This is a genomic window from Bradyrhizobium sp. AUGA SZCCT0177, assembly GCF_018130125.1.
Taxonomy (GTDB): Bacteria; Pseudomonadota; Alphaproteobacteria; order Rhizobiales; family Xanthobacteraceae; genus Bradyrhizobium.
The window spans coordinates 284,845-332,419 of sequence record NZ_JAFCMA010000004.1; the positions used below are offsets into that span (position 1 = coordinate 284,845).

The window sequence follows — 47,575 nt, forward strand, 5'->3', positions numbered from 1 at the left end:
AATGACGGCGATGCGGCTGATCTATGCCGGGGTAATCGAGCTGCGCACCGACGAGGCCTATTACTGGACCTGGTCGAAGGAGAGCGCGCTGGCCTTTCTCGACCATCCGCCCGGGATTGCCTGGTTGATCCGGTTCGGCACTGCGATTTTCGGCGACACCAATCTCGGCGTGCGGTTCGGCGGCATCGTCGCGATGCTGATCACGCAGCTGCTGCTTGCCGATATCGTCCGTCGCGTCACCCGTGATTTTCGCGCCATCGTGTTCGCTCTGCTGATGCCGGAGGCCGCGCTTTACTACGGGCTGCTGATGGCGAAGGTGGCGCCCGATACGGCGATGATCCCGCTCGCGGTCGCGATGTTGTGGTCGCTGGTCCGGCTCCATGAAAGCGGCAATGCGCGCTGGTGGCTCGCCGCCGGGCTGTTCGCCGGCCTGGCGATGCTGTCGAAATTCACCGTGATCATGCTGCTGCCCGCAGTGCTGGCGTTTGCGCTGGTGCCGGACTGGCGGCGGCGCTGGCTGCTCAGTCCCTATCCGTGGGCAGCGGCGCTGATTGCATTGATCATGTTCGCGCCGGTGCTGATCTGGAACTACCAGCACGACTGGGCCTCGTTCCGCTTCCAGTTCGTGCGCGCGGTCGCGACCCATCAATGGTCACTCCGCACCGTCGGCGATTATCTCGGCCTGCAGTTCGGCCTCGTTGGCTTCGTGCTGTTGCCGGTGGTGCTGTCGGGCGTGGCGCTGACGGCGTGGCGCGGCTATCGCCATCGCGAGCCGGTCGCGATCCTGCTCTCGACTGCTGTCATCGTGCCGTTCGGCTACTTCTTCTGGAAGTCGCTGACATTGCGCGTCGGCGATACCTGGCCGATGTTTCTGTGGCCGGCCGGATTTGCCGCCACTGCCATCAACATCGCGATGCTGCCGCGCGAGGGCTGGCCGGAATGGATGATCACATCCACCGTCAAATGGGCGAGGGTCGCGGTGATATCCGGCATCGCCTTCGTCGTCGGCGTGTTCTTCTATTATGTCGCGGTCCCCTGGAACCTGATCGGCCGCGCCGATCCGGTCGGCGGCGAGGCCGGCTATGAGCAGGTGGTGGCGCGCGCCCAGGATCAGTTGCAGAGGACCGGCGCGACCTGGATCGCCACGACGGACTATCGCACCTACGCGATGCTGCGCTGGTATTTCAACGGCCGCGTGCCGGTTATTCAAATCAACGAGCGCGGCAGGTTTCAGGGCTTTAGCGATCCCGGCATGAACCTGATCCGGGATCACGCCGGCCTCTACGTCGCGCGCGAGCCGGACAACCGCCTGCCGATCTGGGATCTCACGTCAGCCAAGCGGCAGCCGCTCGAACGGGTCGAGCGCAGCTGGCGCGGCGTGGTGATGGATACCTATGCGCTGGAGAAGCTGACCGGCTGGACCCCAGAACTCTCACCGCCGCCGGACACGCCGCTGTTCCGCTGGCGCGTACTGGCCGGCAACGCACAGCCGGAGATGTCACTCCTCGCCGTCGCGCTTGCGCAAAAGGTCTTTTGCGAGATCGCCGAGTGCGGGCCGCGGCAGCGCGGTGAAGGGTAGTGGCCGCGTCACGTCGATGGCGGCGAGGCCGAGCCGCGCGGTCAGCAGTCCGTTGAGCACGCCTTCGCCGAGCCGCTGCGAAAGTTTGGCCGCGATGCCATGGCCGAGCATCTGCTGCACCAGGCTGTCGCCAATCGCCATGCCGCCGGTGACGGCGAGGTGGCCGATCACATGGCGCAGCAGGCTGAGCATGCCGAGCGTTCCCGGCCGGCCGCCATAGAGCCGCGCCAATTGCCGGATCAGCCGCATCGCGGCGACGAACACGAACAGCACGTCGATCAGCGCGCGCGGGCTGACCGCTGTCACGACCGAGACGCGTTGCGCCGCCGTGGAGACCAGCCGCCGCGCCTCCTCGTCGAGCGGCGCCATCAATTCGCGCTCGGCCAGCTTGATCATGTCGGCGCCGTCGATGATGTCGTCAGCGTGACCCACCAGCGTGGCGCGGGCGCGCGCCAGTTGCGGGTTCTGATGCGCGAGCTTCAAGAGGTCATTGACGATGGCGCGGCTGGCGGCGCGATCGTCGCTGAGCAACACTTCGGCGGCGCGCTGGTGCAGCTTCTCGATGGCGGCAAGCCTCGCCAGCCCGAACGCTTCGCGCGCGATCACAACCGTCAGCGCCAGCGCCGCGGCGACGGCAAACGCCAGCGCGACGTAACCCATTGTCTGGCTGCGCGCGAACAGATCCTCGATCAGGTTGACAACGCCGAGCCCGAGGCCGAGCAACACCAGCCCGCCGGTGGCGGTCCAGAACAGCGTGCCCCAGCGGAAGCCGGGCCTGGCCGGGACCAGCGGCCTGTCGATCGGCACCGGCAACTGCGCAGGGTCGGGCTCCGGCGTGATGTGCACCGTGCCGCGCGCGGGGCGGCTGGCATCATCCGGATCCATCACGATCACGCCGGGATCGTCGAGCTTGAACGTCGCCGGCCGCCGATGGGGCGTCTTCTCGCTCATTGCAGTTTGTCTCCGATCAGGAACTGGAGGGCGCGGTCAAGGCGGATGTGAGGCAGAGCCGGCTCTTCGATACCTTCGCGCTGCAACAGCGGCGGCCGGAAGCGCAGGAAGCGATAATCTGCCTTTTCGGAAGGCGCGCTGGAGAGGCCGCGGAACGTGCCCTTGAACAGTTCCTCGGGATCGATGGGCAGGTCACCTGGAAAGGTCGCGACCTCGGTCTCGCCGTCGAACGTATCGCCATTGGCGACTTCGCCGGATGCGGGCGTGCCGAGCAGCGAGGGCAGTTTTTCCCGGCCGCGCGCGACCATCGCCTCACGGGTGGCGCGCACCGCGGCCAGCGCGACAACGTCGATGGCGGCACCGGCATATTCGGCGCGGTCGGCCGCCTTGGCCACGGCACGGCGCAATATGGCTTCGAGCCGGTCATGGCTCGAATGATGCAAATGATCAGCCTTGGTCGCGGCAAACAGAATGCGATCGATCCGCGGCCGGAACAGATTGCTCAGAATCGTGCTGCGGCCGATCCGGAAACAATCGAGGATGCCGGCGAGCGCGGCTTCCAGGTCGTGCAGCGCCTCCGGTCCGGCGTTGAAGGCGGCGAGCGCATCGACCAGCACGATCTGGCGATCGAGCCGCGCGAAATGATCGCGGAAGAACGGCCGCACCACGACGTCCTTGTAAGCCTCGTAACGCCGCCGCATCATCGCCCACAGCGAGCCGTCAGGCGCGGTGCCGTCGATTGGCACGTCGAGCGGTGCAAAGGTCAGCGCCGGCGAGCCTGCAAGATTGCCCGGCATCAGGAAACGCCCCGGCGGCAGCAGGCTCATCGCGAAGCGCTCGTCGCGGCAGGCGCGCAAATAGTCCGTGAACAATTTGGCTGCCATGCGCGCCGCCGGTTCGTCCTCGCGGGCCTCGGCGTTCAGCGTTGCCAGATGTTCGTGCCAGGGCGTGGCGAGCTTTTCGCGCGGGCCTTCGCGTGAGAGCGCAAGGCTCTCGGCCGACCATTGCTCGAAACTCTTGTTGAGCAGCGGCAGGTCGAGCAGCCATTCGCCGGGATAGTCGACGATATCAAGCGTCAGCGTGCGGTCGGCGCCGTTCTGCCGCTGATAGTCCATCACCAGTCGTAACTCGCTGATGTCGACGGTGGAGGCCGGCCAGCGCCGCTCCTCGATCAGCGTGCGGACGTGGTTCTCGTAATCGAAGCGCGGCACCGCGTCATCAGGCTGCGGCTCGAGCCGGGCGCGGGCGATGCGCCCGGTCGCATACGCTTCGAACACCGGAAAACGGCCGCCGCGGGTGAGGCCGTGGATCAGCGCCGTGATGAACACGGTCTTGCCGGCGCGGGACAGCCCGGTGACGCCGAGCCGCACCGTCGGATGGAAGAAGCTGTCGCCGTAATCCAACAGCGCCCGCGCCGACAACCGCGCTTCCTCGACGATATCCTGAAAACTGGGGGCCATGCGTCGTGGAGGGCTCGATGAGAGGGCAATGAGACATTGGGCGGGCGATCACCCGCAAAAGTGGCGATTGGCGGGCCAAAATCAAGCTTCAGTTGCGATGGCGGCCGAGGGATCGGACAGCGCATTGACGATCCTGGGGGCACGTTTTATCGCTCCGTGACAATTTTCCGGGCGAGGCTTACGTTTCCGATCCGGGTTCAGTTGAAAACAGTAATCAAGGGGAGAACGGCCATGCAGGTGACCGGAAAAGTCGTGGTTGTCACCGGCGGCGCCAGCGGCATCGGCCGGGCGCTGTGCGAAGCCTTCCACCGTGCGGGCGCGGCCAAGGTCGTGGTCGCCGACATCAATCCGGACGGCGCGCGAACCGTCGCCACGCCGATCAATGGCGCGGCCTTCAAATGCGATGTGGGCAAGGAAAAGGATGTCCTGCACGTCATCGAGGAGACCGAGAAGCAATTCGGCCCGATAGCGTTGTTCTGTTCCAACGCCGGCATCGGCGGCGGCTTCGACCCGCTGTCCACCAACGCGGGCGGAACTTCGGATGAGCCCTGGTCGCGAAGCTGGGCCGTTCACGTCATGGCGCATGTCTATGCCGCGCGGCACCTGATCCCGCGCATGAAGGCGCGCGGCGGCGGCTATTTCCTCAACACGATTTCTGCGGCGGGACTTCTGTCGCAGGTCGGCAGCCCGGCCTATTCGACCACCAAACATGCGGCCGTGGGCTTTGCGGAAAATCTCGCGATCTCGCACAAGGCCGACGGCATCAAGGTTTCGATCCTGTGCCCGCAGGGCGTCGATACCGCGATGCTCAGGTCCATTCCAAAGGGCCCACAATCCGGCGACGGCGATCTGTCGGCGGAGCAGGTGGCGCAGGACGTGCTCGCGGGCCTAGAGCAGGAAACCTTTGCGATTTTGCCGCACCCGCAGGTGCTCGGTTACATGCGCAAGAAGACCGAGAACTACGATCGCTGGATATCAGGCATGGCGAAGATCCAGGCCAAGATGCGGGAAGCGTACGGGAAATAATTTCCAGCCGTCATGCCCGGGCTTGTCCCGGGCATCCACGTTTTTGGAGCTGCACAAGAAGGAAGTCGTGGATGGCCGGGACAAGCCCGGCCATGACGAGATGGGTGCGGCCGCGTCAATCCTTCTTCGTGTAGAGCAGCGGCACCGCCGAATCCACCATCACCTCGATCAGGCTGGCACCCTCATGCGCCAGCCCGCGCTTCAGCGCAGCACCGAGCTCCGATGCCTTGCTGACGCGCACCGCGTGACAGCCCATGCCCTCGGCGATTTTCACAAAATCGATGTCCGGCAGTTCGAGACCAGGCACGTTGCGGACCTGCATCACCTGGCTGAACGAGCGCATCGCGCCGTAGCCGGAATTGTTGATCACCACCACCGTCAGCGGCAGCTTGCGCTGGGCCGCGGTCCATAGCGCCTGGATCGAATACATCGCCGAGCCATCGCCGATCAGGCAGACGGTACGCACCTCGGGACGTCCCAGTGATATTCCAACCGCGGCGGGCAGGCTGAAGCCGAGACCGCCGCTGGCCATGGTGTAAAAACTGTCCTGCCCGCGCATCGGCATGAATTTCTGCATCGCCGGCCGGTGCGACGGCGCTTCCTCGACCAACACAGCATCCTTGGGCATGGCGTGGAACAGCGCATCCAGCAGGAATTCGGTGGGGATCGGATCGGCGGCCGTGGGTGCGGGCAGCAGGGCGCGGCCTGCCGGGATCACGCGATTGGTCTCCGGCAACAGTTCCAGCAGCATCGTCAGCGCCGGCTTCATCGTCGCGACGATACTGGTGCCTGACGGCGTCACCGCCGCCGCGGTCGGATCGTCGGTGATCTGGAAGATCGTGGTGGCGCCATCGAAGATCGCGGCGTGGCCTTCGACATGGAAGGTGAAAATTGGCGCGCCGATCACGACCACGAGGTCATGGTCGCGCAGCGCGTCGGAAACCTGTCCCGGCGAGGCGTGCAAAAAGCCCGCGAATTGCGGATGCCGCTCCGGAAACGAACAGCGCGCCGAGAACGGGCTGACCCACACCGCGGCGCGGGCTTTCTCCGCCACGCGCACCATCAGGTCAACGGCCTCCGCGCGATCGACGCTGGGGCCGACGACGAGGGCAGGGCGTTTGCTGTCGGTGAGCGCGGATACCAGCGCCTTCATCGCAGCCTGATCAGGCCCGAGCTCGCGGCTGACCTGGCGCGCTTCCACCGGCTGCGTCGGCCGCGTCCAGTCGTCGACCGGCACCGAGACGAAGGTCGGTCCGCACGGCGGCTGCATCGCGACGTAATAGGCGCGCGCGATCGCGGCCGGCACGTCCTCGGGCCGCGCCGGTTCGATGCTGTACTTCACATAAGGCTGCGGAAATTCCGTCGCCCGTTCGGCAAACAGGAACGGCAGCAGCGGCATGATCGAGCGCGCCTGCTGGCCGGCTGAAATCACGATCGGAGTCTGGTTGCGGTAGGCGTTGAAGATATTGCCGAGCGCATTGCCGACGCCGGCGGCGGAATGCAGGTTGACGAAGCCGGCGTTGCGGGTCGCCTGCGCATAGCCGTCGGCCATGCCGACCACGGAGGCTTCGTGCAGCCCCAGCACGTAATCGATGTCGTCAGGCCAGTCGCTCAGGAACGGCAATTCCGTCGAGCCGGGATTGCCGAACACTTTTTTCACGCCGAACGCGCGCAGCAGGTTGAAGGTGGCGTCCTTGACGGTGGTCGATTTGGTCTTGGAAGAATTTTGAGACAACGTCGGGCCCTCAGAAAGGGAAACCGTCATTCCGGGATGGTCCGCAGGACCAGACCCGGAATCTCGAGATTCCCCGGTGCGCAATCGCGCACCTGCGGTTCGATGCTTTGCATCGCCCCGGAATGACGTCAACCCTTCACCACGTCGCCGTACCCTTCATGGTCGGCTGGCCGTCCGAATTGGCGGTCCACAGTTCCAGGCCGGCGCCGGTGTCGTTGGCATTGACCGAGAACTCGCTGCCTTCGAACAGCGGCTGCACGCCGCGATAGCCAAGTTTCTTCGGCGCCGCGCCGCCGTGCAGTTTGGCGGCGAACTCCACGATCAGGGCCGCCTGCAGCGGACCGTGGAACACCAGGCCCGGGTAGCCCTCGACCTTGGTGACGTAGTCGCGGTCGTAATGGATGCGGTGGCCGTTGAAGGTCAGCGCCGAATAGCGGAACAGCAGCACGGGGTCGGCCATGTGGCTTTCGCGGTGCTTTGCAACGGGTGGCGGCGGGGCCGGCTTGCCGGAAGCCGCCGGCGGCGTGCTCGACATGTCGCGATAGACGATGTCCTGGCGCTCGCGGATCGCGACCCCGCGCGGGGTCGTGATCGTGTGCTCGACAGAGACAAAACATAACGCGCCGGTGCTGCCGGTCTTCATCGTCACGTCAGCGATGCGCGAGGTACGCTTGGCTTCATCGCCCACGCGCAACGCATCGAGAAATTCGAGCTCGCCGCCGGCCCACATCCGGCGCGGCAGCGGCACCGGCGGCAGGAAGCCGCCGCGGGTCGGATGGCCGTCCGGGCCCAGCTGCGACATCGGAAACACCGGCTGCGCCAGGCACCAATGCGTGGTCCAGGGCGCGGCGTCGCCGGTCCTGGGCTCACCGATCTCCTGAAACAGCGTCGCGCGCAAACCCTTGACGAGTTGCCCGGTGACGATGTCGGAGGCTTCGGTGGTTTTTCCGATCCAGCCGCGCAAATGATCGAGGTCGAGTTTTTCCGTCATGGCGATTTGGCCCGTGCAGCAGCTTTGGGGAGTTCGACGTGCTCGCCGATCGCGGGCACCGCGCCGTAACGCCTGTTCTCGCCGACGAAGATCGCAGCCGGCGCGGCGTAGCTCACCTTGCCCTTCGGCGTATCGACCTCGATGCGGCGCAGATGGGGGTGTACGGCAAGGTCGGCCATGGTGTTGACCTCGGCAAAGGCGATGTCGGCGTCCGCCAGCCGCTTCAGGAGATCGACGCGATTCATCGTGGCAAAGCTGTCGGCCACGATCTGGTCGGTGACGGCGCGGTTCCTGACGCGTTCGACCATGTTGGCCAGGCGAGGATCATTGGGCAGATCGGGTTGGTCCAGCACCTCGGCGCAGAGTTTCTTCCACTCGCGCTCGCTCTGGATCGAGATCAGGATGCCCTTGCCGTCCTTGGACTGGAATACGCCGTAGGGCGCAATGGAAGGATGCGCCAGCGCCATCCGCTTCGGCGGATTGCCGGCTTCCGAATTGATCAGCGGCACCGCCATCCAGTCGGCCATCACGTCGAACATCGAGATCCGGATATCGGCGCCCTTTCCGGTACGGCCGCGTGCGATCAGTGCCTCAAGGATCGAAGCATGCGCGGTGGCGCCGGTCGCGATATCGACGACGGAGATGCCGACCCGCGAAGGCCCTTCCGGTCCGCCGGTGATCGACGCGAGGCCGCTCTCGGCCTGGATCAAGAGATCATAGGCCTTGCGGTCGGCGTAAGGGCCGTCATCGCCATAGCCTGATATGGTGCAGCAGATCAGCGCCGGATAATCCTTGCGCAATCGCTCCAGCGAGAAGCCGAGCTTGTCCATCGAGCCGGGTTTTAGATTTTGCAACAGCACGTCGGCGCTCGCGATCAGCTCCTCCATCGCCGCACGCCCGTCCTTGGTCGCGAGATCGACGACCACGGAATTCTTGCCGCGGTTGAGCCAGACGAAATAGCTGCTCTGTCCCTTCGCCGCGGCGTCATAGCCGCGGGCAAAATCACCCTCGGGGCGTTCCACCTTGATGACATGGGCGCCGGCATCCGCCAGCCGCGAGCTGCAAAACGGCGCGGCGACCGCCTGTTCGACGGCGACGACGATCAATCCCTCTAACGGCAGCATTATGTGTTCTCAGTAGGAGCGGGGCATGCCGAGCACGTGCTCGGATACGAAGGACAGGATGAGATTGGTCGAGATCGGCGCGACCTGATAGAGCCGCGTCTCGCGGAATTTGCGCTCGACGTCGTATTCTTCGGCGAATGCAAAGCCGCCATGGGTCTGCACGCAGGCATTGGCGGCTTCCCAGGAAGCGTCGGCCGCCAGCATCTTGGCCATGTTGGCCTCGGCGCCGCAATCGAGCCCGGCTTCATATTTGCGGGTGGCTTCCTTCACCATCAGCTCAGCCGCGCGCATCTGCGCGTAAGCCTTGGCAATCGGGAACTGAACGCCCTGATTCTGGCCGATCGGACGGCCGAACACCACGCGCTCCTTGGCATAGGCGGTGGCTTTGGCGATGAACCATTTGGCGTCGCCGATGCATTCCGCGGCAATCAGGATGCGCTCGGCATTCATGCCGGAAAGAATGTAGCGGAAACCCTTGCCTTCCTCGCCGATCAGGTTTTCGGCGGGCACCCGCATGTCCGTGAAAAACACTTCCGTGGTGGCGTGGTTCATCATGGTGCGGATCGGGCGGATTTCCAGGCCGTTGCCCTTTGCCTCGCGCATATCGACGATGAACACCGACAGGCCATCGGTGCGCTTCTTGGCATCCTCCTTCGGCGTGGTGCGCGCCAAGAGGATCATGAGGTCGGAATATTCGGCGCGGCTGGTCCAGATCTTCTGGCCGTTGACGATGTAGCCGTTGTTGCCGTCGCGCTTGGCAAAGGTCTTCAGCGAGGAGGTATCGGTGCCGCTGGTGGGTTCGGTGACGCCGAAAGCCTGCAGGCGCAATTCACCGCTCGCGATCTTGGGCAGCCATTTTGCCTTCTGCTCGTCGCTGCCGTGCCGCAGCAGCGTGCCCATGGTGTACATCTGGGCGTGGCAGCCGCCGCCGTTGCAGCCGGCGCGCTGGATTTCTTCGAGGATCGCGGCTGCCGCGGACAGTTTCAGCCCGGCGCCGTTATATTCCTCGGGGATCAGCACCGAGAGATAACCCGCCTGCGTCAGCGCATCGACGAACTCGCTCGGATATTTCATTTCGCGGTCGAGCTTGCGCCAGTATTCGCCGGGGAACTGGGCGCAGAGTTTCGCGACCGCGTTGCGGATATCGGCGTACTCGTCGGGTTGTTCGTGTGCGGTCATTTGAAGTGCCGTCGTTGTGATTGGGGATGGGCTTGCAGTTGTGAAACCACCGTGAAGTCCCTATGCTCAATTGTTATAGCGTATTAACTTGCATTCCAAGATTGGCAAGCATGGATTTCCGACAGCTGAGGACGTTCAGTTGCGTGGCTGAACTCGGAAGCCTCAGCAAGGCCTCCGACACGTTGCGGGTCGCGCAGCCGGCGCTCAGCCGCCAGATCAAGCTGCTCGAACACGAGCTGCGCGCCGAGCTGTTTACCCGGAACGGCCGCGGCATGGTGCTGACCGAGGCCGGCCGTCTGCTGCTGGCGCGGACCGCCGGCATCGTCCGGCAAATCGATCAAATTCGCGACGATATCCAGTCCTCCGGCGGGCCGCCGTCCGGGCGGGTGGTGCTGGGGCTGGTTCCAACGGTGAGCTGCGTGATCTCGGCGCGGCTGGCGCGGCGCACCGTCGAAAGCTATCCGGGCATCTCGCTCTGCATCGTCGAGAGCTACAGCGGACATCTGATCGAGTGGCTGCACCGCGGCCAGATGGATCTCGCCGTGATCTACGGACCGTCGGCCGATCTGCACCTCACCGTGCAACACCTCGGCCGCGACAAGATCGTCGCCGTCGGCCCGCGCGGTTGCGGGCTGACGAAGAAGAAGCAGGTCGATATCGACTGGCTGCTGCGGCAGCGGCTGGTGTTGCCCAGTCATTCGCACGGGCTCCGGACGCTGATCGAGCATGCGGCGGCAAAGAAGAAACTGAAGCTCGATGTCCAGGTCGAGGCGGACTCGTTTCGCGTCCTGACCAGCCTGGTCGAGGAGGGGCTCGGATATGCGCTGCTGCCGCCGTCCTCGCTGCGCGCGGAAGTCGCCGATGGCCGGCTGGAAGTCGCCACGATTGCAAAACCGGCGCCGATGCGCGAACTCACCATTGCGTCCCCTATCGAGCATCCCGGTTCGACCGCCATCACGCTCGTCACTGATCTGCTCCGCAAGGAGGTCGACGCCTGCCGCAAGGAAGGCCTCTGGGATATCCAGGTCGCTTGAAGCGCTAAAGTCCACTAGTAACCGAGAAGGCAGTGCGCTCCCTCTCCCGCTTGCGGGGGAGGGCTGGGGTGGGGGTCTATCCACACGACGCAATCCCCCGTCACGCCCTACGTAACCGCAAACCCCAGATTTTCCCGGAAGCGGTTTTTCAGGAACACGCCGTCGCGCGGCGGCAGCGCGCGATCGACATGGCCGGTAGCGATACGAATCCGCGCCAGCCGCGGCCCTTGATCGATGCGCTGCAGCGTGGGCCGATAATCATTGATGCCCTTGATATCCGTGATCTCGGTGACCGAGCGAAAGCCTGCGCCGGTCGCGATCACGTCGAGCTGGGCGCCGAGCCCGGAATGGCTGACCTGCATGCCGGTCTCGCCGAAATGGCCGTTGTCGAGAATGACGATGGTCAGATTGCCCGGAATCTTGGTCGCGATCGTCAGCAGGCTGCCGATGCCCATCAACTGCTCGCCGTCGCCGGTGATCACGGCGACCGGCCGCTTCGGCTGCGCCAGCGCGAGTCCGAGGCCGACCATGCCGGCGCCGCCCATCGCGCCCCACAGATAGAAATTACCGGGATGCTCGCCGGCATCGAACACGTCATAGGAGGCCGAGCCGAGCCCGGTCACCACAAGCAGATCCTTGCGGTCGGCGAGCAGCGCCTTGACGGCCTCGCGGCGACCAAGCGTGAAATTCTGGACCATCACTTCGTCTCCGTCCACTTTTTGCGGCCGAGCATGCGCTGCGAGATCAGCACCGCGATCTGCTGGTCGCCCTCGAACGCCAGCGAACAGGCCGCCGAAATCATCTCTTCCGCGTCCTCGGGACGATCGAGCCGGAACACGGTGACGCCCATGATCTCAAACGCCTGCTGCGTCGCTTTGCCCATCGGGATTTGCCACGGATTGAACTCCGCCCATTCGCCGCGCATCGTCACCAGCGTCAGGAACGGCAGGCGGCAGCTTGCGGCGAGCGAGAACATGTTGACGCAATTGCCGACGCCGCTCGACTGCATCAACAGCACCGAGCGGTCACCGCCGAGCCAGGCGCCGGCGGATAGCGCGACGCCTTCCTCTTCGGTGGTCAAGACGGTGGTCTGGATCGCGGGATCGGCGTGCGACAGCTCGATCAGCCGGGAGTGGCCGGCATCGGGAACATAGGAGATTTGCGAGACGCCATGCGCTTTCAGCGTCTTGTAGATCTGGAGTGGCCAGCTTTGGCCGGCCTGGGTATCGTCTTTGGCGTCATCCCTGACAGCAGCATCGTTCATGGCAGCCTCGGTTCGGGGTCACGTCTCCTGCGTGACCACGCCCAAGGTCTAGCCGAAAATACCGCAGCGCGGCCTTCTCATCTGGTTCAAGCTGCCATGCCGCGATGTTATAGGGGCGCCAGTAAAGCCTTTGGCGTTGATAGCCTGAGGCGAATTGAGCTCGCTCAAGAAATTCTGACCGGCAGCGATTCGATGCCGCGCACAAAACTGGAATAGACCCGCTTCGGCTCGCCGACCACCTCGATACGGTCAAAACGCTTCAGCATTTCCTGCCACACGATTTTCAGCTGCAGCTCGGCCAGCCGCATGCCGACGCAGCGGTGGATGCCGAAGCCGAACGAAAGGTGGGTACGCGGCCGGGCGCGGTCGATGATGAATTCGTCGGGCTTCTCGATACCCTCTTCGTCGCGGTTGCCGGAGACGTACCACATCACGACGCGGTCACCCTTTGCGATCTTCTTGCCGCCGATTTCGGTATCGACCAGCGCGGTGCGCCGCATATGCGCCAGCGGCGTCTGCCAGCGGATTACTTCCGGCACCATGCTGTCGATCAATGCCGGATTGTCGCGCAGCTTCTGATACTGCTCGGGATGCTCGTTCAGCGCCAGCACCGAGCCGCTCATGGTGTTGCGGGTGGTGTCGTTGCCGCCGACGATCAAGAGGATGATGTTGCCCATCAGATTGTCGGGGTCCATGTGCCGCGTCGCTTCGCTATGGGCCATCATGGAGAGCAGATCGTTGCGCGGCTCGCTGTTGACGCGCTCATTCCAGAGCTTTGAGAAATAGGCGTAGCATTCGTCCATTTCCTGGCGTCGCTGTTCCGGCGATTCCACGACGCCGCTTTTGGGCAGCGCGGTCGAGACGTCGGACCACCGCGTCAGCTTGCGCCGCTCTTCCCAGGGGAAGTCGAACAGGGTTGCCAGCATCTGCGTCGTCAGTTCGATCGAGACGCGGTCGACGAAGTTGAAGGTCTCGTTGCGCGGCAGATTATCGAGCACCTTGCAGGCGCGCTCGCGGATCAGTTTTGCGAGTTCGTCCAGATGCGTCGGCGTGAACATCGGCGACACCGTCTTGCGCTGCGCCGAGTGCCGCGGCTGATCCATCGCGATGAAGCTCGGATAATCATAGCCGGGCGGCACGTCACGGATCGAGATGCCGCCGAGGGTGGAGTCCGAGGAGAACATGCCGTGGTTGGTGTCGACATGCATGATGTCGTTGTATTTGGTCACCGACCAGTACGGCTCGATCGGCGCGTTAGTGCAGTAATGCACCGGCTCTTCCTTGCGCAGCCGCTCGAACCACGGCCACAACGTATCGTTCTGGAACAGCTTTGGCGCACCCGGGTGAAATTCGCTGAGCGGCGTCGAATAGGCCTCCTCGCGCGCGGCGCGCAGGAGCTCTTGTCTGTCGCCTCGGATCGCGGTCAGGACGTTCATCGTCAGTCATCCCTGGGTGCAAGGAAACGCAATAGGAAATGTATTAGACTATAACTTGCAGACGCTCGATGCGCAAAGCCCGTGCCGATTTGGGCGGAACTGCTGGCCTAGCCGACGATACGGGCGGGCAGGGTCTCGTAACCCTTGACAAAGCTTGAATAAACCCGCTTCGGCTCATCCATCACCTCGATCTTGTCGAAGCGCTTGAGAATCTCTTCCCAGATAATCTTCAATTGCAGTTCCGCCAGCCGCAGGCCTACGCAGCGGTGGATACCGAAGCCGAAGGAGATGTGGGTACGGGGCCGGGCGCGGTCGATGATGAACTCGTAGGGGCGATCGATCACCTCTTCGTCGCGGTTGCCCGAGACGTACCACATCACGACCTTGTCACCCTTCTTGATCTGCTTGCCGCGGAACTCGATATCCTCGAGCGCTGTGCGCCGCATATGCGCCAGCGGCGTCTGCCAGCGGATCACCTCGGGAACGAAGCTGTCGATCAGCGCGGGATTGTCGCGCAACTTCCTGTACTGGTCGGGGTTCTTACTCAGCGCATAGATGCTGCCCGACAGCGTGTTGCGGGTGGTGTCATTACCGCCGACGATCAAGAGGATCAGATTGCCGAGGAAATTCTTCGGGTCCATGTCGCGCGTGGCTTCGCTGTGCGCCATCATCGACAGCAGGTCGCTCTTCGGCGGCTGGTTGATCCGGTCCTTCCAGAGCGTGGCGAAGTAGGTCGCGCATTCCAGAAGTTCGGCCTGCCGCGCCTCTTCGGTGGCGACGAGGCCGCCGGGCCCGGGTATCGTCGTCGCAATGTCGGACCAGCGCGTCAGCTTGCGGCGGTCCTCCCAGGGGAAGTCGAACAGCACCGCGAGCATCTGCGTGGTGAGCTCGATCGAGACCCGGTCGACCCAGTCGAACACTTCGCCTCGCGGCAGATTGTCGAGGCATTCGGCCGACCGCTTGCGGATGTTGATCGCAAGCTGGTCGAGATGGGTTGGCGTGAACATCGGTGCCACGGTCTTGCGCTGTGCCGAGTGGCGCGGCTGGTCCATGGCGATGAAGCTTTCGCGGCGCAGATCGGTTGCGACGTCGCGGATGGTGATGCCGCCGAGATAGGCCGCCGACGAGAACACCGCGTGGTTGGTCTCGATGTCCATGATGTCGTTGTATTTGGTGATCGACCAATACGGCCCGAACATGCTGTCCTTGCAGTAATGCACCGGCGCTTCGCGGCGCAGCCGGTCGAAATACGGCCAGAACGTATCGGTCTTGAACAGTTCGGGATCGCCGGGGTCGAACTCGGCCAGCGGCAGCGAATAAGCGCGCTCGCGTGCGGCCTTTTGCCGGGAGTCCAGTTCAATGGAATCCTGGGTGAGTTCGATGGTTCCCTGCATGGAGCGGCTCCCTGATTGTTCTCCGCGCGTCGGGATTCGCCCGGTGGCGGTATTTTGGACCGATTACAGCCGTTCGTACGTGCCGGAGCAAGGGACAGTTTTGATGCTCCGGCCGCATTGAACTTTACACCCGGTCGGGGCCGATACGGAGCCGTATCATTCCCCGTGACAAGCGCGCCTGCAGGGGTTAAGGCTTATCCCAATAACGATATTTCGCCGGAGGTCGCCCGACCATGATTCCCAATGCGTACCGGATGTTCAATTTCGACCTCGGTGAAACCGCGGATGCCATTCGCGAGACCGTGTTTGCCTTTTCGAGCAAGGAGATCGCGCCGCGCGCGGCCGAAATCGACAAGAGCAACCAGTTTCCAAGGGATCTCTGGCCCAAGATCGGCGCGCTCGGCCTGCACGGCATTACCGTCGAGGAGGAATATGGCGGCACCGGGCTCGGCTATCTCGAGCACTGCATCGCGGTCGAGGAAATGTCGCGGGCATCAGCGGCGGTCGGTCTTTCGTACGGCGCGCATTCCAACCTCTGCGTCAACCAGATCCGCCGCAACGGCAACGACGCGCAGAAGCGCAAATATCTGCCGAAACTGATCTCGGGCGAACATGTCGGATCATTGGCGATGTCGGAGCCGGATTCCGGCTCCGACGTGGTGTCGATGAAGACGCGGGCGGACAAGAAGGGCGACCGCTTCGTCCTGACCGGCAGCAAGATGTGGATCACCAACGGCCCGGTCGCCGACACGCTGGTGGTCTATGCACGAACCGACGCCAATGCCGGCCCGCGCGGCATCACGGCGTTCATCATCGAAAAGGGCATGAAGGGATTTTCCACCGCGCAAAAGCTCGACAAGCTCGGCATGCGCGGCTCCGATACCTGCGAACTGGTGTTCGACAATTGCGAAGTCCCGGAAGAGAACGTGCTCAGCGAAGTCGGCCGCGGCGTCAACGTCCTGATGTCCGGCCTCGATTATGAACGCGCGGTGCTGGCCGCGGGTCCCATCGGCATCATGCAGGCCTGCATGGACGTGGTGCTGCCTTACGTGCATGAGCGCAAGCAGTTCGGCCAGCCGATCGGCACCTTCCAGCTGGTGCAGGGCAAGATCGCCGACATGTACACCACGATGAACGCCTCGCGCGCTTATGTGTATGCGGTGGCGAAAGCCTGCGACCGCGGCGAGACCACGCGCGAGGACGCGGCCGGCGCCATCCTCTATGCCGCCGAGAAGGCGACGCAATGCGCGCTCGACGCCATCCAGCTGCTCGGCGGCAATGGCTACATCAACGACTATCCGACCGGCAGGCTGTTGCGCGACGCCAAACTCTACGAAATCGGCGCCGGAACCAGCGAAATCCGGCGCATGCTGATCGGGCGGGAGCTGTTCGACAAGTCAGCGTAAGTGAACCGGATCACACTCCAGCCGACAAATTGGTGTAAACCCGACTTGTTGCCCGCTGCCTTGGAGTTGACCCGTGAACCAGATGAGTTGGACCCCGCTCGGGCCGCCATCGCTACCGCCGCTGCCGAAACCGCCGCCGATGCCAGTGGGGTTTTCCGGCAAGCGTGATGAATTCTTTCACCTGGTGAAGCGCGGCGCCGGGCTGGAATTGGTGACGCTGGGCTTCTACCGCTTCTGGCTCACCACCGACATCCGACGCCATCTCTGGAGCAATACCCAGATCGACGGCGATGGCGCCGAATATACCGGCCGGGGCCGGGAATTGTTGATCGGGTTCCTGGTTGCACTCGCGATCCTGGTGCCGATCTATCTGGCCTACTTTCTCGCCGGCCTCGAAGCCGAGCATTACAAGGCGTTCGCCAGCATTCCCCTGGTCGCTTTCTTCTATCTGTTCGGGCAGTTTGCGATCTTTCGCGCCCGCCGCTATCGCCTGACGCGCACGGTGTGGCGCGGCGTGCGATTCTGGATGAGTGGCTCGGGCTGGATTTATGCCTTGCAGGCGTCGCTGTGGGGCCTGCTGTCGATGGTGACCTTCGGCTTGTCGCTGCCATGGCGCACGGCGGCGCTCGAGCGCTACAAGATGCGCCATTCATACTATGGCGATCTGCAGGGGAAGTTCGAGGGAAGCGGCTGGGAATTCTTCAAGCGCGGCTGGTGGCTGTGGTTGCTCGCACCGATGGCGTTCCTGATGCCGCTGTTCGCACCCTTCATCTACGGCGCGTTCAAGGCGGTCGAATGGCGCTGGTGGCTGTCCGGCATCCGGATCGGCGGCGTGCGGCTAGAATCGGAATTGCCGCGCAGCCGGCTGATCGGCCTGTACTGGAAGGTGGTCGGCTGGATCGTCCTGCTCGGGTTCGTTTTCACGGTCTACCTCGCAGCTGCCGCGGCGCTGGTCGCCAGCATGAACGGCGAGGGATTCGGCGAGTTCTTCAAGTCGCAGGAATCTTCTCAGAGCATCCTGTTGCTGGTGCTCGCTGGCATCGGCTACCTGGTGTTCGCACTGGCGCTCAACGTCGTGATCCGCGTCTATCTGATGCGCGATCTCTGGGTGCGGGTGTTGGAATCGATCAACATCCACGGCATCGAAGCGGCTGCCAATGTTTCGGCAAGGGGTGAACTGGCCAATGCGCTTGGTGAAGGTTTTGCTGATGGCCTTGATGTCGCGGGCTTCTAGCTGATGACCGGTACCATCACGGATAGCGACGCTCCCGGTACCCCGAAATCGCCATCGGGCGGTTCGGCGATCTATTTCGACGGCAAGTCGAACCAGCGGCGCGCGGTCACGCTGCATTTTGCCGACCGGCTGGAAATCCGCGACGGTGAAACGAGCCTTGCGGCATGGGCCTATGCCGATATCCGCCGCGCCGACGGTCCCTCCGGCATGCTGCGCCTCAGTGCTCTGACGGCACCGGCGCTGGCGCGCCTGGAGATTCGCGATGCCGCGGTCGCGGCCGACCTAGTCTCGCGTTGTGCAACTCTGGATGAGAACACGCCGGGCCGCCGCGGCGTCGCCGCGATCGTCGGCTGGTCGCTCGCCGCCACGGTTTCGATCATCGCGGTGGTATTGTTCGGTGTCCCGCTCGCCGCCGATCGTTTGGCGCCGCTGGTGCCGGAGGCCTTTGAACGGCGGCTCGGCGAAGCGGCCGAAAGTCAGGTCAAGACGATCTTCGACGCCAAGGTCTGCGACAATGCGGCCGGGCAAAAAGCCTTCGTCAAGCTGATGACTGCGATACGTGAATCGGCCGGGATGGATACTTCGGTACAGTCCAGCGTGCTGTCGTCGTCGGTGCCCAATGCCTTCGCGCTGCCGGGCGGCAGGGTTTACATGTTCAACGGATTGCTGGCGAAGGCCGAGAACGCCGACGAGATCGCAGGCGTGCTGGCGCACGAACTCGGCCACCACAAGCATCGCGACAACATGCGGGGATTGATCCGCGACGGCGGCACAGCGTTTCTGGTCGGGTTGCTGTTCGGCGACATCACGGGCTCCAGCGCCCTGATCTTTGCATCAAAGACGCTGGTCACCTCGTCGCATTCGCGCGAGGCCGAGCAGGATGCCGACGGCTTCTCGATCGACGTCATGCACCGGCTGGGCCGGCCGACCAAGCCGATGGGCGAGTTGCTCGTCCGTGTCACCGGCAAGGGAGGCAAGGGCCTCTCCATCATCTCCAGCCATCCGATGAGCGAGGATCGGCTGGCGCGGATGACCCGGGAAGACCGGCCGGCCAGCAAGCCGCCGCTGCTGACGTCGGAGGAATGGCGAGCGCTGAAATCGATCTGCGATTCCGATGGCAAGATCTGACGGCTAATTCGGCGGGGCTGGTTATCTTCGTGCGCTTTTCCGCGACCTTGGCGCGGCCACCGGCGCGGGCAGGGCATTGGTCGGCTTCAAATCCCACACCGCCTGCATCGCCGAGAAGGCGTGCGAAATCACCGGTTCGTGCCGCCGCGATGTCAGGCAGGCAAAGCTGAGGTCGCAGGTCACCGTCACCTTGTCGGCGATCACGAAGTTCCGCTTGCGGGTGATGCGATCGAGGGTGCAGTCGCGCGCGAGGCTGAGGCAGATGCCGGATTCGACGAAGTCGATCATGGCCTCTTCCTGATCGGCATAGGCCACCCGCTTCGGCAGCGAGCCCATCGGGCGGAAGATATTGTCGAGCAAGCGCCGATGCGCCGAGTGCGGCGGCGTCGCGAGCCACGGCAGGCCGATCAGGTCGGGCCAGTCCTTGCCGATCACCCGGTCGCTCCATTCCGCTGGGGCAATCACCCGGTACGGGTAGCTCATCAGCGGCGCGAGCTGGTACTTTCCGTCGTCGATGTGGCGCTCGGAGAAGCTCGGGAACGGCAGGGATTCCGGCGGCGTGGCGTCGACATAATATCCGACGTCGAGGTCGCCCCTGCCGATCTGCGCCAGCACGTCGTCGCTCATGCCGTAGCGCAGGAAGACTTCGGTCTGTTTCAAGGAAGTGGCGAGGCTCCGCACGAAAGGTCCAAGCCGGATGAACTCGGGATCCAGGATCGTGCCGACCCGAAGCGATCCCCGTACCGACTCGCGCAGGGAATCCGCCATCGTCTTGAAATCCGACGAGGCCGATATCGCCTTGTGCGCCAGCGGCAGCAGGGCGGCGCCGGCTTCGGTCAGGGTAAAGCCGCCCGGTGTTCGGTTGAAAAGCAGCAGGCCGGTACTTTCCTCCAGCCCTTTTAGCTGCAAACTGACGGCCGGCTGGGTCAGGTTCAGCAAACTGGCCGCGCGCGACACAACGCCCTCGCGCGCCACGGTAATGAAGCAGCGCAGGGCCTGGGTACGGGGGAGGTCATTCATTTGAAAAGCTTATACACGATTTCCTTTAACTCATTAGACAAGATTTGCTCCCGCAAGTCACAAGTTTTCGTAGGCAAAACCCAGCGTTGTCGCTGGCCGGAACTCAGATCACGGCGCTTGCCGGCAATTGGGGAGGACGCGACGGAGAAATTCGCTGACATGATGTGGTGGCCCTGGTCGCGCCGTTTTGCCGGGCTGGCCCGAATCGGCGCGGTAGCCGTAATAGCTGCCCTCATGGCCGGCGTAGTTTCGCCGGCGTCGGCCGACAACTATCCCGAGCGGCCGGTTCAGCTGGTGGTGCCCGCCGGGCCCGGAAGCAGCACCGACACCATCATGCGGTCGCTGGCCCAGGTCGCAGCGCCGATGCTCGGCCAGCCGATCGTGATCCTGAACAAGCCCGGCGCCAGCGGCACCATCGGCGTCGGCTTTGTGACGAAGTCCGAGCCGGACGGCTACACCATCGGCGGGGTGCCGAGCGGCGCCATCACCATGGCCCCGCATGTTGCGGCGCAAAGCTTCCAGCAGGCCGACTACCGCATTGTCGCGATGATCACGCAGGCCGCCGGCGTGCTCTGCGTCTACCCGGATTTTCCGGCGAAGAACGCAGGCGAGTTCCTCGCCGAGCTAAAGAACAACCCCGACAAATACACCTATGGTTCGGACGGCGTCGGCGCCTTCGTGCAGTTTTCGACCGCACGGATTTTTCAACCCGAGGGCATCCGCCAGCGGATCATCCCCTTTACCGGCGCCGACCAGACGGTAACGGCCTTCCTTGCGCGCACCATCGACATTTATGGCGGCGCCATCGCCTCGATCGCGCAATTTGTCGCCGAAGGAAAAGCAAAGTGCCTGCTGCTGACCACGGCGCGGCGCTTTCCGACGCTGCCCGACGTCGAAAGCCTTGATGACGTCAAGATGGCGCCATCCCAGACATTGCTGTGGCGCGCGGTCATCGCGCCACGCGACATCCCTCAGGATCGCTTTGAAAAACTGCGCGACGTTCTGACCCGGGCGGCGCAAAGCCCCGAATTCAAGGCGATGGCGGCCAAACGCGGCGAGGAGGTCTGGGTGATCAGCGCCGAAGACGCCGCCAAATACGCGCAAAGCGAATTCGTCCAGATGGAGCAGCTCGCCAGAGAACTCCGTCTGAAACCGAACTGATGGGAGCGACGCGATGCCGACCGTCAAAGCCGGTGACGGGACACCGTTGCACTACGCGGTTCACGACTACACCGACCGCTGGCGCAAGGCCGAGACCATCATCCTGATCCACGGCTTCGCCCGCTCGGGCGAGTTCTGGTTCAACATGGTGCCGTATCTGGCGCGGTTCTACCGGGTGATCTGTCCGGACTTGCGCGGGCTCGGACAATCGTCGCCGCTGAACGATCCGGCGCACGCGCTCTCGCTGGCCGCCTATGTCGGGGACATCGAGGCGGTGGCCGATCACGCGGGCGCACCGAATTTTCACCTGGTCGGGGAGGCGATCGGCGGCGCGATCACGCTGATTTTCGCCGCCGAGCGGCCGCAGCGCCTGCGTACGCTGTCGGTGCTGGCGCCGGCGGTGTGGGCCAATGACTGGATCCGCAACGCCTATGCGGTCGGCTTTCCGAGTTGGGTCGAGGCCATCAGGGCGCTCGGCGTCGAGGGCTGGGTGCGCAAGTCGAACACGCTGGCGCGGTTTCCCGCCGGTTTCGATCCGGCCTTCATGGATTGGTACGCCAGGGAAGTAGGGAAGGCCGACATCGATGTCGTCGCTGCGATGGTCGAGTTCGCCGGCTCCGTCGACGCCAGGCCTTACCTGCAAAAGGTCGAGGCTCCGACGCTCGCGCTCTATCCGACCGGCAGCAACATCTCGTCCGCCGATCAGGAAGCCGCGCTGCGCGACAACATCGCCTCCGTGCGCGTGACGCATCTCGATACGCCTTACGCGATGCTGGGAATGCTGCAGCCGCGGGCCTGCGCCGAACAGATCCTGAATTTCGTAGGCGCCCATGACGGGCTCGTTTGCCGCGAATAGCCGTTTCGCCAATCATGAATCCGAGCGGTCGGCTGCTGTCCGCCTGGGTGCCTATTCCTGACCCAATTCGGACACCGCATCAGGTACGAAGGGTGCCAGAAGCAGACGTTAGCCGAGTAGTCCGGTCACTCAATCCGTCGTACAATATGTTGTCGGTTAGGGTGCGAACCATGGTGCAGGATCGGCCAATTCGGGTCGAGCGCAGGTTGTCGGCCATAATGGCCGCCGACGTGGCTGGCTATTCGCGGCTCATGCACAATGATGAAGAAGCTACGCATGCCAAAGTTGCGGCACTTTTGATTGACGCTGTCACCCCCGCAATTGCCGAACGCGGGGGCCGGATCGTGAAGAACACGGGCGACGGGTTCTTGGCAGAGTTTCCGAGCGCGGTCGAAGCGGTTCGCGCTGCTGTCCAGTTCCAGGCCCGCATCAGGGAGCTTACAGTCGATGACTCGGAAGATAGCCGCATTATGTTTCGTGTGGGCATCAACGTCGGAGACGTAATCATCGAACCTCACGACGTTTTTGGAGACGGCGTCAATATCGCGGCTCGACTCGAAAGCATCGCAGAGGCCGGTGGGATCTGGATCTCATCGTCCGCCTACGATCATGTCCAGGGCAAAATTCAGGCTGAGTTCGTCGATATGGGTGAACAAAGCCTCAAAAACATCGAACGCCCGGTTCGCGCTTTTAGAGTTCTCGACGTTGCGATGCCGCGAAAACCCGCGCTTCCACGTCGGGACAAGTCCTCGATTGCGGTGCTGCCTTTCCAGAACCTTTGTGCGGACGCTGAGCAGGAGTACCTGGCTGACGGCATCGTGGAGGACATCACGATGGCGTTGTCGCTCTTTCGTTGGCTGTTTGTGATCGCGCGAAACTCAAGCTTCACGTACAGAGGCCGGACAGTTGACGTAAGGCAAGTTGGTCGCGAGCTTGGCGTACGCTATGTCCTTGTCGGTAGCGTGCGCAAAGCTGGAAACCGTATACGTATCGCAGGACAACTTATAGACACCGAAACCAGAGCGCACCTGTGGGCCGGCCGTTTCGAGGGTCCGCCCGAAGATATGTTTGACCTTCAGGACCGCGTGACAGAGGGCGTTGTGGGCGCAATCGCCTCCAAATTACAGATTGAGGAGATCAAGCGAGCCAACCGAAAGCCAACCGAGAATCTCCTGGCGTATGATTACTACCTGCGCGGAATGGCCAAGCATGATTTTGAGTCGATGGCCGCCAATCAAGAAGCGCTCCGGCTTTACCGCAAAGCGATCGATGTCGATCCCAAACTAGCCTGCGCCTACGGCATGGCAGCATGGTGCTACGTGCACCGAAAGGCGCGCGGATGGATGATCGAATCTGTCCGGGAAAGTGCCGAAGCCACGAGTTTGGCTTGGAAAGCAGTGCATCTGGGTAGCGACGATTCCGTGGCATTGTGTATGGGCGGTTATGCACTTGCTTTCATAGCGCACGAGTTCGACGCGGCCGCGACTTTCATGGACCGGGGGCTGGAAGCTAATCCGAATCATGCGTCCGCCTGGACGCTCGGTGCGTGGCTGAGGGTATGGAGAGGTGAACCGGATGTGGCGCTCGAACATGTCGCACATGCCGTTCGCCTAAATCCTCGCGATCCCGCTGGTGTTCATGGTGCAGCGGCATATGCGCATTTTCTGTTAGGCGATTACGACAGCGCGTCAGCCTGGGCCGAAACGTCCATGCGTGACAGTCCGCCTTTTCTGCTGCCAATTTGTGCGTATGCGGCAAGCAATGGGCTGGCTGGACGTCTGGAACCGGCACAACACGGCGTGGAGTTGGTACTGAAACACAGGCCCGGTTTGAGCATATCAAACTTGAAAGATCTCGCGTCATTTCGCCGGGGCGAGGATTTCGCTTTGTTCAGCGCTGGCCTACGAAAGGCTGGTCTTCCAGAGTGATCGGAGCGAAACTCGAACCAGCCCGCCCATGTCCGCTTCGGGTCAATCGCGTCGGCTTGTCCGGACATCATGATTTCTCGTCTTCTCCCGGGAGCGGACATCGTCCACGGCCGGTCGGCATGTCTAGTGCCAACAACCGACATTAGCTATGGTCAGGCATCCTGTTGCAGTATGGGAACGAATGCTAGTTGGATATAGCCGGGAGACACTGGTTGGCCTCATCGTTGCAGGCTTTGGGGTGGCCTTCATGTTGGGGGAGGCACTCCGTTATTGCCACGATGCTTCTGCTTCTAGCCTGGGTGCTGGTGATACTGGACGAAGACATGAAGTCTGGTTGAGCGAGTCAAACATTTTGAACATAGCCTTCGAGCTGTGGCGCGCAGTCCGATGGCCGTAGCGAAGTGACAGCCTGCGCGGGACTTCGGCACGCGGGCCAGCATTCTGATGATGTTGCCGACCGTCAGCCGGGCTTTACCCGTTGACTTCGAGTACTCAGCATTCTCACTTAGGCTTCGTTGGGTGCTCCAGCGCAAGGCGAACAGATGGAGTTGGCTGTGTGAGTCCACCTATTGAGCTCACAAAAACTGGACGACCGCGCCTAAACCGGCTGCGCCTGCTCGGCAGGCGCGTGATAACACTGGCCCGTGCAGCGACGCTAGTGGCGTTTGCCGCAACTCGCGCATACGCCGCTGACATTGGTCATCTGGCTCCCCCCGGAGCCGCTGCAAACGAGTTTCCCTTACCTCAGCGCCCTGTTGCGCAGATTGTCAGCCCACGCCGCTCTGCCGAAGAGAACCGCGACGCCCTGAATGAAACCGGTCAAATCGCCCGTCTTCTTGAACTAAAGCCAGGCATGACGGTCGGCGACATTGGTGCAGGCAGCGGTTACCACACGGTCAGGATCTCGCACCTCGTCGGGCCCGAAGGCTCTGTCGTTGCCCAGGACGTTACGCGGGATTACCTCGTCAAGCTCGCCCGGCGAGTAGAACGCCTGAAGTTGACGAACGTCAAATTCGCGCTCGGCGAACCACACGACCCGCGCCTGCCCGCTTCCTCGCTGGATGCTGCAATCCTTGTGCACATGTATCACGAGATAGCCAACCTTATGCCTTCCTCTACAATCTCTCGTCCGCCTTGAAGCGGGGTGCGCGGGTTGGAATTGTCGACCTTGAGCTTCCGACGTCGAAACACGGCACGCCAATAGAGCTCTTGCGTTGCGAACTGACCGCCGTCGGCTATCGCGCGGTCGCCACATATAAGCTCGCAGGGGGCAGCGGATACCTGGCGGTGTTCTCTCCGCCCGAGGGAGCGGGTCGAAAATCTCCCCGGGATATCGTTGCTTGTGGGGATCGTGCCGGCACGCGCTGACCACCCGATGGACCCCGGGCATCGGAGAAGGTCATAAGCTGACATTACGGACGTGCTGCGCGAGGTCCGTTTTCTCCGCATGTCTGTTTGGTGCCATGAGCAGGCATTTCTTTCCGGCACTCCACCAGTGTCCTCATGGCGCCAGCGAATCGAGTAGGCTTTTTGCCTCCTTCAAATCCGGCGTGGCGAACCCCTCGGTGAACCAACCGTAGATCGGAGCGAGAAGTTCTCGGGCCTCATCACGCCTCCCTTGATCGTGCCAGAGCCGCGCCATGCTCGTGGCTGTGCGCAACTCCCAGGATTTTGCCTGCTGCGCCTTCGCGACTGCGAGCGCCCGCGCGAAATACGTTTCCGCTTTTGCCAAGTCCCGCGCTGGCGATATCAGGACAATTTCACCGGCGATGCGATAGACCTCGGCCTCGTACCATGCTTCTTTTGTGACCTCGACCACCTTCATTGCTTCGCCAATGTGGCGCCATGCGTCGTCGAATTGGCCAACCTCCCCACAGGCCTTCGCCAAGTAGGATAGCCATACCGGCAAAATCACTGTCGCCCCTGCTGAGCGCCAGACGGGGATCGCTGAGCTGAAAATGCTGACTGCGTCCGAGTTTTTGCCGGTTGCGGCCAGGAGACTGGCTCGCCTAAACAATCCGGCGGTCTTCCAGAAGCCGGAACCTTTTTCTTCGGCCAGTGCGATGAGCTCAACGGTGAGCGCCTGCGCCGTCGTATAGTTGCGGCCCATCAAATGAGGAATGCATGCGATAGACAACATGTGCATCAATGTACTGGCGTAGCCCGTCCTACGCGCCTCACCGACCGCTTGTTCTGCGCTTGCCAGCGCAGCTTCAGGATAGCCAAGCGTCCACAGTGCCAGCGACCGCCAGATCAAAACGATTGGTATCGGCCACCGCAGGCGGCCACCGCGCGGTGTCGCCATCGACTGAGCTTCGACAGGACTGGAAAGCGCATGATCCAGATTGACTCGGCCCTCCGCCATGTTTCCCGAGAGAAGCAAGACAAGACCTAGGAGTTGCTGGGCGAGCCGCAAAGGCTCCGTACCTCCCATTTTCTCGGCAAATGTCATGATGTGCGCGGCCCTCTCGCGGGCCAGGTCGCCGTTGAAGTTCACAATATGTGAATCAAGCAACGTAATAAGAGTCCCAAACAGCAGCCACGGATCTTCGGGAGGCTCCCCGAGCGCTTCAGCCTGTTCGATCAGCAGGCGCGCCCGCTCGGCGGCGGCCGTGGTCTCGCGCGCGGCTAGCCCTTTGATATCGCGGAGTGGACCTATCAGCGCAGCCTGGAGCTTGATTTCTTCATGACGAAGCGCCGGCGTGGTGGGTAAAGTCGCGATCTGCTCAAGCGCGCGCGTTAGCTGCTCGATGGCCTCCAGCAGCGCCGAGCGCTCAATTGATCGCGATCCTGCTTTGCCCCACAACACGACGGCCCTGTCGATCAGCCCGGCCTCGGTGTAATGCCGCGCCAGCAGATCCGGCTGGGCCTCGGCGATGTCGGCAAACTGGCTTTCGAGGATGTCCGCGATACGAGCGTGGAGCACGCGCCTAGGCTGGCGTAGCAAAGTGCCATAGGCCGCATCTTGCACCAGTGCATGCTTGAACAAGTAGGTCGCAAGCGGCGGTGCGCCGTTGCGAAACAGCAATCCGGCCCGGACAAGACGATCGAGTGAGGAGACCAGTTCTGCCTCAGGCTTGCGCGCCACCGCGGCCAACAGCGCATGCGAAAACTCGCGACCGATCGCCGCCCCGGTCTGGGCCAGCTCCTTGGCCGGGCCGAGCCGGTCAAGCCGCGCCATCAGGGACGCATGCAGGCTTGCGGGGACGGCGTGCGCCGAGGGGGGAACCGCGGCCGCAGTCTGCATTGCTTCCCGCTCGCTCCCGGTCTCCAGAACGGCCTTTGTCATCTCTTCGACGAACAACGGGATGCCGTCGGTGCGCTCGATGATGTCTTTTTTGATGTCCGCGGGCAGCGCCTTGTTGCCGACGACGCGGTCGATCATGCTGTCGACCTCGCGATGACCCAGACGATTGAGGGCAAGAGCTGTCACATGCGGCTTTCCGACCCAGGCCGCCTCGAACTCCGGCCGAAACGTCACGATCACGAGAACGGGAAGGTTCGCAATCCGATCCACCGTGCGACCGAACGCTTCGAGACTCGTAGGGTCGCCCCAGTGCGCATCCTCCACGATCATCAGCACGGGGCGCGAGCGCGCCAGGGTTTCCGATTGCCGGTCGAGTGCCTCCAGCGTCTTCTGCCGTCGCTGTTCAGGGGCAAGCTCGAGAGCGGGGTAGCGCCCATCGTTGGCGAGTGACAATAATTCGGCGACAAGTGCTGTGTCCTGCCTGGACGTCGCGGTCTGCGCCAGGAGCGCATCGAGCTTGTCGCGCTTTGTCTGCGGTGTGTCGCCGTACGCAAATCCGGCGGCACGTTCGAGCTGCCCGATGACCGGATAGAGAGCGCTGCCCGTGTGCTGGGGCGAGCAGAAATAACGCAGCCGCGCATGTGGCTCGCCTGCAAGCTTCTCCATGACCGCGGCGGCAAGCCTGGATTTGCCGATACCGGCCTCACCGGACAGCAGTACAACCTGGCCTTCGCCGGACTTTGCTTTCGCCCAGCGCTGCAAGAGCAATTGAAGCTCTTGCTCCCGCCCGACCAGCGCAGTCAGGTCGCCGGCGTGCATTGCCTCGAAGCGGCTCTCGACAGAACTTGCCCGCAGCACTGAGAAGGGCTTCACCGGTCCAGCGATCCCCTTGAGCTCCTTGGGCCCCAGATCCTGTAGCTCGAACAGATTGCCAACGAGCTTGCGCGTGGCCTCAGCAATAACGACGGTGTTGGGTTCGGCCGTGCTTTGCAGGCGCGCGGCCAAATTCGGGGTTTCGCCGATAATGCTGCGTTCCTGCGCTTCGCCGGATCCGACAAGGTCTCCCACGATCACCAGACCGGTGGCAGCTCCGATCCGCACCTGCAGGCGCTCAGGGGCGGAGATTGCAGCGACCGCGTCGATAATCGCGAGACCGGCTCGAACTGCGTGCTCGGCGTCATCCTCATCTGCCGCCGGATAGCCGAAATAGACCAGCACGCCGTCACCCATGTATCTGGCGACGAAGCCCCCGAAGCGGCCTACAATATCGGCGACGCACCTCTGATAGGCCGAAATGACTTCGCGAAGGTCCTCGGGGTCCAGACGCGCGGAGAGCGCCGTCGAACCGACAAGGTCCGAGAACATCACGGTGACCTGGCGGCGCTCGGCGGTGTCTTTGTCGGCTTCCAGGCATGCATCCGCTAGCGGTGCAGGTTCGCAGGCTTCAGCCCGCAACGCAGCGATGGCGTCCAGCAGCTTCCGGCGATGCCCGACAGATCCGACACCAAGCTCCTCCAAGTCCTCCCTCGTCAAACTCCGGAGGATGGTGTCGTCGATGTTATTCTCGCGGAATGCCGCCTCATATTGTTCGAGATCGAGCTTCCGCAGCCAACCTCCGACGTCCACGGTGGGGACCTCCCTACGAGATAGTCTCCTAGGCGGGACAACCTGGCTAGGTGGTGCCAAATGTCCGCTTGGGGTCATTCGCGTCATTTTGACAGTCTGGCCACCACCACCGCTCTTCCCCTCGAAGCGGACACCGCAACGGCGGCGTCGGGAAGGAAGTTAACGCAGCGATCGTGATGCAATTCACTCCGTCAGATTATTGACCTTGCGCACCCATGCACGGACGTCGGCGAGCACGTCGGGCAATATCGCCCTGACGTCCTGCACGGTCATGCCGGCCTTGATCCGGGGATCGTAGAGCAGGTTGAGCAGGTACTGGTCGTAGACGCCGAAATAGCCCATCGACACATTGTCGTTGAACATGGTCCAGGGCACGGTCGGGGTGTCGTTGATCGGGCCGAGCGATTGCAGCAATTCCTCATAGGCGCAATCGAAGAAGACGAAGTCGCCATTGTCGACGGTGAGGATCACGTCCGAATGCTCGATCTCGAACTTTTCGTTCTTGCGAAAGCCGCTCAGGCATTGCGGGTCGAGCGAGGAGCGAATCTCGCGCGCCCGTTCGCTGCCGTAGAAGGTTATGATGGTGCGGTTGAGGTCGCGGTCCCGCACCAGCTTGACCAGCACATTGGCATCATCGTTGTTTGCCGCCATCGCGATATCCAGGTGCTGAACCCGTGCCGCGATGTCGGCGACGATCTTCGCGAGCTGGGCCTTGCGGTCGGCGCGGGTGCCGTCGGCGAACACCCGCACCGGTGCTTCGTATTTGCGGATGCGGTCGACGCGGCCGGCAAGATGATACTCGGCGCCAAAGGCGATCTTGAAGAAGCCTTCGATGATCTCGCTATCCGTGAAAACCTTCTTCTGGGCGCGCTGACGCTGGGCGACGGAGGGATCCCCGGCCAACGCCGCGGCGGGCAACAACACTTCGCCGAGAGCTACGGCAGCCAGGGCGGCTGCGAGCATTCGCGGGAATCGAGGCCGGCCAATTGCGCTCATTATGGCTCGACGCTGCCGCAATCGGCGCGTGCGCGCAAGACTTGTTCACGCCTGGCGAGGCCGGTTCAGGTCAACAAGTCTTGTTCGCGCGTCAAAGGCAGACGCCGCCGGTTCCCTGACGCTGGATGCGGCTAGTTCTTTACGATCACCGGGGTGCCGACCGAGACGCGGCTATAGAGATCGGTCACGTCGTCGTTGGTCATGCGGAAGCAGCCGGACGATACCGCCTGTCCGATGGTCTCGGGCTCGTTCGATCCGTGGATGCGGTAAAGCGTCGATCCCAGATACATCGCGCGGGCGCCGAGCGGATTGTCGATGCCGCCTTTCATGTGCCGCGGCAGATCGGGCCGCCGCGCCAGCATCTGCGACGGCGGGGTCCAGCTCGGCCATTCCTTCTTCGCCGTGATACGGTGGGTTCCGCTCCAGCGGAAGCCGTCGCGGCCGACGCCGATGCCGTATTGCAGCGCCTGGCCGCCCGCGAGCACCAGATAGAGCCGCCGCTCTGCGGTGTTGATGTAGATGGTGCCCGGGGCATAGTTGCCGGCAAAGTTCACGGTCTGCCGCCGGATCGAGCTCGATCCGCCCATGCGGAAATTCGGCCCGCCGCCCAAGATGTCGCGCGAGTCAACGAAGCCCCCGAAGTCCTGGGCTTGCGCGTGACCGACACCGGCCAGCACCGTCAACGTCGCAAATAACAAAGCCAAAACCCGGGTCATTTTCTTCCTCGTGAAAAATCAGAATATGCAGCGAGACAGGCCATAACTGCCGCGATTTCGCAAGCAAAGAGCCCGTGAGCGCGCCATTTTCGGACGCGGCGGTTAAAAAAGGCAACACATCGGAGGCGATGGCTGCATTGTCGGCTAAACCTTTGACGAAACGGGTGAAGAATGATTGATCTTGAGCCGTCTTGAGAACAATCGCGAACGGGGGCGAGACCATGAACGGTGCGGAAAGTCTGGTGCGGACATTGGTCGCAGGCGGCGTCGACGTCTGCTTCACCAACCCCGGCACCTCGGAGATGCATTTTGTCGCCGCACTGGACCGGGTCGAGGGCATGCGTTGCGTGCTGGGCCTGTTCGAGGGCGTGGTGACGGGTGCCGCCGACGGCTATTTCCGCATGAAGGGCACCCCGGCCTCCACGCTGCTGCATCTTGGCCCCGGGCTCGCCAACGGTCTTGCCAATCTGCACAATGCCAAGAAGGCCAATTCCGGCGTCGTCAACATCGTCGGCCAGCATGCCACCTACCACATCGAATACAATGCGCCGCTGACCTCCGACATCGAGGGCCTGGCACGGCCGATGTCGTCCTGGGTTCGGACTTCGCCGGACGCGAAATCGGTCGCCCGTGACGGCGCTGCCGCCATCGCCGCGGCGAGTGGTGCGCCGCCGCAGATCGCAACTTTGATCCTGCCGGCCGACACCGCGTGGAACGAAGCCGACGGCGTGGCTGAGGTGCCGGTGGAATCGCAGCGTCAGAGCTACTCCCCGCAGGCGGTCGAGAAGGCGGCAAAGGTGCTGCGCGGAGGCGAACAGACCTTGCTGTTGATGACCGGCAGCGCGGTGACGGAGAAGGGACTGGCGCTGGCGGCGCAAATCGCCGGCAAGACCGGCTGCAGAGTGATGGGCCCGCTGGCCAGTCCGAGAATGGCGCGCGGCCGCGGCCGGTTTTCGATCGATCGGGTGCCTTACGTGATCGAGCAGGCGCAAGCGGCGCTGAAGGGTTTTCGGCACATCGTGCTGGTCGAAGCCAACGATCCCGTGGCGTTTTTCGCCTATCCGAACAAGCCCAGCCTGCTGAAACCTGAGGGATGCGAGGTCCATCGCATGACTTCGAGCGGCGAAAATTCGGTCGCGGCGCTGGAGGCGCTGGCTTCGGCGGTGGGCGCCAAGCCGGCGGACGTGAAGCCGCAGGCCAAGGTCGAACTCGTCAAGCCGACCGGCGCCCTGAACCATGCCTCGATTGCCCAGGCGATCGCCATGGCTATTCCGGACAATGCTATCGTCGTCGACGAATCCGTCACCACAGGGCGAGCATTCTTTCCGGTGATGGCGGCCGGCGCCCCGCACGACTGGATCCAGAATCTGGGCGGCTCGATCGGATATTCGACGCCGGTCGCGACCGGAGCCGCGATCGCCTGCCCGGACCGCAAGGTGATCTGCATGGTCGGCGACGGCAGCGCGATGTATACGCTGCAATCGCTGTGGACGCAGGCGCGCGAAGGCCTCAACGTCGTCACGATTGTGTTCGCTAATCGCATCTACCAGATATTGCGTGGCGAGTTCGACGGCGTCGGCGCCGGCGAGCCGGGACAGCGTGCGCTCGACATGCTCAAGATCGACCGCCCGACCATCGACTTCGTCGCGCTTGGCAAGGGCATGGGCGTGCCCGGCCGCGCGGTCGACAATGTCGACGATTTCGTCAAGGCGCTGGCGGAAGCCGTCGCCGAGCCGGGGCCGCGGTTGATCGAAGTGCAGATGTGACGGCTGAAAGCCGTCATCCCGGGGCGCGAAGCGAACCTCCGGTGCGCAATTGCGCACCGGGGATCTCGAGATTCCGGGTTCGATGCGTCGCATCGCCCCGGAATGACGGAAGGTCGGAGGCGACATGCAGACCGAGCTGAACAAGGTCGTCACGGCGCTATCGGAGTTTTACGCGCACGAGACGTTCCTGCTCGAAAAGGACGTCGGCGAGCGCCCGCTGACGCACCGGCTGGCGGTGCATCTTGAACATCAGTTTGCCGGCTGGCAGGTCGATTGCGACTACGACAGACTCGGCGAGCGGACGCTGCGGCTGCCGCACGGTTCGATCATCTCGACCGACGACCATCTCGGCAAATCGATCTACCCCGATATCGTCGTGCATCAGCGCGAGATCCCCAACAATCTGCTCACGATCGAGGTCCGGAAATCCGCCAATCACCAGCCGCTGGAACACGACCAGCACAAGCTGCGGGCGCTGACCGATCCGCATCTGTGGTTCGCCTACTGGATCGGCGTGTTCGTGACGCTCGGCAAGAAGCAGGTCGCGATGTCGGAAGTCTATACCGGCGGCGTGATCGACCCGGCTCTGTCCATCTGGTTTGCCGAACGGCTGAAGGATACAGGCTTAAGTGCAGGCTGAGACCTGCGAGGAGAGGTTAATCATGGTTTCATACGGCTTGGTTTCACACGGCTCGGCGTTCTCGGCGTCGGTTTTCTCACGCGCGATCCTGACAATCGCGTTCGTCACGGTGGCTTCGCAGGCCTTCGGGCAGGCCGCACCCGCGCCCGCGCCGGCGGTGGAGGCCATTCTCGCCAATCCCAAGGTCGCCAAGACGCTTGAGGACATCAAGGCCGACGATGCGCGAACGCTCGACGAGCAAAAGCGCATCACCGAAATTCCGGCGCCGCCCTACAAGGAAAAGATCCGCGCCGAATATTACCAGAAGCGGATGCAGGAGCTCGGCTTCAAGGACGCCGCGATCGACAGCGAAGGCAACGTCATCGCGCTGCGCAAGGGGTCGGGCGGCGGCCGTCCGAAACTCGTGGTGTCAGCGCATCTCGACACGGTATTCCCCGAAGGCACCGACGTCACGGTGAAGGAAAAGGACGGCACCCTTGTCGCGCCCGGCATCGGCGACGATTCCCGCGGGTTGGCTGCGCTGCTGTCGCTGATCAAGGCGATGAACGCCAACGAGATCGCGACCGTCGGCGACATCATGTTCGTCGGCACCGTCGGCGAGGAGGAACTCGGCAATTTGCGCGGCGTCAAGGCGCTGTTCCGCGATCACAAGGACATCGACGGTTTCATCTCGATCGACGGGCTTGGCATCACCCGCGTCGTCAACCAGGCGACCGGCAGCCATCGCTACGAGTTCATCTTCAGGGGCCCCGGCGGCCACTCGTTCCAGGAATTCGGCCTGCCGAGCGCGATCCACGCCATGGGCCGCGCGATCGCCAAAATCTCCGAGCTGCAGCCGCCGTCCGATCCCAAGACCACCTTCACGGTCGGCACCGTTGTCGGCGGCACCTCGGTCAACGCCATCGCGGCCGAAGCGCGGATGGCGGTCGACATGCGCTCGAATTCGACCGACGAGCTGCTCAAGCTCGAGGCGCGCCTGCTCGATCTGGTCAAGGAGGCGGTGGCGGATGAAAACGCGCGCTGGAAGTCCGACAAGCTTAACGTCGAGGCCAAGATGATCGGCGACCGGCCCGCCGGAATCGTGCCGATGGATTCCCCGATCGTTCAGGCGACGCAGCGCGCGGTCGCCGCCGTCACCCGCGCGCCGCGCGTGACCTTTGCGGGCTCCTCGACCGACTCCAACATCGCGATGTCGCTCGGCATTCCCGCCGTCACCATCGGCGGTGGCGGCGAGGGCGGCAACTGGCACTCGCGCAACGAATGGTACAAGCCGACGGATGCGTATTTCGGCCCGCAAAACGCGCTGCTGACGGTTCTGATGCTGACGGGATTGGACGGCGTGACGAAGCCCGCGCTGGTGACAAGGCAGGCGGCGAAGTAGGGCGAGGTCTTAATCACAGCCGTCATGGCCGGGCATAGCCGTCTTAAGGACGGCGTCGCTTCCGCTTGCCTGTCACAGCCAGTAAGAACGTGGATGCCCGGCACGAGGCCGGGCATGACGAGCGGGCTACTCCCCGATGCCCGGGAACGACAATTCGCAGTCCAGTCCTTCGGGTTTCCACTGCCGCGTGATCCGGCCGCTCAGGGTGCGGACCATGCCGTCGATGGCGTCGACGCCAAAACCTTTCCGCATCGGCTCGGCGGTCTGGGGGCCGCCGGATTCCGTCCAGCGCAGCTGAAGGCTGTCAGCCTCATCGATCTGCCAGTGGATGTCGATCTTGCCCGCGGGGCCCGAGAGCGAGCCGTATTTGGCGGCGTTCGTCGCGAGTTCGTGTATGGCCACCGCGATCGCCTGCGCGAGTGAGGCGGGAAGCCGGACGTCGGTCCCGGTCATGCTGACCCGCGTCGAGCCATAGGGGCGAAGTTCTTCCTGAATGATGGTCTGGATGCTGGCGCCGGTCCAGCGCGACACCGAGAACAGCCGCTGCACATTGGCGAGCGCACGGAGCCGGCCCTGGAACGCGGCCTGAAACTCTTCGGCGGTGTCGGCCTTGGTCAGCCGCAGCATGGCCTGGATCACGGCGAGCAGATTGTTCGAGCGATGATCGACTTCGCCGGTCAGCAGCATCATGCGCTCTTCGGCCTGCTTGCGGGTGGTGATGTCGACCAGCATGTTGACGGCGCCGAGCAGCCGGCCGGCCTCGTCGCGCAGCGGTGTCGGATAGGGCATGAAACAGATGCGCGAGCCGTCGGGCCGTTCGGCGATCGCCTCGACGTCCCGCACCGGGCGGTTTTCCTTGAGCGCAATCGCCATCGGACAGTCTTCGTGGCGCAGCGGCGTGCCGTCCGGCCAGAACAGCTTCCAGGTCACGCACCACATCTCGCCGATCTTCGGAGTGCGGCCGGCGAACTCGATGCAGGCCTGGTTGAAGAACGTGATCCGGCCCTCGGTATCTGTCGTGTAGATGGCGGCGGGCAGCGCCTGCAGCAGATCGCGGAACTGCTTCTCTTGCGATTCCGCGTCGTCGGCAGCGGCGGTGTTCCTGATGGCGTGCCGGGCCAGGATATTTTCGAGATCGGCTGCTTCGGAATGCCTGAACAAATTCAACATACTACTTCTCCCGCCTGCACTGACGCTAATTCGTCACAAAGGCAAACGTTCCGCGTGACCCGGCGAAATAAGGCGTTTTGCGGTCCGGCGCCGCCCGGCGGGCCGCCAATTGGACAAATTGTCAGCAAATTGCGGTCAAAGCCGCACTGAAATGTCTCGGCCAGTCATTTCGTGCGTAAGGGGAACTTGCATGTCGTACAGGATCGTGGCGGAACGGGAAAACGAGACCGTCAGGATGGACAGGATGAGTTCGCTGATGGCACTCGCCAAGGCGCGGGTGTGGGCCAGCGAAGGCTGGGATGTCACTATCATCGTCAGAGACGAGGATGAGCTGACGCCCGCGAAGACGGACCGTCTGTTGCTGGTGTGATGGTGTTTGCCGACGGCGCAAAGCACTCAGAGAAGGCCGCCCGGGGGCGGCCTTTTTTTGTGAATCGCTCGGGGCGCCGGTTTTGGCCTGACCTTCAAAGCGGCGATCGCTCGCTCGATGTCCCGGAACGATGGAACCGGGAACCTGGACCGGCGTTATCAGAGCGGGCAGGCTCTGTGGAGATGCGCCATGCACTGGCGATCAGCAACCGCGGATGTCGACGCGATGCGCGGCACCGGCGAGGACAACATCCTCTACGCAACCGGATGGACCATCAGCGGGCTCGCGACCCTGGTCACTATCGTCGCGGTCTGGGTATTCGGGATCTGATTCCGCGATTGCTCGCGCGACTGCTAGTCGCGGTTACGCGCAGGCCTGCGCCTGCGCCCGTTAAGGGATCACCAGCCGATCGGGCGCGGCCCACACGGACCCACGAACCCCCAAAGATTCTTGGCTCCGCCCGCATTCTTAACTTGATATTTGTTCTTTGTTTGTTCTCTATAGGCTCCAACCCCGGTGAGGTGAGCCATGGATAACAGATTGAACGAAATCCGCAGGAAAATCAGGTTCTTGCGCTCTCAAATGCTGGATGCCGAGAGTACCATCCGCCAACACATCAACCGCGATGAAGACTGCGCCGGGGCCTCGATGCAGCTGATGGCCATGCGCGTCGTGATGCTCGGGCTGATCAGCGAGCGGAACAGGCTCGGCGGCGAAGAACGCCTGCTCGATGTCGATGAGCGGCTGAAAGCGGATTGCCGCGCCGCCGGCCGGGGGCCTTTCAAGGGGCCCTTGAAAGGTGCGCGCGGCCGCCGTGTGCGATGAGGCCTGGACATCAAGAGTCGAAAAGCTGCGCAGGCAGCTTGCCGAACTGGGCTCGGCAGTTCGCCGGCTCAATCAAGCCGGCCTCGACAACGCGACGGCTGACCTCCTGCTTTCGCGCAAGCGGGCGGAGCTGGAAGATTTGATGAAGCGAGGCCATTCCGATGCCGTCAGATCCGCTGAAATGGTACGACCACAACGCGGATAATCCGCCCTGGATCAAGGCGCTCGCCGAAGTCCGGACGTTGGCCTGCCGCGAAGGCTGGTGCTACCAGCACGTCCAGGCCATCATCGTCTCGATCGACCAATACGCGGAAGCCGCACTCGGCAATCGCGGATACTTCCTGAACAAGCCGCATCGCATCGGCGGCAGCAGGAACGATCACGTTCCTTGATGCGCGACGTCGCCCGAGCCGCCGGCGCGCGCGACTTACTTCAAGCGGCCGATGGTCACGGAACAGGTCTCCCTCGGCGGCGTTTGCCTGCATGACCGAGACGCTGATGACAACGATTGAAGATTCCTTCCAGATCGCCTGGGACTATCTGGAGGCAACGGGCGAACTCGGCCATCCCGACACCGCGGCCAATCACCTGCTCGACACGATCGAGACGATGGTTCGCCGCGGCGAGCGTCGCCGGGTGCTTCTCTCCAACACCGCCATCGCCTCCTACCGGCGTTTTCGAGCCGAACAGGGCCTGTCGCTGGCGTCATAGGAACAGGGCTCAGGCTGGAACGTTCTGCTCCTCACGCGGGGTCGGTCGCACCTCGCGAAAGCTGGGGAGGATTTTATGGAAGGCGGTTTCAAGAGCGCTGAAGCGTATCGCGCGACGGCCTTGCTCTGCCGTCAACAGGCCGCGTGCGATCCGGACAATAGCTGGAGGTTGCTCGGTGAGGCCGAGCGGTGGGAATACCTCGCCGAACAGATCCTGGCTTCCCGCCAGAATCGCGCGGCGGAGGGCGCCAAATCGGTCATCGAAACGGGAATGCCACGTGTCGCGCCTTCGCAGCCGAAGACGATGGTTACTCCGCCGCGGCCGCCTCGTTATGGCTAATCCTGTAGCAGCATCGCAGCCGGTGGCCGTTTGATCCACCCTGTTCGATCCAGCAGAGGTCACTGGGAACGCGACATAAAGATCGGAGTTGCCGTGTTATCGCCGTCCTGCCCTTTGGCCTCTACCGGCGACAGAGAGTGTTGTGCTCCCGCCTGAAAGCAGGTGAGCGATGTGCAAAAAGTGCACCGAACTCGATGAGAAGATTGAACACTACAAACGCATATCATCCCATGTGACTGACCAGCTCACGCTGGACGGTATAGCCGGTTTGATAAAGCAAATGATGGCCGAAAAGACCACGCTCCATCCCGAGCAAAAGCAGTGAGGGATCCCTTTTCATGGGTCAATCGGTAGCGGTCTTGCCGATCACGCTCTGACCGTTGACGCGGGTTGTGGCCGCGTCCTTCAATCCAGGCAAACCGGTCGTAAGCGATATCGCGACAACGAGTGCAACGAGCGTCTTTGTGATTCAGCTACAGCCGCTGCAGCGCCGCCAAAAACAAAATGAGTCGAGAAAAATGAATCGTCACGACGGGACGCAGTTGAGGAACAACTCCCGGTACGGCTGGTTCTACCGCAACACAATCCAACAGCCGGAGGCCGTTATGGCGAAAGAGAAAGCACTGCAGGACCTGTTCCTCGATACGTTGAAGGACATCTACTTCGCGGAAAAGAAGATCCTCTCGGCATTGCCGAAGATGGCCAAGGCGGCGCAGTCGCCCAAGCTCAAGGCAGCCTTTGAAAAGCATCTGGCCGAGACCGATGGCCAGGTCGAGCGGCTGGAGCAGGTGTTTGCGTCGATCGACGAGACCCCGAAGGGCAAGACCTGCGATGCCATCATGGGAATTCTCGACGAGGGCAAGGAAGTCATGGACGAGTACAAGGGCATGCCCGCCCTCGACGCCGGCCTTCTGGCTGCCGCGCAGGCCGTCGAGCACTACGAGATTTCCCGCTATGGCACGCTGAAGACCTGGGCGAGCGAACTGGGTTACAAGGATGCCGTAAAACTGCTCGACGCCACGCTCAGGGAAGAAAAGGCGACGGACAGCGCCCTGAGCCAACTCGCGGAATCCGAGGTCAACCGTCACGCCGAGACCGCGCAAGCCGCGTAATCAGGCAAGCGGACCTCATCGACGAAGGGCTCCAGCCTTAGGCTGGGGCCCTTCTGCGTTTGCTACTTGCGATCACATAAACGCAACGGAACCGACCGCGCCCCGGTTCATTGGTGTCTTGACCTCCAAGGAGACAGACAATGTCAAAGCAGAATCCAGTCAGAACGGACGGCAAGGTTCCGGCACGACCGCACGATTCGGGCAGCCAGGCCAATGAAACCGTTGATGGCCTCGATGCCGAGACCGAGGCGCTGCGACACGCTGCCGAAGATACGCCGTCTGCCGCTGCACCCGACGATGTCGAGAAGGTGCCGGTATTCGACCGGGCAGGCCGGGCGCCGAAAATCTGATCGGGAAGCAAGCGCCCAAGTTACGAGACTGCAAGTGAAATGCGAGGGTGAGGCCATGAAGTTCGGATACGCACAACCATTTTCCTTCAACATCGGTCATCGCCCGGAAACTGTCGTTTCCCGCGTTCGTCACGGCGTCACCGAGATAACCCTGAGCGACGGCCGGCTGGTTCGCGCGACGCTTCACGTGAAAGACGTCAAGATTGACCCGAACAAGCCCGGCTCGGTTGACGTTTCATACAATGTCATTGCCGAGATCATGAACACGCCGGACGTGCCCATTCTCGACGTGCATGAGACGATTCAGTGATGAAAGACCATCGGGCGGATTAGCCCAGCAGGGCCGCGCGAAGCGCGGGCCCGATAACAGACTCCGGCGTAGTCGCCCTTCATCGATGAAGGAAGCGGGGTACGCTCTCCTCTGCGCTCGCAAACATTCAATCCTGTTCACGCACGCGGATCTCCAGCCGGGCGTCGGCCAAGGCCTCGACGACGCATTTTGCCATTTGTTTGGCTTCCTCAAAGCCGATGCTTCGCTCGGGATGCTCCTTGAAGCATTCGCAAATTGCGTCCGCGATGATCGAGTTAACCTGATGTTGGTCAACCATGATTTGCCCCCTCCATAGGCGGCGCGCTTTTCGTGACGCCTGAAGAACTCCAATCGAAGATGAAGCTTCCTGAAAACGGCTCGCCGACCAAGCCGGGCCATTCGAATCAGTATTTGAATTCCGGCAGCGCCTTGGGCTGGTCCCTGGTGGCGTTAGACAACGTGATCAGCCGATCAAACCGCAGTGGTCAGATTTGGTTCCGTGCCTGTCTGCGAAGAAGCAACGCGAGGTATCGGCAACTTACCACTTCTTCCCGATCAGTATGGCAGTGCACGTCATATCTGTGGAGAGATGCGAGCTAGGTCGACCAATTCGCGAGCGACCTCCCGCGCTATCAATCCACGCTGGTCTCGCGTCGATGAGATGGTTGGCTATGCATGCAGGCGATCGCTGCGCTTGAGCTCGTGGGGCGGGTTAGCGTTGGCGTAACCCGCCTCGTTTGTCGTCAACGAATGATCGGGGACGGAGCTGATAAAATCCCTGTGCAGGTAAGTTGGTCTCTTGGTGCCATCGAACAACACGGCAACGCCCGTGTTGCGATAGCTAATTCCGGTAACGGTCCCGGTCTTGCCGGCCAGCGCCGGGCACCGGACTGATCCGAGTTGATTCACCTTGAAACGAGTGCCGACAATCAATCTGTTGATTTGGTGAGCCATCCTTCCACCTGTTCAATCGAGCGATTGCACAGCCTGCGGGGACCGATTGAAATCGTTTCTGGTTTCGTTGTCTGCCCGCTAGCCGACAATTCATTGCAGTCAGTTGCTGCGTTTTCCTGATCCAGATGAAGCTGTGCCTGGTTTCCGTCTCTTCGTGCGACCCTGCGTTCAGTCGAATAGCGCGGAGTGGTAGGTCTTGCAGGCTGACCCTTTTGGACGGGTCGCAGCAGCGAATTTCATTTGGAATAGCTCGCGCCCGCTCGTACTATGTCGGGGACCTGACTTAGGGTCTGACCCCTCAAAACAGAACTCGGCATGGAGGCGGTTATGGAATTAATCCGCGGTGAGGAGGTGGCTGTTTTGGAAAGCCACACCAACAAAATCTGCAGCACATGCGGGAAGCGGTTGGCCCTGATTCGAACGATAGTGAATCCTCGCACCGGCTGCATCGTCCACATGTTCGAATGCCGGTGCGGCCAGCGCACGTGGGAAGATTAGGACTCGTTTGGTCGGCAACGCACTGCCAGTCAGGCGCTACCTGGCCGTCGCTTTCCCGGCATGCCGGTGGACGAACTCCTGCAGGAAGCTCGGCAGTTCTCGCATCTGATCTGAGCAACGTTTCTGCAACTCGTGGGCGACCTCTGCTGAAACGTCTCTGCACCATCCCTCAGCGACATTAAAACCGGCAACGCGGACGGGGTTGCAGTATTGCCCCTCCAACAGATCGCGCACGACCGTTTCGAGGCCGGTATCGCCGACACCACTCCCCCGCCATGCTCGACCGAGGGAGCCAAAGTCATCGACCACCAGGTAGACTTCTCGATTGTGCTCGTTTGGAACGATCGATAGCGTCCAAATGGTCTTACTCATCAAGCAACTCCACGCAACGATACCCGTAGTCACAACAGCGCAGAGTGATTGCTTCAGGACGGCGAAAGGGCCCCGGATCGCTCCGGGGCCCAGGCATTGGCAAGAGGTACATCCGCTCTTGCCAACCGCCGCACTTCTCCGTGGCATCTATAGCCAAGACCCTGCAGAGACCTGCACCGCATTCGGCCGGGCCCGTCAGGCAGATAAGTGAGAGAAGAGGCGGTGAGATACTGCCTATCGCCCACTCAACGGCATGAAGGCTGCAGTGACAAACGATCCGATCAGCCCGGCTACGCCGACCAGCGCGAAGTAAACTTTGTCTTCCATCCTAAGTCGCGATCCTACTTATGGGCATCATAGCCCGGCTCGTCAGCGAGCTGCAGTCACTCTTCCGGAGTACTCCGATACGCGACGGGCCATGACCTTCGTTCGGTCAGTGGCGCCGTCGCTATGATCGAAGAGCGTCCGCGCAGTATGCGGCGCAAATTATCATCAGGCATAGTGCTGAGCGCGGATTGAGCGAGGGCGTAATCCGCCGTTCCCTTCCGGCAAAAGAGGCGGGTTATGCTGGTCATCAACAGTCGCGCCCGATCCAAGGGTCTAGCAATCACTTAGCTACAATTCGGCGGTAAACCTTATCCAAGTCATCACTTCCGATTTGCGGAAATCATGTCAAGCGCAAAATTTCCGAAAATCAAAAATATTCTGCTTTCCTTCGACCCAAGTCACCGGCATATCTTCACCCATCCCGTCCCACTCAGAGGGGCGTTGGCCATCGTCACAACGAGGGGCGGGTCGCGGTGGACGCTGATGTTGCGATTGACGGTCGCGGCAAAGGCGTACGGCGAAAGCGTGTGGTCCTGGCGCCCGTAACGGCGTCAAGTCTTTCGGGAGCTAATGCTTCCGAGGGGCGACGGTGGCAATAGAGGCCGTCTCACCGGGGAGAGCGCGTTATAAGACGTAAAGCCACTGCGCAGGGAATGTCGGATGCTCTCCGCTGCCCTGTATGCTCGTGTGCAGCTTTCTTTGCACTATTCGCACACGAGACCGCGGGTGCAGCGCGCATCCGGCATTCCCTGCGCCCTCTGAATTTTGGGGGCGGGACTACACGTAAACCTCGGGCGCGTTGCGTCGCGAGAACGCGAAGTTATTTCCGCGTCATTGCGAGCGCAGCGAAGCAATCCATCTAGCAGCGCGAAGAAAGAATGGATTGCTTCGCTTCGCTCGCAATGACGGAACGGCGACGGAATGAATGCCTGGCTGTCTGAAATTCGAACCTGAACTCGTCCCGTCAGGACGATGGTGGACGCACAAGGGATCGAACCTTGGACCTCTCCCGTGTGAAGGGAACGCTCTCCCGCTGAGCTATGCGTCCGGGATCCGGCGAAACCAGCGCCGTCAGAGCCCGCGATTTACGAAGTGAGGGCCCATAGTGTCAAGCAAACAAAGCGGCCGAATCGGGACATAGCGTTTTCGAGCGAAGTGGAGGCCGGTTCGCGTGAAGAAAACGCGTCAAAAAAGTTACGCCCCTTGCTGGCGGGCGCGGGAGGCGTGCGACTGCAGGGCCCGGATTCGCTCGGCCAGGGTGCCGCTGCCTTCGGAAGGCGCGGTGGCGGCGCTGTCGTTGGCCGGCTTGGCAGGGGGCTTGGGTGCCGCCGGTTCCGCGGCCAGCATGGCCTCGATCGCCGAATTCGGCCCCTCCAGCTGGATAGCCAATTTGGCCACCTCGGCGGCGATGTCGTTGATGCGTTCGCGCAGCAGCGCGTTCTCCATCCGCTCGGTGGCCCAGGAGCTTTCGGCCTGCTGCTGGATCGCGTTGATGTCGCGCTGCAGCTTGGCGCGTTCGTCGCGCGCGACACGAAGCTGTTCCTCGACCGCGGCTTTCTCGCTGCGCAGCTTTTCGATCGCAGGCGAATTGCCGCCCTGGCTCAGGGCCGCGATCTCGACATGCAATTCCTTGGTCGTGCGCTCGGCGACGTCGTTGGCCTGCTTGAGCTGGTTGTTCTCGAATTCGCGTTCGGCCAGGAGCTTGCCCTGGGTGGCGAGCCGCGCTTCGAGATCGTTGACGCGGTTACCGAGCATTTCGGCTTCCTTGACCTGGATGATCAGCTGCCGGTCCAGATCGGTGACGCGCTGGCTCAGATTTTCGACGCGGCTGCGCGCCTCGCTCAGTTCGCGCGTCGCGTTGTCGGATTCGCCGCGCTCCTGCGCGAGCCGGGCTTGCGTCGCCGCGAATTCCTTTTCGGCGTCGCCGACGCGGCCCTTCAACTCCTCGATCTGGGTGCGCACCGCGACCAGCTCGACCTGGCGGCTGTCCGCCACCATCGAACGGTCGGACAGTTCGTGATTGATCTTGGCAAGTTCGCCCTGCTTGTCGGTCAGCGCCTTTTCGGCGCCGCGCAGCATCTCGGTCTTGGCCGCGAATTCCTCTTCGGTGGCGCGCAGCTGTTCCTTCACCGCCTTCTCGCGCGCCTCGAGCCCGAAGATCGTGGCGTTCTTCTCGCCAAGCTCGATCTTCATGCGGTTGATCGCGTCGGATTTCTTGCCGAGTTCGGCAAGCTGGCTGGTGGTCTTGTTCTTGAGCTGGTCGACGCTCATCTCGAGCCGGCGCGCCGACATCGCGAATTCCGCGCGCAGCTGATCCTTGTCGGCCTGGATTTCAGCCATCGACAGCGGGGTGGCCGCTTCCAGTCGGCGGGTCGTCAGCCGGACCGCGCGGTTATGCACCAGCGGCACGATCATCAGGCCAAACAGCATCGAGACCAGAAAACCGATCGCCAGATACATGATCGGTTCGATCATGGATGGTCACTCCCCGAGGGCATAAAGAATTCGTTAATCACAATGCCATGGGGGACCGGCAAAAGGCCAGCCCAATGCCGCGTTAACCTGAATCGTGAAGATCAATGTGTGCTGCTGTTCAGGAAACCGTTGCTCAGGAAAAGGTCAGAACGGGTTCCAGGTCGCGCGCGGGGTGAATTTGAGATACCCGATATTGGCGCCGAGCCGCAGGCCGATGCCGGAGCGAATCGGCACCAGCACGATGTTGTTGGCGGTGAGCGCGGTCATGCCGAAGCCGCCAACGATATAGGCCGAGCCGTCGATGCCGGCGAAGCGCTGATAGATCGCGTTGGTGGCGGGCAGATTATAGACCAGCGTCATGGTGCGGGCGCCGTCGCCGCCCCAGTCGAAGCCGACCGACGGACCCTGCCAGTAGACCCTGAGGTCGCCGGCGTTCTTGGTGTAGAGCGTGCCTTCGCCGTAGCGCAGGCCGGCGACAAAGGCGCCGGAGCCTTCCTCGCCGAGCACGTAACCGTTCGGCAGGCCCCATTGGCTCACCGCGCGCTCGATGATCGATGCCAGCCCACGCGAGACGTTGCCGAAGAATTTGTGGCCGGCATTGACCAGCTCGTCCGGCCCATAGGTCGCCGGGCTCGGCGCACGCTGCGGCGGCGGTGCTTGCTGGATCGGTGCCTGCTGGTACGGCGCCTGTTGGCCCGGTGCCTGCAGCGGCGCCTGTTGCATCGGCCCCGACTGCTGCGCAGGTGCGGGCACAGTCCAGCACATCAGCGCGGCGAGCGTTACCGCGGCAAGGCGTGAGACGAAAATCATCAAAGAACCCCTGGTATCGAAATTCTGGCCGCAGCCTTAACCTGACGCCAACAAGCACGGCTCTAGGTTGCGCCCAGTGTCCCCTCGACTCGTATGTTATCGGTACCAACTATGACGGCACAACGGCAGGAAAGATATGGTTGGCGCCCCGGAATGGCCATTTTCGCCCTATGGGCAGGCTTTTTCGGAGTTCTCTGCCTTGATTTCACCGCCCTTGCCGCGACCACCGAACGGGTGGTGGTCAATCGCTATTCCGGCCTTGCGATCGAGGGGTTTGATCCCGTCGCCTATTTCACCGATTCCGTGGCCGTCCAGGGCGTGGCGGATTTCGAGGCCGCCGAGGCCGGCGCCGTCTGGCGCTTTCGCAACGAGGGCAATCGCGCTTCCTTTGTCGCCCACCCCGAGGTCTATGGCCCCCAGTTCGGTGGTTACGATCCGGTCGACCTGGTGCGAGGCGTTACCTATGCCGGTAACCCGCGGTTCTGGGTGGTCGCAGGCCAGCGGCTCTATCTGTTCGGCCGCGAGGAAAACCGCGATGCTTTCAAGGCCGATCCTTCGCGTTTCCTGAAAGACGCCGCCGCCCGCTGGCCTCGGCTCGAACAGGGCCTCGCGCAGTAGATCAGGACGGGGCTTGAATCAGAGAGGGGCTTGGGGATCGCCCCAGGCGATGAATTCCGGCACGATGAAGTCTTCGCGGCCACAACCAAAATGCAGCGCGGCGCCGGTTGAATCCGTGATCTTGCCGCCGGCGGCTGTAACCACCGCATGGCCCGCCGCCACATCCCATTCGCAGGTCGGCGACAGGCGGGGATAGATATCGACCGCGCCTTCCGCCACCCGGCCGAATTTGACCGCCGAGCCGAGTTCGGCGCGCACGGCTCCGGGCCTTGCGGCAATAAAGGCTTCGGTGCGGTCATCGCCATGCGACCGGCTGACGGCCACGGTCCAGGCTTTTCCGCTGATCGGGCAGGACCGCGTCCGGATCGGCTCGATCCGCGGCGCGCCGCCGTCAATAAGGGTCAGCCGCTCGGCGCCCCGGCCGACGATGCCGCGCCAGATCAATCCAAGCGCGGGAGCGCTGACGATGCCGAGCAACGGCACCCCGCCGGTCACCAGCGCCAGGTTGACGGTGAATTCGGCGCGGCCGGCGACGAATTCCTTGGTGCCGTCGAGCGGGTCGATCAGGAAGAAGCTGTCCTTGTAAGGCAGCTTCGCCAGATGCGTCCGCTCCTCGGACAATGACGGTATATTTGGCGCCAGCCGTGCCAGGCCTTCGCCGATGATGCGGTCGGCGGCGAGATCGGCTTCCGTGACCGGCGATCCGTCGGTCTTGCCATCGACCGTCATGGAGGCGCGGTTGACGGCAAGGATCGCGGCGCCGGCCTGGATCACCAGATCGGTCAGCGGCTCGATCAGGGCCGTGGCGGCCACATGATCGATAACGGGCGGACTTGCCTCATTCATAAGCGGGCTCATTTGCTGTTCGTGTTCCCTTGACCGGTGCCGCCCCGTGCTGGCAGCACGCGCCTGCGCAGTGTATCAAACCACCGAGCATGCGTGATTCGTAACTGTCCGCCGGCAGTCTCTTGCAGCGATTGGGGACTGCGCGGCCTTCCAGGAAAATCTGATGTCTGGCACTCCGTCTCCCGGCGTCGCTCCCGACGCCCTCGAACTTGCGGCACTGCTGTGTTCGCGGGTCTGTCATGATCTCATCAGCCCGGTTGGCGCCATCGTCAATGGGCTGGAGGTCCTCGACGACGATCCCAAGCCCGAAGATCGTGAATTCGCGCTTGATCTGATTCGCAAGAGCGCCAAGACCGCCTCGGCCCGGTTGCAGTTCTGCCGGCTGGCGTTTGGCGCGGCCGGCTCGGCCGGCGCGCAGATTGATCTCGGCGACGCCCAGAATATGGCGCGCGGCCATATCGAGGACGGCAAGATCACCATCACCTGGAATTTGCCGCGGCTGTTGCTGCCGAAGAACCGCGTCAAGCTGCTCTTGAACATGCTGGTCATTGCGCAGCAGACCATTCCGCGCGGCGGTACGCTGACCATCGACCCGATCGGCGACGGCGAGACGATGAGCTTTCGCGTCACCTCGGCCGGCCTTAACGCCCGCGTGCCGCAAAACATCGCCGACCTCTTGAGTGCGAGTTCCAGTGCCGCCATCGATGCGCATGCGGTGCAGCCTTATTATACGCGGCTCTTGGCGCAGGCCTGCGGGCTCGCCGTGACGCTCGCGCTCGACGGCGACAAGGTGCTCGTTACCGCCGCCTGAGCGCCGCCACGGGGCGATTATGGTTAACCAAAGGTTGATATTGGGCGGCTGGATTCATGGCAGCCGTCTTATCTCTTTGTTGAGGCCGTTCTTTTCCATTTGCTCAACCAATATTAAACGCTTTGCATAGAAGCTGGCCAAGTTCCGTAAGGCACGTCGATGTCGCGTGCCGGTGCGTGCGAAGGCCGGTTTCATGGATGATTTGTTGCGGGAATTTTTGACCGAGACCAGCGAGAGCCTGGATACGGTCGACAATCAGTTGGTGCGGTTCGAGCAGGACCCGAACAACGCGAAGATTCTGGATAACATCTTTCGCCTGGTGCACACGATCAAGGGCACCTGCGGCTTCCTCGGCCTGCCGAGGCTGGAAGCGCTGGCCCATGCCGGCGAGACCCTGAT

The 47,575-nt window shown here is 62.6% G+C and carries 45 protein-coding genes, 1 tRNA gene and 1 pseudogene; 25 read left to right on the top strand and 22 right to left on the bottom strand.

Annotated features, from left to right (window positions below; translation table 11 throughout):
• Position 1: 1 nt before the first annotated feature.
• Positions 2 to 1,579, top strand: a complete 1,578-nt coding sequence (locus JQ597_RS06915) for a glycosyltransferase family 39 protein (protein ID WP_212263526.1) — start codon at positions 2 to 4, stop codon at positions 1,577 to 1,579.
• Here the strand turns inward: JQ597_RS06915 and JQ597_RS06920 are convergent.
• Together JQ597_RS06920 and JQ597_RS06925 are read right to left on the bottom strand one after the other, a co-directional pair.
• The gene (locus JQ597_RS06920; RefSeq protein ID WP_212263464.1) at positions 1,499 to 2,530 is read right to left on the bottom strand and encodes a YcjF family protein; all 1,032 of its coding nucleotides are present in this window, start codon (positions 2,528 to 2,530) and stop codon (positions 1,499 to 1,501) included. The genes JQ597_RS06915 and JQ597_RS06920 overlap by 81 nt on opposite strands.
• Positions 2,527 to 3,990 (bottom strand): YcjX family GTP-binding protein, encoded by a 1,464-nt coding sequence (locus tag JQ597_RS06925; protein WP_212263465.1) that lies wholly within the window; start codon positions 3,988 to 3,990, stop codon positions 2,527 to 2,529. The genes JQ597_RS06920 and JQ597_RS06925 overlap by 4 nt, the downstream gene beginning before the upstream one ends.
• A gap of 231 nt (positions 3,991 to 4,221) precedes the next feature.
• Here JQ597_RS06925 and JQ597_RS06930 point away from each other — a divergent pair, with 231 nt between their 5' ends.
• Positions 4,222 to 5,016, top strand: coding sequence for an SDR family oxidoreductase (locus tag JQ597_RS06930; RefSeq protein WP_192736602.1), 795 nt, complete (start codon positions 4,222 to 4,224; stop codon positions 5,014 to 5,016).
• Positions 5,017 to 5,131: 115 nt separating this feature from the next.
• On the opposite strand, the gene mdlC is transcribed toward JQ597_RS06930, so the two are convergent.
• The 4 genes from mdlC to JQ597_RS06950 form a co-directional block, all read right to left on the bottom strand.
• Positions 5,132 to 6,751, bottom strand: a complete 1,620-nt coding sequence (gene mdlC, locus JQ597_RS06935; RefSeq protein WP_212263466.1) for a benzoylformate decarboxylase — start codon at positions 6,749 to 6,751, stop codon at positions 5,132 to 5,134.
• A 136-nt stretch (positions 6,752 to 6,887) separates the two neighbouring features.
• Positions 6,888 to 7,742 carry an HTD2 family dehydratase gene (locus tag JQ597_RS06940; RefSeq protein WP_212263467.1) on the bottom strand — a complete coding sequence of 285 codons (855 nt, stop codon included), beginning with the start codon at positions 7,740 to 7,742 and terminating at the stop codon, positions 6,888 to 6,890.
• Entirely contained in the window at positions 7,739 to 8,866 is a 1,128-nt protein-coding gene (locus tag JQ597_RS06945; protein WP_212263468.1) for a CaiB/BaiF CoA transferase family protein, read from the bottom strand. Before JQ597_RS06945 ends, JQ597_RS06940 begins: the two co-directional genes overlap by 4 nt.
• 9 nt (positions 8,867 to 8,875) lie before the next feature.
• Complete coding sequence (locus tag JQ597_RS06950) at positions 8,876 to 10,045, bottom strand: acyl-CoA dehydrogenase family protein (protein ID WP_212001354.1); 1,170 nt, start codon at positions 10,043 to 10,045, stop codon at positions 8,876 to 8,878.
• A gap of 110 nt (positions 10,046 to 10,155) precedes the next feature.
• Here JQ597_RS06950 and JQ597_RS06955 point away from each other — a divergent pair, with 110 nt between their 5' ends.
• A complete protein-coding gene (locus JQ597_RS06955; protein WP_212263469.1) occupies positions 10,156 to 11,079 on the top strand; it encodes a LysR family transcriptional regulator in 924 nt (307 codons plus the stop codon).
• Positions 11,080 to 11,186: 107 nt separating this feature from the next.
• Here JQ597_RS06955 and JQ597_RS06960 read toward each other — a convergent pair whose 3' ends face one another.
• From JQ597_RS06960 to JQ597_RS06975, 4 genes are all read right to left on the bottom strand, one after another.
• Positions 11,187 to 11,777 carry a thiamine pyrophosphate-dependent enzyme gene (locus JQ597_RS06960; protein ID WP_212263470.1) on the bottom strand — a complete coding sequence of 197 codons (591 nt, stop codon included), beginning with the start codon at positions 11,775 to 11,777 and terminating at the stop codon, positions 11,187 to 11,189.
• Complete coding sequence (locus JQ597_RS06965; protein ID WP_212263471.1) at positions 11,777 to 12,343, bottom strand: thiamine pyrophosphate-binding protein; 567 nt, start codon at positions 12,341 to 12,343, stop codon at positions 11,777 to 11,779. The genes JQ597_RS06960 and JQ597_RS06965 overlap by 1 nt, the downstream gene beginning before the upstream one ends.
• 164 nt (positions 12,344 to 12,507) lie before the next feature.
• Positions 12,508 to 13,779, bottom strand: coding sequence for a cytochrome P450 (locus JQ597_RS06970; RefSeq protein ID WP_212263472.1), 1,272 nt, complete (start codon positions 13,777 to 13,779; stop codon positions 12,508 to 12,510).
• A gap of 107 nt (positions 13,780 to 13,886) precedes the next feature.
• Positions 13,887 to 15,173, bottom strand: coding sequence for a cytochrome P450 (locus JQ597_RS06975; protein WP_212263473.1), 1,287 nt, complete (start codon positions 15,171 to 15,173; stop codon positions 13,887 to 13,889).
• A 233-nt stretch (positions 15,174 to 15,406) separates the two neighbouring features.
• Here JQ597_RS06975 and JQ597_RS06980 point away from each other — a divergent pair, with 233 nt between their 5' ends.
• The 3 genes from JQ597_RS06980 (at position 15,407) to JQ597_RS06990 (ending at position 18,941) form a co-directional block, all read left to right on the top strand.
• Positions 15,407 to 16,579: an isovaleryl-CoA dehydrogenase gene (locus JQ597_RS06980; protein ID WP_192736591.1), complete on the top strand. Its 1,173-nt coding sequence runs from the start codon at positions 15,407 to 15,409 to the stop codon at positions 16,577 to 16,579.
• 73 nt (positions 16,580 to 16,652) lie between these two features.
• A complete protein-coding gene (locus JQ597_RS06985; RefSeq protein ID WP_349628795.1) occupies positions 16,653 to 17,813 on the top strand; it encodes a DUF898 family protein in 1,161 nt (386 codons plus the stop codon).
• A 3-nt stretch (positions 17,814 to 17,816) separates the two neighbouring features.
• Positions 17,817 to 18,941, top strand: a complete 1,125-nt coding sequence (locus JQ597_RS06990; protein ID WP_212263474.1) for a M48 family metallopeptidase — start codon at positions 17,817 to 17,819, stop codon at positions 18,939 to 18,941.
• 21 nt (positions 18,942 to 18,962) lie between these two features.
• On the opposite strand, the gene JQ597_RS06995 is transcribed toward JQ597_RS06990, so the two are convergent.
• Positions 18,963 to 19,961 carry a LysR family transcriptional regulator gene (locus JQ597_RS06995; protein WP_212263475.1) on the bottom strand — a complete coding sequence of 333 codons (999 nt, stop codon included), beginning with the start codon at positions 19,959 to 19,961 and terminating at the stop codon, positions 18,963 to 18,965.
• A gap of 159 nt (positions 19,962 to 20,120) precedes the next feature.
• Between JQ597_RS06995 and JQ597_RS07000 the strand changes: the two genes are divergently transcribed.
• The 4 genes and pseudogenes from JQ597_RS07000 (at position 20,121) to JQ597_RS38245 (ending at position 25,274) form a co-directional block, all read left to right on the top strand.
• Positions 20,121 to 21,122 carry a Bug family tripartite tricarboxylate transporter substrate binding protein gene (locus tag JQ597_RS07000; RefSeq protein WP_212263476.1) on the top strand — a complete coding sequence of 334 codons (1,002 nt, stop codon included), beginning with the start codon at positions 20,121 to 20,123 and terminating at the stop codon, positions 21,120 to 21,122.
• Positions 21,123 to 21,135: 13 nt separating this feature from the next.
• Complete coding sequence (locus JQ597_RS07005; RefSeq protein WP_212263477.1) at positions 21,136 to 21,978, top strand: alpha/beta fold hydrolase; 843 nt, start codon at positions 21,136 to 21,138, stop codon at positions 21,976 to 21,978.
• A gap of 170 nt (positions 21,979 to 22,148) precedes the next feature.
• Entirely contained in the window at positions 22,149 to 23,906 is a 1,758-nt protein-coding gene (locus tag JQ597_RS07010; protein ID WP_249147556.1) for an adenylate/guanylate cyclase domain-containing protein, read from the top strand.
• A 637-nt stretch (positions 23,907 to 24,543) separates the two neighbouring features.
• Positions 24,544 to 25,274, top strand: a pseudogene (locus JQ597_RS38245) (methyltransferase domain-containing protein).
• Positions 25,275 to 25,407: 133 nt separating this feature from the next.
• Here JQ597_RS38245 and JQ597_RS07020 read toward each other — a convergent pair.
• The 3 genes from JQ597_RS07020 to JQ597_RS07030 all read right to left on the bottom strand — a co-directional run bounded on the left by JQ597_RS07020 (position 25,408) and on the right by JQ597_RS07030 (position 30,491).
• Positions 25,408 to 28,779: an AAA family ATPase gene (locus JQ597_RS07020; RefSeq protein ID WP_212263478.1), complete on the bottom strand. Its 3,372-nt coding sequence runs from the start codon at positions 28,777 to 28,779 to the stop codon at positions 25,408 to 25,410.
• Between the two features lie 183 nt (positions 28,780 to 28,962).
• Positions 28,963 to 29,742, bottom strand: a complete 780-nt coding sequence (locus tag JQ597_RS07025) for a DUF2927 domain-containing protein (protein WP_249135764.1) — start codon at positions 29,740 to 29,742, stop codon at positions 28,963 to 28,965.
• 164 nt (positions 29,743 to 29,906) lie between these two features.
• Positions 29,907 to 30,491: a L,D-transpeptidase gene (locus tag JQ597_RS07030; protein ID WP_212263480.1), complete on the bottom strand. Its 585-nt coding sequence runs from the start codon at positions 30,489 to 30,491 to the stop codon at positions 29,907 to 29,909.
• A 221-nt stretch (positions 30,492 to 30,712) separates the two neighbouring features.
• On the opposite strand from JQ597_RS07030, the gene JQ597_RS07035 reads away from it, so the two are divergent.
• From JQ597_RS07035 to JQ597_RS07045, 3 genes are all read left to right on the top strand, one after another.
• Complete coding sequence (locus tag JQ597_RS07035; RefSeq protein WP_212263481.1) at positions 30,713 to 32,257, top strand: acetolactate synthase large subunit; 1,545 nt, start codon at positions 30,713 to 30,715, stop codon at positions 32,255 to 32,257.
• 124 nt (positions 32,258 to 32,381) lie between these two features.
• Complete coding sequence (locus tag JQ597_RS07040) at positions 32,382 to 32,897, top strand: hypothetical protein (protein ID WP_212263482.1); 516 nt, start codon at positions 32,382 to 32,384, stop codon at positions 32,895 to 32,897.
• Between the two features lie 22 nt (positions 32,898 to 32,919).
• Positions 32,920 to 34,278, top strand: coding sequence for a M20/M25/M40 family metallo-hydrolase (locus tag JQ597_RS07045; protein WP_212263483.1), 1,359 nt, complete (start codon positions 32,920 to 32,922; stop codon positions 34,276 to 34,278).
• A gap of 126 nt (positions 34,279 to 34,404) precedes the next feature.
• Here the strand turns inward: JQ597_RS07045 and JQ597_RS07050 are convergent, their stop codons facing one another.
• Positions 34,405 to 35,448, bottom strand: coding sequence for an HWE histidine kinase domain-containing protein (locus tag JQ597_RS07050; protein WP_212263484.1), 1,044 nt, complete (start codon positions 35,446 to 35,448; stop codon positions 34,405 to 34,407).
• Between the two features lie 190 nt (positions 35,449 to 35,638).
• Between JQ597_RS07050 and JQ597_RS07055 the strand changes: the two genes are divergently transcribed.
• From JQ597_RS07055 to JQ597_RS07095, 9 genes are all read left to right on the top strand, one after another.
• Entirely contained in the window at positions 35,639 to 35,818 is a 180-nt protein-coding gene (locus JQ597_RS07055) for a hypothetical protein (protein ID WP_212263485.1), read from the top strand.
• A gap of 189 nt (positions 35,819 to 36,007) precedes the next feature.
• A complete protein-coding gene (locus JQ597_RS07060) occupies positions 36,008 to 36,148 on the top strand; it encodes a hypothetical protein (RefSeq protein ID WP_212263486.1) in 141 nt (46 codons plus the stop codon).
• Positions 36,149 to 36,358: 210 nt separating this feature from the next.
• Complete coding sequence (locus JQ597_RS07065) at positions 36,359 to 36,643, top strand: hypothetical protein (protein WP_212263487.1); 285 nt, start codon at positions 36,359 to 36,361, stop codon at positions 36,641 to 36,643.
• Between the two features lie 161 nt (positions 36,644 to 36,804).
• Positions 36,805 to 37,035: a hypothetical protein gene (locus JQ597_RS07070; RefSeq protein WP_212001304.1), complete on the top strand. Its 231-nt coding sequence runs from the start codon at positions 36,805 to 36,807 to the stop codon at positions 37,033 to 37,035.
• A gap of 106 nt (positions 37,036 to 37,141) precedes the next feature.
• Positions 37,142 to 37,354, top strand: coding sequence for a hypothetical protein (locus JQ597_RS07075; RefSeq protein ID WP_249133142.1), 213 nt, complete (start codon positions 37,142 to 37,144; stop codon positions 37,352 to 37,354).
• A 75-nt stretch (positions 37,355 to 37,429) separates the two neighbouring features.
• Positions 37,430 to 37,693, top strand: coding sequence for a hypothetical protein (locus JQ597_RS07080; RefSeq protein WP_212263529.1), 264 nt, complete (start codon positions 37,430 to 37,432; stop codon positions 37,691 to 37,693).
• 605 nt (positions 37,694 to 38,298) lie between these two features.
• Positions 38,299 to 38,805 carry a YciE/YciF ferroxidase family protein gene (locus tag JQ597_RS07085; RefSeq protein ID WP_212001299.1) on the top strand — a complete coding sequence of 169 codons (507 nt, stop codon included), beginning with the start codon at positions 38,299 to 38,301 and terminating at the stop codon, positions 38,803 to 38,805.
• 140 nt (positions 38,806 to 38,945) lie between these two features.
• Positions 38,946 to 39,155, top strand: a complete 210-nt coding sequence (locus tag JQ597_RS07090; protein ID WP_212263489.1) for a hypothetical protein — start codon at positions 38,946 to 38,948, stop codon at positions 39,153 to 39,155.
• 55 nt (positions 39,156 to 39,210) lie between these two features.
• Positions 39,211 to 39,465, top strand: a complete 255-nt coding sequence (locus JQ597_RS07095) for a hypothetical protein (RefSeq protein ID WP_212263490.1) — start codon at positions 39,211 to 39,213, stop codon at positions 39,463 to 39,465.
• A gap of 127 nt (positions 39,466 to 39,592) precedes the next feature.
• Here the strand turns inward: JQ597_RS07095 and JQ597_RS07100 are convergent, their stop codons facing one another.
• From JQ597_RS07100 to JQ597_RS07125, 6 genes are all read right to left on the bottom strand, one after another.
• Positions 39,593 to 39,763: a hypothetical protein gene (locus tag JQ597_RS07100; protein ID WP_212263491.1), complete on the bottom strand. Its 171-nt coding sequence runs from the start codon at positions 39,761 to 39,763 to the stop codon at positions 39,593 to 39,595.
• 371 nt (positions 39,764 to 40,134) lie between these two features.
• Positions 40,135 to 40,419 (bottom strand): hypothetical protein, encoded by a 285-nt coding sequence (locus JQ597_RS07105; RefSeq protein WP_212263492.1) that lies wholly within the window; start codon positions 40,417 to 40,419, stop codon positions 40,135 to 40,137.
• A 534-nt stretch (positions 40,420 to 40,953) separates the two neighbouring features.
• The gene (locus tag JQ597_RS07110; RefSeq protein WP_212263493.1) at positions 40,954 to 41,289 is read right to left on the bottom strand and encodes a hypothetical protein; all 336 of its coding nucleotides are present in this window, start codon (positions 41,287 to 41,289) and stop codon (positions 40,954 to 40,956) included.
• A 1,300-nt stretch (positions 41,290 to 42,589) separates the two neighbouring features.
• A tRNA-Val gene (locus JQ597_RS07115) sits at positions 42,590 to 42,664 on the bottom strand.
• A gap of 146 nt (positions 42,665 to 42,810) precedes the next feature.
• Positions 42,811 to 44,091: a coiled-coil domain-containing protein gene (locus JQ597_RS07120; protein ID WP_212263494.1), complete on the bottom strand. Its 1,281-nt coding sequence runs from the start codon at positions 44,089 to 44,091 to the stop codon at positions 42,811 to 42,813.
• 144 nt (positions 44,092 to 44,235) lie between these two features.
• Positions 44,236 to 44,901: a DUF1134 domain-containing protein gene (locus tag JQ597_RS07125; protein WP_212263495.1), complete on the bottom strand. Its 666-nt coding sequence runs from the start codon at positions 44,899 to 44,901 to the stop codon at positions 44,236 to 44,238.
• 153 nt (positions 44,902 to 45,054) lie between these two features.
• On the opposite strand from JQ597_RS07125, the gene JQ597_RS07130 reads away from it, so the two are divergent.
• Positions 45,055 to 45,519, top strand: coding sequence for a YHS domain-containing (seleno)protein (locus tag JQ597_RS07130; RefSeq protein ID WP_212263496.1), 465 nt, complete (start codon positions 45,055 to 45,057; stop codon positions 45,517 to 45,519).
• Between the two features lie 18 nt (positions 45,520 to 45,537).
• Here the strand turns inward: JQ597_RS07130 and JQ597_RS07135 are convergent, their stop codons facing one another.
• The gene (locus tag JQ597_RS07135) at positions 45,538 to 46,365 is read right to left on the bottom strand and encodes a 3'(2'),5'-bisphosphate nucleotidase CysQ family protein (protein ID WP_212263497.1); all 828 of its coding nucleotides are present in this window, start codon (positions 46,363 to 46,365) and stop codon (positions 45,538 to 45,540) included.
• 163 nt (positions 46,366 to 46,528) lie between these two features.
• Between JQ597_RS07135 and chpT the strand changes: the two genes are divergently transcribed.
• Both chpT and JQ597_RS07145 read left to right on the top strand, forming a co-directional pair.
• Positions 46,529 to 47,176: a histidine phosphotransferase ChpT gene (gene chpT, locus JQ597_RS07140; protein ID WP_212263498.1), complete on the top strand. Its 648-nt coding sequence runs from the start codon at positions 46,529 to 46,531 to the stop codon at positions 47,174 to 47,176.
• A gap of 193 nt (positions 47,177 to 47,369) precedes the next feature.
• On the top strand, positions 47,370 to 47,575 hold a 206-nt coding region (locus JQ597_RS07145), incomplete at its 3' end, for an Hpt domain-containing protein (protein ID WP_212263499.1).

What these genes read in the sequence shown, in the direction of transcription:
- JQ597_RS06915 (WP_212263526.1), top strand. Translation starts at nt 2, where the DNA reads ATGACGGCGATGCGGCTGATCTATGCCGGGGTAATCGAGCTGCGCACC.
- JQ597_RS06920 (WP_212263464.1), bottom strand. Translation starts at nt 2,530, where the DNA reads ATGAGCGAGAAGACGCCCCATCGGCGGCCGGCGACGTTCAAGCTCGAC.
- JQ597_RS06925 (WP_212263465.1), bottom strand. Translation starts at nt 3,990, where the DNA reads ATGGCCCCCAGTTTTCAGGATATCGTCGAGGAAGCGCGGTTGTCGGCG.
- JQ597_RS06930 (WP_192736602.1), top strand. Translation starts at nt 4,222, where the DNA reads ATGCAGGTGACCGGAAAAGTCGTGGTTGTCACCGGCGGCGCCAGCGGC.
- JQ597_RS06940 (WP_212263467.1), bottom strand. Translation starts at nt 7,742, where the DNA reads ATGACGGAAAAACTCGACCTCGATCATTTGCGCGGCTGGATCGGAAAA.
- JQ597_RS06945 (WP_212263468.1), bottom strand. Translation starts at nt 8,866, where the DNA reads ATGCTGCCGTTAGAGGGATTGATCGTCGTCGCCGTCGAACAGGCGGTC.
- JQ597_RS06950 (WP_212001354.1), bottom strand. Translation starts at nt 10,045, where the DNA reads ATGACCGCACACGAACAACCCGACGAGTACGCCGATATCCGCAACGCG.
- JQ597_RS06955 (WP_212263469.1), top strand. Translation starts at nt 10,156, where the DNA reads ATGGATTTCCGACAGCTGAGGACGTTCAGTTGCGTGGCTGAACTCGGA.
- JQ597_RS06960 (WP_212263470.1), bottom strand. Translation starts at nt 11,777, where the DNA reads ATGGTCCAGAATTTCACGCTTGGTCGCCGCGAGGCCGTCAAGGCGCTG.
- JQ597_RS06965 (WP_212263471.1), bottom strand. Translation starts at nt 12,343, where the DNA reads ATGAACGATGCTGCTGTCAGGGATGACGCCAAAGACGATACCCAGGCC.
- JQ597_RS06970 (WP_212263472.1), bottom strand. Translation starts at nt 13,779, where the DNA reads ATGAACGTCCTGACCGCGATCCGAGGCGACAGACAAGAGCTCCTGCGC.
- JQ597_RS06975 (WP_212263473.1), bottom strand. Translation starts at nt 15,173, where the DNA reads ATGCAGGGAACCATCGAACTCACCCAGGATTCCATTGAACTGGACTCC.
- JQ597_RS06980 (WP_192736591.1), top strand. Translation starts at nt 15,407, where the DNA reads ATGATTCCCAATGCGTACCGGATGTTCAATTTCGACCTCGGTGAAACC.
- JQ597_RS06990 (WP_212263474.1), top strand. Translation starts at nt 17,817, where the DNA reads ATGACCGGTACCATCACGGATAGCGACGCTCCCGGTACCCCGAAATCG.
- JQ597_RS06995 (WP_212263475.1), bottom strand. Translation starts at nt 19,961, where the DNA reads ATGAATGACCTCCCCCGTACCCAGGCCCTGCGCTGCTTCATTACCGTG.
- JQ597_RS07000 (WP_212263476.1), top strand. Translation starts at nt 20,121, where the DNA reads ATGATGTGGTGGCCCTGGTCGCGCCGTTTTGCCGGGCTGGCCCGAATC.
- JQ597_RS07005 (WP_212263477.1), top strand. Translation starts at nt 21,136, where the DNA reads ATGCCGACCGTCAAAGCCGGTGACGGGACACCGTTGCACTACGCGGTT.
- JQ597_RS07010 (WP_249147556.1), top strand. Translation starts at nt 22,149, where the DNA reads ATGGTGCAGGATCGGCCAATTCGGGTCGAGCGCAGGTTGTCGGCCATA.
- JQ597_RS07025 (WP_249135764.1), bottom strand. Translation starts at nt 29,742, where the DNA reads ATGCTCGCAGCCGCCCTGGCTGCCGTAGCTCTCGGCGAAGTGTTGTTG.
- JQ597_RS07030 (WP_212263480.1), bottom strand. Translation starts at nt 30,491, where the DNA reads ATGACCCGGGTTTTGGCTTTGTTATTTGCGACGTTGACGGTGCTGGCC.
- JQ597_RS07035 (WP_212263481.1), top strand. Translation starts at nt 30,713, where the DNA reads ATGAACGGTGCGGAAAGTCTGGTGCGGACATTGGTCGCAGGCGGCGTC.
- JQ597_RS07040 (WP_212263482.1), top strand. Translation starts at nt 32,382, where the DNA reads ATGCAGACCGAGCTGAACAAGGTCGTCACGGCGCTATCGGAGTTTTAC.
- JQ597_RS07045 (WP_212263483.1), top strand. Translation starts at nt 32,920, where the DNA reads ATGGTTTCATACGGCTTGGTTTCACACGGCTCGGCGTTCTCGGCGTCG.
- JQ597_RS07050 (WP_212263484.1), bottom strand. Translation starts at nt 35,448, where the DNA reads ATGTTGAATTTGTTCAGGCATTCCGAAGCAGCCGATCTCGAAAATATC.
- JQ597_RS07055 (WP_212263485.1), top strand. Translation starts at nt 35,639, where the DNA reads ATGTCGTACAGGATCGTGGCGGAACGGGAAAACGAGACCGTCAGGATG.
- JQ597_RS07060 (WP_212263486.1), top strand. Translation starts at nt 36,008, where the DNA reads ATGCACTGGCGATCAGCAACCGCGGATGTCGACGCGATGCGCGGCACC.
- JQ597_RS07070 (WP_212001304.1), top strand. Translation starts at nt 36,805, where the DNA reads ATGCCGTCAGATCCGCTGAAATGGTACGACCACAACGCGGATAATCCG.
- JQ597_RS07075 (WP_249133142.1), top strand. Translation starts at nt 37,142, where the DNA reads ATGACAACGATTGAAGATTCCTTCCAGATCGCCTGGGACTATCTGGAG.
- JQ597_RS07080 (WP_212263529.1), top strand. Translation starts at nt 37,430, where the DNA reads ATGGAAGGCGGTTTCAAGAGCGCTGAAGCGTATCGCGCGACGGCCTTG.
- JQ597_RS07085 (WP_212001299.1), top strand. Translation starts at nt 38,299, where the DNA reads ATGGCGAAAGAGAAAGCACTGCAGGACCTGTTCCTCGATACGTTGAAG.
- JQ597_RS07090 (WP_212263489.1), top strand. Translation starts at nt 38,946, where the DNA reads ATGTCAAAGCAGAATCCAGTCAGAACGGACGGCAAGGTTCCGGCACGA.
- JQ597_RS07095 (WP_212263490.1), top strand. Translation starts at nt 39,211, where the DNA reads ATGAAGTTCGGATACGCACAACCATTTTCCTTCAACATCGGTCATCGC.
- JQ597_RS07100 (WP_212263491.1), bottom strand. Translation starts at nt 39,763, where the DNA reads ATGGTTGACCAACATCAGGTTAACTCGATCATCGCGGACGCAATTTGC.
- JQ597_RS07105 (WP_212263492.1), bottom strand. Translation starts at nt 40,419, where the DNA reads ATGGCTCACCAAATCAACAGATTGATTGTCGGCACTCGTTTCAAGGTG.
- JQ597_RS07110 (WP_212263493.1), bottom strand. Translation starts at nt 41,289, where the DNA reads ATGAGTAAGACCATTTGGACGCTATCGATCGTTCCAAACGAGCACAAT.
- JQ597_RS07120 (WP_212263494.1), bottom strand. Translation starts at nt 44,091, where the DNA reads ATGATCGAACCGATCATGTATCTGGCGATCGGTTTTCTGGTCTCGATG.
- JQ597_RS07125 (WP_212263495.1), bottom strand. Translation starts at nt 44,901, where the DNA reads ATGATTTTCGTCTCACGCCTTGCCGCGGTAACGCTCGCCGCGCTGATG.
- JQ597_RS07130 (WP_212263496.1), top strand. Translation starts at nt 45,055, where the DNA reads ATGGCCATTTTCGCCCTATGGGCAGGCTTTTTCGGAGTTCTCTGCCTT.
- JQ597_RS07135 (WP_212263497.1), bottom strand. Translation starts at nt 46,365, where the DNA reads ATGAATGAGGCAAGTCCGCCCGTTATCGATCATGTGGCCGCCACGGCC.
- chpT (WP_212263498.1), top strand. Translation starts at nt 46,529, where the DNA reads ATGTCTGGCACTCCGTCTCCCGGCGTCGCTCCCGACGCCCTCGAACTT.